General features: G+C 33.5%; 57 protein-coding genes and 1 tRNA gene (1 of these 58 running past the window's edge). 32 read left to right on the top strand and 26 right to left on the bottom strand.

What is annotated here, in order from left to right; translation table 11 throughout:
- On the bottom strand, positions 1-712 hold the 5' portion of the coding sequence (locus E1J38_RS02910; RefSeq protein ID WP_133355936.1) for an NAD-dependent epimerase/dehydratase family protein. It extends 296 nt beyond the left edge of the window; the window shows 712 of its 1008 coding nt (coding positions 1-712); the start codon lies at positions 710-712; its stop codon lies beyond the left edge, outside the window.
- A gap of 119 nt (positions 713-831) precedes the next feature.
- Here E1J38_RS02910 and tyrS point away from each other — a divergent pair, with 119 nt between their 5' ends.
- Positions 832-2127: a tyrosine--tRNA ligase gene (tyrS, locus tag E1J38_RS02905; RefSeq protein WP_133355937.1), complete on the top strand. Its 1296-nt coding sequence runs from the start codon at positions 832-834 to the stop codon at positions 2125-2127.
- A 149-nt stretch (positions 2128-2276) separates the two neighbouring features.
- Here tyrS and E1J38_RS02900 read toward each other — a convergent pair whose 3' ends face one another.
- The 3 genes from E1J38_RS02900 to E1J38_RS02890 form a co-directional block, all read right to left on the bottom strand.
- Positions 2277-3257, bottom strand: a complete 981-nt coding sequence (locus E1J38_RS02900) for a LuxE/PaaK family acyltransferase (protein WP_133355938.1) — start codon at positions 3255-3257, stop codon at positions 2277-2279.
- A gap of 136 nt (positions 3258-3393) precedes the next feature.
- Positions 3394-5322 carry a T9SS type A sorting domain-containing protein gene (locus tag E1J38_RS02895; RefSeq protein WP_133355939.1) on the bottom strand — a complete coding sequence of 643 codons (1929 nt, stop codon included), beginning with the start codon at positions 5320-5322 and terminating at the stop codon, positions 3394-3396.
- 107 nt (positions 5323-5429) lie between these two features.
- A complete protein-coding gene (locus tag E1J38_RS02890; RefSeq protein ID WP_255449773.1) occupies positions 5430-5738 on the bottom strand; it encodes a T9SS type A sorting domain-containing protein in 309 nt (102 codons plus the stop codon).
- 230 nt (positions 5739-5968) lie between these two features.
- On the opposite strand from E1J38_RS02890, the gene E1J38_RS02885 reads away from it, so the two are divergent.
- Positions 5969-6649, top strand: a complete 681-nt coding sequence (locus tag E1J38_RS02885; RefSeq protein ID WP_133355941.1) for a response regulator transcription factor — start codon at positions 5969-5971, stop codon at positions 6647-6649.
- 6 nt (positions 6650-6655) lie between these two features.
- Positions 6656-7699, top strand: coding sequence for a sensor histidine kinase (locus tag E1J38_RS02880; RefSeq protein WP_133355942.1), 1044 nt, complete (start codon positions 6656-6658; stop codon positions 7697-7699).
- On the opposite strand, the gene E1J38_RS02875 is transcribed toward E1J38_RS02880, so the two are convergent.
- Positions 7673-8728 (bottom strand): glycosyltransferase, encoded by a 1056-nt coding sequence (locus E1J38_RS02875; protein WP_133355943.1) that lies wholly within the window; start codon positions 8726-8728, stop codon positions 7673-7675. The two genes, E1J38_RS02880 and E1J38_RS02875, sit on opposite strands and share 27 nt — an antisense overlap.
- A 109-nt stretch (positions 8729-8837) precedes the next feature.
- Here E1J38_RS02875 and trmB point away from each other — a divergent pair, with 109 nt between their 5' ends.
- Genes trmB through E1J38_RS02860 form a run of 3 tightly spaced genes read left to right on the top strand, consistent with a single transcriptional unit; the run spans position 8838 to position 10477 of the window.
- Positions 8838-9512: a tRNA (guanosine(46)-N7)-methyltransferase TrmB gene (trmB, locus tag E1J38_RS02870; RefSeq protein WP_133355944.1), complete on the top strand. Its 675-nt coding sequence runs from the start codon at positions 8838-8840 to the stop codon at positions 9510-9512.
- Between the two features lie 2 nt (positions 9513-9514).
- Positions 9515-10144: a LysE family transporter gene (locus E1J38_RS02865; protein ID WP_133355945.1), complete on the top strand. Its 630-nt coding sequence runs from the start codon at positions 9515-9517 to the stop codon at positions 10142-10144.
- A 3-nt stretch (positions 10145-10147) separates the two neighbouring features.
- A complete protein-coding gene (locus tag E1J38_RS02860; protein ID WP_133355946.1) occupies positions 10148-10477 on the top strand; it encodes an MGMT family protein in 330 nt (109 codons plus the stop codon).
- Positions 10478-10482: 5 nt separating this feature from the next.
- Here E1J38_RS02860 and E1J38_RS02855 read toward each other — a convergent pair whose 3' ends face one another.
- Positions 10483-11322: a hypothetical protein gene (locus E1J38_RS02855; protein ID WP_133355947.1), complete on the bottom strand. Its 840-nt coding sequence runs from the start codon at positions 11320-11322 to the stop codon at positions 10483-10485.
- A gap of 155 nt (positions 11323-11477) precedes the next feature.
- Between E1J38_RS02855 and E1J38_RS02850 the strand changes: the two genes are divergently transcribed.
- Both E1J38_RS02850 and E1J38_RS02845 read left to right on the top strand, forming a co-directional pair.
- Positions 11478-12620 (top strand): Mrp/NBP35 family ATP-binding protein, encoded by a 1143-nt coding sequence (locus E1J38_RS02850; RefSeq protein ID WP_133356003.1) that lies wholly within the window; start codon positions 11478-11480, stop codon positions 12618-12620.
- Positions 12621-12625: 5 nt separating this feature from the next.
- On the top strand, positions 12626-12868 hold the full coding sequence (locus E1J38_RS02845; RefSeq protein ID WP_133355948.1) for a NifU family protein: 243 nt from the start codon (positions 12626-12628) through the stop codon (positions 12866-12868).
- A 43-nt stretch (positions 12869-12911) separates the two neighbouring features.
- On the opposite strand, the gene E1J38_RS02840 is transcribed toward E1J38_RS02845, so the two are convergent.
- On the bottom strand, positions 12912-13286 hold the full coding sequence (locus tag E1J38_RS02840) for a HEPN domain-containing protein (protein ID WP_133355949.1): 375 nt from the start codon (positions 13284-13286) through the stop codon (positions 12912-12914).
- A 306-nt stretch (positions 13287-13592) separates the two neighbouring features.
- Positions 13593-13943, bottom strand: a complete 351-nt coding sequence (locus E1J38_RS02835) for a 4Fe-4S dicluster domain-containing protein (protein WP_133355950.1) — start codon at positions 13941-13943, stop codon at positions 13593-13595.
- 170 nt (positions 13944-14113) lie between these two features.
- Between E1J38_RS02835 and E1J38_RS02830 the strand changes: the two genes are divergently transcribed.
- The 17 genes from E1J38_RS02830 to E1J38_RS02750 all read left to right on the top strand — a co-directional run bounded on the left by E1J38_RS02830 (position 14114) and on the right by E1J38_RS02750 (position 28762).
- Positions 14114-15970 (top strand): 2-oxoacid:acceptor oxidoreductase subunit alpha, encoded by a 1857-nt coding sequence (locus tag E1J38_RS02830; RefSeq protein ID WP_133355951.1) that lies wholly within the window; start codon positions 14114-14116, stop codon positions 15968-15970.
- Position 15971: 1 nt separating this feature from the next.
- Positions 15972-16985, top strand: a complete 1014-nt coding sequence (locus E1J38_RS02825; RefSeq protein ID WP_133355952.1) for a 2-oxoacid:ferredoxin oxidoreductase subunit beta — start codon at positions 15972-15974, stop codon at positions 16983-16985.
- 12 nt (positions 16986-16997) lie between these two features.
- Complete coding sequence (locus tag E1J38_RS02820) at positions 16998-17348, top strand: NADH-quinone oxidoreductase subunit A (protein WP_133355953.1); 351 nt, start codon at positions 16998-17000, stop codon at positions 17346-17348.
- Positions 17339-17905 carry an NADH-quinone oxidoreductase subunit B gene (locus tag E1J38_RS02815; RefSeq protein WP_255449772.1) on the top strand — a complete coding sequence of 189 codons (567 nt, stop codon included), beginning with the start codon at positions 17339-17341 and terminating at the stop codon, positions 17903-17905. The genes E1J38_RS02820 and E1J38_RS02815 overlap by 10 nt, the downstream gene beginning before the upstream one ends.
- Before the next feature lie 4 nt (positions 17906-17909).
- Entirely contained in the window at positions 17910-18458 is a 549-nt protein-coding gene (locus E1J38_RS02810) for an NADH-quinone oxidoreductase subunit C (RefSeq protein WP_133355955.1), read from the top strand.
- 4 nt (positions 18459-18462) lie between these two features.
- On the top strand, positions 18463-19587 hold the full coding sequence (locus E1J38_RS02805; RefSeq protein ID WP_133355956.1) for an NADH-quinone oxidoreductase subunit D: 1125 nt from the start codon (positions 18463-18465) through the stop codon (positions 19585-19587).
- A gap of 10 nt (positions 19588-19597) precedes the next feature.
- On the top strand, positions 19598-20662 hold the full coding sequence (gene nuoH / locus E1J38_RS02800; RefSeq protein ID WP_133355957.1) for an NADH-quinone oxidoreductase subunit NuoH: 1065 nt from the start codon (positions 19598-19600) through the stop codon (positions 20660-20662).
- 5 nt (positions 20663-20667) lie between these two features.
- Positions 20668-21144: a 4Fe-4S binding protein gene (locus E1J38_RS02795; RefSeq protein ID WP_133355958.1), complete on the top strand. Its 477-nt coding sequence runs from the start codon at positions 20668-20670 to the stop codon at positions 21142-21144.
- A gap of 3 nt (positions 21145-21147) precedes the next feature.
- On the top strand, positions 21148-21666 hold the full coding sequence (locus E1J38_RS02790; protein ID WP_133355959.1) for an NADH-quinone oxidoreductase subunit J family protein: 519 nt from the start codon (positions 21148-21150) through the stop codon (positions 21664-21666).
- 2 nt (positions 21667-21668) lie between these two features.
- The gene (gene nuoK, locus E1J38_RS02785) at positions 21669-21986 is read left to right on the top strand and encodes an NADH-quinone oxidoreductase subunit NuoK (protein ID WP_133355960.1); all 318 of its coding nucleotides are present in this window, start codon (positions 21669-21671) and stop codon (positions 21984-21986) included.
- A gap of 10 nt (positions 21987-21996) precedes the next feature.
- Positions 21997-23916, top strand: a complete 1920-nt coding sequence (nuoL, locus tag E1J38_RS02780) for an NADH-quinone oxidoreductase subunit L (RefSeq protein WP_133355961.1) — start codon at positions 21997-21999, stop codon at positions 23914-23916.
- A gap of 2 nt (positions 23917-23918) precedes the next feature.
- A complete protein-coding gene (locus E1J38_RS02775; protein ID WP_133356004.1) occupies positions 23919-25406 on the top strand; it encodes a complex I subunit 4 family protein in 1488 nt (495 codons plus the stop codon).
- 17 nt (positions 25407-25423) lie between these two features.
- Positions 25424-26854 (top strand): NADH-quinone oxidoreductase subunit N, encoded by a 1431-nt coding sequence (locus E1J38_RS02770; protein ID WP_133355962.1) that lies wholly within the window; start codon positions 25424-25426, stop codon positions 26852-26854.
- A gap of 3 nt (positions 26855-26857) precedes the next feature.
- Entirely contained in the window at positions 26858-27202 is a 345-nt protein-coding gene (locus E1J38_RS02765; RefSeq protein WP_133355963.1) for a hypothetical protein, read from the top strand.
- Positions 27203-27408: 206 nt separating this feature from the next.
- Positions 27409-27738 (top strand): 2Fe-2S iron-sulfur cluster-binding family protein, encoded by a 330-nt coding sequence (locus E1J38_RS02760; RefSeq protein WP_133355964.1) that lies wholly within the window; start codon positions 27409-27411, stop codon positions 27736-27738.
- Positions 27739-27860: 122 nt separating this feature from the next.
- Positions 27861-28163, top strand: a complete 303-nt coding sequence (locus tag E1J38_RS02755) for a hypothetical protein (protein ID WP_133355965.1) — start codon at positions 27861-27863, stop codon at positions 28161-28163.
- 89 nt (positions 28164-28252) lie between these two features.
- Positions 28253-28762: a ferritin gene (locus E1J38_RS02750; RefSeq protein WP_133355966.1), complete on the top strand. Its 510-nt coding sequence runs from the start codon at positions 28253-28255 to the stop codon at positions 28760-28762.
- 66 nt (positions 28763-28828) lie between these two features.
- Here the strand turns inward: E1J38_RS02750 and E1J38_RS02745 are convergent, their stop codons facing one another.
- The 8 genes from E1J38_RS02745 to E1J38_RS02710 all read right to left on the bottom strand — a co-directional run bounded on the left by E1J38_RS02745 (position 28829) and on the right by E1J38_RS02710 (position 39730).
- Entirely contained in the window at positions 28829-29632 is an 804-nt protein-coding gene (locus E1J38_RS02745) for a DUF1853 family protein (RefSeq protein WP_255449771.1), read from the bottom strand.
- Positions 29616-30539 carry a metallophosphoesterase family protein gene (locus E1J38_RS02740; protein WP_133355967.1) on the bottom strand — a complete coding sequence of 308 codons (924 nt, stop codon included), beginning with the start codon at positions 30537-30539 and terminating at the stop codon, positions 29616-29618. Before E1J38_RS02740 ends, E1J38_RS02745 begins: the two co-directional genes overlap by 17 nt.
- A 59-nt stretch (positions 30540-30598) precedes the next feature.
- Entirely contained in the window at positions 30599-31348 is a 750-nt protein-coding gene (locus E1J38_RS02735) for an SGNH/GDSL hydrolase family protein (RefSeq protein WP_133355968.1), read from the bottom strand.
- Between the two features lie 119 nt (positions 31349-31467).
- Entirely contained in the window at positions 31468-33552 is a 2085-nt protein-coding gene (locus E1J38_RS02730) for a TonB-dependent receptor domain-containing protein (RefSeq protein WP_255449770.1), read from the bottom strand.
- Between the two features lie 102 nt (positions 33553-33654).
- Positions 33655-34023: a hypothetical protein gene (locus tag E1J38_RS02725; protein ID WP_133355969.1), complete on the bottom strand. Its 369-nt coding sequence runs from the start codon at positions 34021-34023 to the stop codon at positions 33655-33657.
- A 92-nt stretch (positions 34024-34115) separates the two neighbouring features.
- A complete protein-coding gene (locus E1J38_RS02720) occupies positions 34116-37568 on the bottom strand; it encodes a PPi-type phosphoenolpyruvate carboxykinase family protein (RefSeq protein ID WP_133355970.1) in 3453 nt (1150 codons plus the stop codon).
- Between the two features lie 148 nt (positions 37569-37716).
- A complete protein-coding gene (locus E1J38_RS02715) occupies positions 37717-38895 on the bottom strand; it encodes an acyl-CoA dehydrogenase family protein (RefSeq protein WP_133355971.1) in 1179 nt (392 codons plus the stop codon).
- Between the two features lie 97 nt (positions 38896-38992).
- On the bottom strand, positions 38993-39730 hold the full coding sequence (locus E1J38_RS02710; RefSeq protein ID WP_133355972.1) for a tRNA1(Val) (adenine(37)-N6)-methyltransferase: 738 nt from the start codon (positions 39728-39730) through the stop codon (positions 38993-38995).
- Positions 39731-39865: 135 nt separating this feature from the next.
- Here E1J38_RS02710 and E1J38_RS02705 point away from each other — a divergent pair, with 135 nt between their 5' ends.
- Complete coding sequence (locus tag E1J38_RS02705; RefSeq protein WP_133355973.1) at positions 39866-40318, top strand: DUF2383 domain-containing protein; 453 nt, start codon at positions 39866-39868, stop codon at positions 40316-40318.
- A gap of 4 nt (positions 40319-40322) precedes the next feature.
- On the opposite strand, the gene rimM is transcribed toward E1J38_RS02705, so the two are convergent.
- Both rimM and E1J38_RS02695 read right to left on the bottom strand, forming a co-directional pair.
- Complete coding sequence (rimM, locus tag E1J38_RS02700; RefSeq protein ID WP_133355974.1) at positions 40323-40847, bottom strand: ribosome maturation factor RimM; 525 nt, start codon at positions 40845-40847, stop codon at positions 40323-40325.
- Positions 40848-41021: 174 nt separating this feature from the next.
- On the bottom strand, positions 41022-41540 hold the full coding sequence (locus E1J38_RS02695; protein WP_133355975.1) for a 30S ribosomal protein S16: 519 nt from the start codon (positions 41538-41540) through the stop codon (positions 41022-41024).
- A 333-nt stretch (positions 41541-41873) separates the two neighbouring features.
- Here E1J38_RS02695 and E1J38_RS02690 point away from each other — a divergent pair, with 333 nt between their 5' ends.
- Positions 41874-42323: a ferritin-like domain-containing protein gene (locus E1J38_RS02690; RefSeq protein ID WP_133355976.1), complete on the top strand. Its 450-nt coding sequence runs from the start codon at positions 41874-41876 to the stop codon at positions 42321-42323.
- A 121-nt stretch (positions 42324-42444) separates the two neighbouring features.
- Here E1J38_RS02690 and E1J38_RS02685 read toward each other — a convergent pair whose 3' ends face one another.
- The 7 genes from E1J38_RS02685 to E1J38_RS02655 all read right to left on the bottom strand — a co-directional run bounded on the left by E1J38_RS02685 (position 42445) and on the right by E1J38_RS02655 (position 48785).
- Positions 42445-42843 (bottom strand): c-type cytochrome, encoded by a 399-nt coding sequence (locus tag E1J38_RS02685; RefSeq protein WP_133355977.1) that lies wholly within the window; start codon positions 42841-42843, stop codon positions 42445-42447.
- 67 nt (positions 42844-42910) lie between these two features.
- Entirely contained in the window at positions 42911-43813 is a 903-nt protein-coding gene (locus E1J38_RS02680; RefSeq protein ID WP_133355978.1) for a hypothetical protein, read from the bottom strand.
- On the bottom strand, positions 43813-45153 hold the full coding sequence (nrfD, locus tag E1J38_RS02675; protein WP_133355979.1) for an NrfD/PsrC family molybdoenzyme membrane anchor subunit: 1341 nt from the start codon (positions 45151-45153) through the stop codon (positions 43813-43815). The genes E1J38_RS02680 and nrfD overlap by 1 nt, the downstream gene beginning before the upstream one ends.
- An 18-nt stretch (positions 45154-45171) precedes the next feature.
- Positions 45172-46149 (bottom strand): 4Fe-4S dicluster domain-containing protein, encoded by a 978-nt coding sequence (locus E1J38_RS02670; RefSeq protein ID WP_133355980.1) that lies wholly within the window; start codon positions 46147-46149, stop codon positions 45172-45174.
- Positions 46150-46274: 125 nt separating this feature from the next.
- Positions 46275-47135 (bottom strand): DUF5777 family beta-barrel protein, encoded by an 861-nt coding sequence (locus E1J38_RS02665; protein ID WP_255449768.1) that lies wholly within the window; start codon positions 47133-47135, stop codon positions 46275-46277.
- A 16-nt stretch (positions 47136-47151) separates the two neighbouring features.
- Positions 47152-47517, bottom strand: a complete 366-nt coding sequence (locus E1J38_RS02660) for a hypothetical protein (protein WP_133355981.1) — start codon at positions 47515-47517, stop codon at positions 47152-47154.
- Positions 47518-47636: 119 nt separating this feature from the next.
- Positions 47637-48785: a hypothetical protein gene (locus tag E1J38_RS02655; RefSeq protein WP_133355982.1), complete on the bottom strand. Its 1149-nt coding sequence runs from the start codon at positions 48783-48785 to the stop codon at positions 47637-47639.
- 860 nt (positions 48786-49645) lie between these two features.
- Between E1J38_RS02655 and dnaE the strand changes: the two genes are divergently transcribed.
- The 5 genes from dnaE to E1J38_RS02630 all read left to right on the top strand — a co-directional run bounded on the left by dnaE (position 49646) and on the right by E1J38_RS02630 (position 56506).
- Complete coding sequence (gene dnaE / locus E1J38_RS02650) at positions 49646-54028, top strand: DNA polymerase III subunit alpha (protein WP_133355983.1); 4383 nt, start codon at positions 49646-49648, stop codon at positions 54026-54028.
- 285 nt (positions 54029-54313) lie between these two features.
- Positions 54314-54631 carry a thioredoxin gene (gene trxA / locus E1J38_RS02645; RefSeq protein WP_116525110.1) on the top strand — a complete coding sequence of 106 codons (318 nt, stop codon included), beginning with the start codon at positions 54314-54316 and terminating at the stop codon, positions 54629-54631.
- Between the two features lie 90 nt (positions 54632-54721).
- Positions 54722-55270, top strand: a complete 549-nt coding sequence (locus tag E1J38_RS02640) for a ClpP family protease (RefSeq protein WP_133355984.1) — start codon at positions 54722-54724, stop codon at positions 55268-55270.
- A 159-nt stretch (positions 55271-55429) separates the two neighbouring features.
- The gene (locus tag E1J38_RS02635) at positions 55430-56359 is read left to right on the top strand and encodes a DUF58 domain-containing protein (RefSeq protein WP_133355985.1); all 930 of its coding nucleotides are present in this window, start codon (positions 55430-55432) and stop codon (positions 56357-56359) included.
- A 73-nt stretch (positions 56360-56432) separates the two neighbouring features.
- Positions 56433-56506: transfer RNA gene (locus E1J38_RS02630), tRNA-Asp, on the top strand.
- Between the two features lie 238 nt (positions 56507-56744).
- Here E1J38_RS02630 and E1J38_RS02625 read toward each other — a convergent pair.
- On the bottom strand, positions 56745-57518 hold the full coding sequence (locus E1J38_RS02625) for a response regulator transcription factor (protein ID WP_133355986.1): 774 nt from the start codon (positions 57516-57518) through the stop codon (positions 56745-56747).
- Between the last annotated feature and the right edge of the window lie 153 nt (positions 57519-57671).

Below are 57671 nucleotides of genomic sequence, written 5' to 3'. Positions count from 1 at the left end.
AAACATAGCGTTCATTAACAATATTACTTTCCATTAGCTTACACATTATATCAACTACATCATAAACAGAAACTAATCCAACCGAACCAGAAGTGTAATATTTAAATCCTTTGGCAGCTTTTTTAAATAGGCTTCCAGAACCATACCTCCAAATACCTGGTCCTATAATAACTCCAGGATTCACAATAACCACATCAAGTCCTTCTTGGCTAGCTCGCCATACTTCCATTTCGGCTCCATATTTAGTTATGCCATATACGTGATTGTCTGCTTCTGGATTCCAAACCGTGTCTTCATCAATGGGTTCATTGTTAATGCTCTGCCCCAAAGCAGCAACAGAACTTACATAACATAATTTTTTTATATTATAAGAACAGCAAAGATTAACAATATTGGCAGTGCCTTCTATATTTGTTTTTCGTAAAAGATGGTATTTATCGGGTTCAAAAGAGACAAAAGCAGCACAATGATAAACTAGTTCAATGTTTGATAGTGCTTCTGTTAAGGCAGGTACATCTAAAATATCGGCTTTAATCCATTCAATATTATTGTATAGTTTTTGAAAATCTTCGGTATAACAGGAAAATACCTTTTTCACGTTGTCCAGTTTGCGTTCGTTTCTATAAATAGCCTTAACTTTTGCATGGTTATTAACTAATTTATATAGCAAATGGGCGCCTACCAACCCTGTTCCACCTGTTACTAAAATCATGCAACTAAAGTAAAGAATTATTCAGAATACCATAGTAATTATGCATTGATTTTTATATTTGCACTGTTTTACAAAACCTAATAATGGCTTTTAATAAGGTGTAATTTAAACCAAATGAAATGATAAAGAATTTTGTTGAAGAATTAACATGGAGAGGTATGATTCACACAGTTATGCCTGGTGCTGAAGAACATTTAATGGAAGGGATGAAGAGTGCCTACATAGGGTTTGATCCTACAGCAGATTCTTTACATATTGGTAATTTAGTGCCTATTATGATTTTGGCTCATTATCAGCGTTGTGGGCACAAACCAGTAGCTTTGGTTGGAGGTGCAACAGGTATGATTGGTGATCCTTCTGGTAAGTCTAATGAGCGTAATTTATTAGATGAAACCACTCTTCGTCATAATCAAGAAGCTATAAAAGAGCAGTTGGCCCATTTTTTAGATTTTGAAAGTGATGCCAATAATGCCGCTGTTTTAGTTAATAATTACGATTGGATGAAAGATTTTTCATTTCTTGAATTCATTCGTGACGTGGGTAAACATATTACCGTAAATTATATGATGGCTAAAGATTCTGTAAAAAATAGAATTTCATCAGATTCATCAGAGGGTATGAGTTTTACAGAGTTCACTTACCAGTTGGTTCAAGGGTATGATTTCCTTCATTTATACAAATCTAACAGTTGTACACTTCAAATGGGAGGTAGTGATCAATGGGGAAATATTACTACTGGAACAGAGTTGATTAGGCGAATTTCTGGCGGAAAGGGGTTTGCCATAACGTGTCCGTTAATTACAAAGTCTGATGGTTCTAAATTTGGAAAGTCTGAAGGCGGGAATGTATGGTTAGACCCTAAAAGAACATCGCCTTACAAATTCTATCAATATTGGCTGAACTCATCGGATGAAGATGCCGAAAAATATATTAAGATTTTTACCTTTTTAGATGAAACCGAAATAAATACCTTAATCAAAGAACATAATCAAGCACCTCATTTAAGGGTTTTGCAAAAGCGATTAGCTGAAGAAATTACGAAAATGGTACATTCAGAAGCTGATTTAGAAAATGCTATTAAAGCAAGTAATATTTTGTTTGGAAATTCTACTGGAGATGATTTAAAACAACTTGATGAGCAAACCTTTTTAGATGTTTTTGACGGTGTACCACAAACTGAAATTGAAGCTTCTGATATTGAAGAAGGGTTAGATATTATTGGTGCTTTGGCCGAAAAAGGAGGCTTTTTAAAATCTAACGGTGAAGCAAGACGTGCCTTAAAAGAGAATTCTATTTCTGTAAATAAAGAAAAAGTAAAAGAAGGTTATAGTATAACTTCTAAAGACTTAATAAACAATACCTTTGTGCTTTTACAACGAGGTAAGAAGAACTACTTTTTGTTGAGAATGGTATAAAAAACATAAGACCCAATGTTGAGAGCATCAGGTCTTATACAACTAACCAACCAATTAAAAACTAATCTTTCTTTTTCTTAGCTTTCATATTTTGTCGTTAAGAACATCAAAAACTTACAATAAGCATTAATTTTTTTAAAAGAAAGTATCTAAAGGACCATTAAGTTACATCCACGAATATCAGAGTGGTCAAAGCGCCCAATAATTTCAAAAGAATCATCAGCATTTAGTCGTCCCAAATCTTGAGTAGCAATAAAAGCACAGGAATTTATATTTGCTAAATCAATAATGTTTAGTCCACCAGTTTTATTGGTAGTTTGTATGGAAAGTGGATCTTCAGTGTCTCTTATTAAAACACGCATCCAATTAGGGTAATTAAAAATACCATCGCCTTTTGAATAGGCTTGACTTAATAGCTCTGTCATACCATATTCACTATGAATGGTGTCAACCCCAAAGCCCGATTTCAAAATTTGATGCAGTTCCTCTCTAATGAGTTCCTTTCTCCTACCTTTCATACCACCTGTTTCCATAACAATGGTATTTTTTAAGCTAAATTGATAGGTTTCAATCAAATCTAAAAGAGCAAAAGATACACCAATTAATAACACTTTTTTCCCTTCAGCATCTAACTTAGTAAGTCTTTTCTTTAATTCTGAAAGGTTGTTTAAATAGAAACCACTTTCGGTATGATTTGATTGTTTTATTAAGGAGTCAATCATATAAATTAAGGAAGAACCTTTCCGTTCTAAATACGAAGGTAACAAGGCCAAAATAATATAATCTTTTATGTTTCCGTAAAACTGTTTGAAACCAAGATTAAAACTTTGTTCATATATTTTTAAATTGGTTACATGGTGTTTACTTGTAAGGTTTCCAGTAGTTCCAGAACTTGTAAATGCCGCTTCAATAGTTTTATTTGAACTTAAAACTTCATGCGATCTAAAAAATTGAATGGGTAAAAACGGAATGTCTTTTATAGACTGAACATCACTTGGGGTTTTATACATTAAATCACAAAAAGAACGATACACCCTGTTGTTTTCAAACTGAAATTTGAAAACTTCAAGAGCTTTTTGATTAAACGCTTGTTCGGTTTTAATATTGAAAATTGAGTTTTGGTCTATCATTTAAAATATCGTCAGTTCGAGTGTTTTTCTGTCAGACTGAGCGCAGTCGAAGTCAAGAAAATTGTATCGAGAGCAAAAGTATATAAAATAAAAAAGCGCTGCTTTATGCAACGCTTTTAAAATGTGTAATTTTAAGTTATTTAATAACTAATCTCTTTGTTGAAGTAGCATCATCTTGAGATACTCTTAATATATAAATACCAGTGTTTAAAGCAGAAACATTTAAAGTATTATTAGTTACAGCACTTCTTAGAACTTCTTTTCCAATCATATCAAACACAGAAATGTCCATCTTAGAGTTGTTTTTACTTAAAATGGTCACATAGCCCAAATCTGTTGGGTTAGGGTAAAGTTTAAAACCTTTAATAGCAAAGTCTTCATTTGAAAGCGTAAAGCTATTTGCGGAACCAGGCGTTCCAGAGTCACCTGCAGTTAATGGGCCTCCAGTAGAAGTACCCCAATTAGCTCCTGCGTCATTATCAGTAGCATTCATTGCAGTTGTAGATAATTCCATGCTAGCACCGGTGGGATCTGGGAAATTAGGGCCTCCATCATAATAAACTTGATCTATAATTGTTGAACTACAAGTTAAAATTATTTCATCTGCACCATTAGATAGAGAAATTCCAGAGTATTGATAATTCACAGTAACACCACCATTAGTGCCTGAATCACTATTGATGCCGAAAACGGCATATCCCATAGCAGGTACGGGAACATTTGAGATAATAGTGTGAGAATCGGTGTCAGCATCACTTATAATCCAGCCAATCATATCAATTGCAGACATTGTGGTATTATATACTTCAAAATATTCCCCACTTCCGTCAGCTACATTAGCTGGGTTTTGCATAATTTCTGTTATAATGATGTCTCCAATATTGGGGCAAGTAGCTGCTGGGTTAACATCTCCTGTGACAGCAATGTTTCTCTGTATAGCACCAGGGGATGTTAACTCCACATTTCCAGAATATGAGTTAACAGATAAACTTTCAGCTAAACGAACATAAATTGTAGTTGTAACAACGTTGCCACTGCCGTCTGGGGATAAAGATCCGGAAGGAAAAAAATCAACACCATCAGCAGAAACCTCAAAATTTGCAGGTGCAGTAATTGTAATATCGTCTGTTAAGAACATCCCTGAAACTTCAAAACTATCTGATGTTGAAGGACCTGAACCTTCGGTGTAACTAAAATTACTTAAGCCACCTGAATAACTAATTAATGGATCATCTGGACCAACAGCACCATCTACAGAAACTATTTTTGATATTGCACCTGTTGAGGAAACAGTAACATTATCTGAAAATGGACTATTGACATTAAGTAACCCGGAAACTAATCGTACATAAATGGTTGTGGTATTCACGGTTCCACCACTATGACCTATAGTTTCAGAAGAATTAAAGTTTGTATTATCTAAAGAAACTTCAAAATTCGTAGGTGCAGTAACTGTAATGTCATTAGTTAAATTAATACCAGAAACCGTAAATGTGTCAGAATCAGAAGGTCCTAAGGATTCATAATAAAACAATCCTGATACTCCAGTACTTGTACTAATGGTAGGAGTTGCAGAACCAGTATAACCAGTCCAAGTAATATCATCAATTGTTACTTGCCCATCACTATTATTTACGCTAATAAATTTAATTACAACATCTCCTGGTTGGTTTACAGTAATTGAACCAGATGGTTTAGTGACACCTTGTTCACCAGAAGACGTAACATTACCATAAACAACATCATTTATTAAAATATTTAAGTTTACGTCGGTAGAAAAGGCTTGTTCGTAATTAAAACTTATTGTTCCAACACCACCAGAAATGGTTCCAGAATATACCTCAGCCTGAGGTGTTCGGTTTCTTCCCAACATTAAAGATTTTCCAGTGATACTTTGGTCACCTCTAGATTGTACGTACGTCCATGAAGAGCCATCTTGCCCTGTAAAAGTGCCGTCGGCATAAGATGATCCAGTTTCGGCAAAATTATCAAAAGTCTCTGTGCCTTGAGAGAAACTTAACGATGCTGTTAATAGAGCAAAGAATAAAAAGTAAAGTTTTTTCATAATTATGGATGAATTAAATTAAGTCCTTTAAGTTAAGTAAAAATCTTAGTAAAAACTAAAAAAGTCAGCCTGTAAGGCTGACTTTTAACTATGATATAACATTCAAGTTACTTTATGACTAATTTTCGGGTTTCACTAACGTCACCTTCGGTAATTTTTAAAATATAAACTCCTTTGTTTAAATTAGTAATATTTAGTTGTTTGTCAACTAAATTTGTAGAATAAATTCGCTTTCCCAAAACGTTAAAAAATTCAATTTTTTTAGAAAGATTTTGCTTGGAAGTTATGTTTATAAAAGTTCTGCCACTGCTCACTGGGTTGGGGTATATTGATAAACCTTCAATATTTTCCTTAATAGAACTAGCATTGGTAAAATCTTGAGCTCCACTAAGGTGTGAAGTTAATATTAGTACCAAAAAGACAAAAAAGGTTAAAAAGTAGCTTTTTCTCATACACTACATCAATTGTAATTTAAAATTAATGAATAGCAACAAAAGTTATACCAAAAAGTTTGTTAAAGATTTGCGTTTTTGGGCGAAAGGTTAAGTTTTGGTAAGTGGTTTGTTACTATAACGTTATTAATTACACGATATTCATTATATTAGGGTATTAGTTTTATATTTACTTTTTAGAAATTTAATTTTAAATGAAAAAGAAGGATATTAAGATTCTATTAGTTGATGATGAACCCGATATTTTAGAGATAGTTGGCTATAATTTATCAACCGAAGGCTATCAGGTTATTACTGCAGAGAACGGTTTTGAAGCTGTAAAAAAAGCAAAGAAAGAATTACCTCAGTTAATCATTTTGGATGTTATGATGCCAGAGATGGATGGTATTGAAGCTTGTGAACTTATTCGAAAAAATCCTGATTTAAAAAATTCTATAATTACATTTTTAACTGCTAGAGGTGAAGATTACTCTCAAGTTGCTGGTTTTGACGCTGGAGCTGATGATTATATTACAAAACCAATAAAACCAAAAGTATTGGTTAGTAAGGTGAAAGCTTTGTTAAGAAGGTACAAAGAAGAGGAAACTCCAGATACAGTTAAAGCAGGTGATTTAGTGATTGATAAAGATGAGTATAAGGTTATTTCAAAAGGTAAAGAGATAGTTTTACCTAGAAAAGAATTTGAATTATTATCTTTATTGGCATCAAAGCCAGGGAAAGTTTTTAAACGCGATGAAATTCTTGATACCGTGTGGGGTAACGAAGTTGTTGTTGGTGGTAGAACTATTGATGTTCATATTCGTAAACTACGTGAAAAATTAGGAGACGACAGTTTTAAAACCATAAAAGGCGTTGGTTATAAGTTTGTTGATTAATGCCAAATGCAGACAAAATTTAAAAAATCTTATAAGTTTGCTGTAAACACGTCGCTTTACATTACCATATTTATAACGCTCTTAACGAGTGTTTTTTTATTCTATTTCTTTGAGTTTATATGGTATTATGTTTTAGGTATAACGTTGTGTACTTATCTTTTTTCTTTCTTAATAATACAATTTAGGGTAGAAAAATTTATTTACAAACGGGTGAAAAAAATATATGACGATTTAACACTTTTAGAATCGGCGAGTTTAACCAAAGGTGCGATTACTACTGATATGAGAACCCTAACACAGGAAATTGATAAGTACGCAAGGGATAAGAAAATAGAAATAGAAACCTTAAGAGTTAGAGAGCAATACCGTAAAGAGTTTTTTGGTAATGTATCGCACGAGTTAAAGACTCCACTTTTTACCGTTCAAGGTTATATTGAAACCTTGTTAGATGGTGCTATTGATAACAAAGCGGTAAGAGAAAAGTATCTTCAGAGAGCAAGTAAAGGCATTGAAAGACTAGGATATATAGTAAAAGACCTAGATATGATTACCAAATTAGAAGTGGGTGATTTAAGCTTAAATATTGAAACATTCAATATCATTGAGTTGGTTGAAAACGTTTTTGATATGTTTGAGATGAAGGCTAATAAGAAAAAAATAACCTTAACTTTTGATACTGATTATGAAAAACCAATTATGGTTAATGCAGATAAAGAGCGTATTCAGCAAGTATTAACAAACTTAGTTGTAAACTCAATTAAATACGGAAGAATAAAGGGAACTACCGAGGTTAGTATAGAAAACCTCATAAAAAATAAGGTAATAGTCAGGGTTACAGATAATGGAGAAGGTATTGAAAAAGAGCACCTACCACGTTTATTCGAGCGTTTCTATAGAGTAGATAAAAGTGGTTCTAGAAAAGAAGGTGGCTCTGGTTTAGGACTGTCCATTGTGAAGCATATCATTGAAGCACACAATGAAAAAATTTATGTAGAAAGTGAGTACGGTGTTGGCAGCGAGTTTTCATTCACGCTCGAAAAGGCTAAATAGCGTTTTGAAATTTACCTTAAAATCAAATGCCTTTAAGCCTTCAAAGTTGTCGATATCTTCAATTTTGGTAATTGTAAAATCATCTTGTTTACAACTAGGGACTAAATTAAGTTGTGTTAGTTGTTTAGCTAAATACTCTTGTTCAAATTGCCCAGGGGTTGGTACAAAAAATGCTTTTTTATTTAGTTTCGCTAAATCCATGACCGTAGTGTAACCAGACCTTGAAATGACTAATTCACTTTCGTTAATGGTTTTTTCCAATAGTTTAGAAGTCATAAAATTATATACAGTTATATTTCCAATGACTTCAACAACTTGTTTTTTCTCCATGACCCCTTTAACAAATACAACTTTTTCAGGATAATTTTTTAGTTCCCAAAAAAGTTTTTCTTCAAGAAGGGTGCGTTGGGGTTCTGGCCCTGAAATTAAAACTAAAATTTTATTAACTGGTTTTACTGTTTGCTTTTCAAATCTGCTTAAAGGGCCAATATACTTTGTTGGTATTTTAAAGTCATCGGGGTGTCCTAATTTGCTACTTAAGTTAATGTCTGCATCAGTATCAGGTACCCAGCATTCATCAAACTTCTTTATAAATTTCTCATGCATTTTGGTGCTCAACCACGTCGTATTTCCGCTTAAAACATTTAACTGATGTGTAATGAATACTGTTGGTACTTTTTTGCTGTAAACCCCCAGTCTATTATCTGAAATTATTCCTGAAATGTTGTGGTTTATAACAATATCCTTAGTAGCTTTTTTTTCAGATTTAATAGCATTTAAAAGTTTTGGGGCATCCTTTATTAACTTAAATTTAAAGTTTTTACCTTTTTTTGCATACGTTATATTATACGAAGGAAGTTCTATAGATGATAGCTTTGGAAATTCCTTTTGTAAAAGTGTTAATGCAACACCATCACTGGCAATTATGGGCTCAAAATTAAGTTCCAATAAAGCATTTATTATTGGGATGCATCTAGTGGCATGTCCTAGTCCCCAATTTAAAGGCGCAACCAAAATCCGTTTTTTCATTTTAAATATTGCTAAAACTTTAAAAACAAAAATAAGCATATAAACGCTGTTGTATATTTCCTTAATTTTACCAAATATTTTCAAATACTAAGAAATAGTTAAAAATTAAGTGGGAAGTAAAAACAAGTTAAAACGATTTAAGGAAAACGATACTTTTTCAAACGTATATCAACCCAAAAGAGACGAACTTATAAGTGCTAATTATAAGTTAAAAGGTAATTGGAGAACTGATGTTTTTAATAACAGCAACCCGTTAGTTTTAGAGTTGGGGTGTGGAAAAGGCGAATACTCTGTAGCTTTGGCTCAAAAATATCCCAATAAGAATTTTATTGGAATAGACATTAAAGGAGCACGTTTTTGGAGAGGAGCCAAAACCGCTATTGAAGAAAATATTCAGAATGTAGCTTTTTTGCGTACACAAATTGAGCTTATTGAATATGCTTTTGCAGAAAACGAAGTAGATGAAATCTGGATTACGTTTCCAGATCCTCAAATTAAATACAAGCGTACAAAACACCGTATGACCAATATTGCTTTTCTAGAAAAATATAAAAAGGTACTTAAACCAGAGGGGATTGTTAATTTAAAAACCGATAGTGAGTTTATGCATGGGTATACTTTAGGGCTTTTACACGGGGCAGGCCATGAGGTTTTGTATGCAAACCATGATATTTATAAACAGGAGGGGAGTCCTGTTGAGGTAACTGCTATTCAAACATTTTATGAATCGCAATACCTTGAGCAAAACAAACCTATTACGTATATTAGATTTAAAATTAACTAGTATTGAATATTACTTTTATCTTCTTTATAGGGTTGTTTATTGCACTAATTGGTGTTATTCCTCCAGGATTGTTAAACATGACGGCAGCTAAAATAAGCCTAAAAGAAGGGCATAGTAGAGGGATTGTTTTTTCAATTGGTGTTTGTGCTATTGTAGTGGTTCAAACTTATATAGCCGCTATTTTTGCAAGATATTTAACTAACCACCCAGAGGTTGTTGATGTACTTCAGCGGGTTGCTTTTGTTATTTTTGTGCTCATTACTGTTTACTTTTTATTCATCGCAAAGTCTACACCAACTCAGCAAATTACTCCTAAGATTAGAAGCAAGCACAGTAGGTTTTTTCAAGGAATGGTAATGTCTGCTATCAATATGTTTCCTATACCTTATCAGGCTTATATGACCATTACTATGGCCTCTGTTGGATGGTTGAATTTTGAGCAAATAAGTATCATTTCTTATGTAGCAGGTGCTGCTTCAGGTACTTTTGTTATGTTGTATATGTACATTTTCTTTTTTGATAAGATTAAAAGTAAATCGTTTACCTCTCAAAAAAATATGAACTATATTATTGGTGGTATTACCGGAATTATTTCAGTAGTTACTTTAGTTAATATCATTAAAGAACTTTAAATAATGAAATCTGAAACTTTAAGTTTTTTTGATAAAGTTTTTGAAGTAGCACGTTTAGTTCCTCATGGGCGTGTAACAAGTTATGGAGCTATAGCTAAGTATCTGGGAGCCACCAGAAGCGCTAGAATGGTAGGTTATGCTCTAAATGGCTCTGATGGGAAAGATGTGCCTGCACACCGAGTAGTTAATAGAAAAGGGTTGCTTACTGGAAAACATCATTTTGATGGCACCAATCTTATGCAACAGTTGTTGGAAAGTGAAGGTATTAAAGTAAAAGATAACCAAATTCAAGATTTTAGAAACGTATTTTGGGACCCTTCCAAAGAACTTTAATTGGATTAAAACGATACACTCAAACCAATGGTGGGGGTTGAAAATATCTGATCTCCAATTTTCAAAGATTGGTAGCCGCCACTCAGTTTAAACGGTCTATTATAATAATTCATTAAGGCGGTAAACTTATTTATAGCATTGTTGTTTATAAAAGTTTGGTTGTAATTTGCTTCTATACTAATAGGTTTGCCAAGGAATAGTTCTGCTCCTAATCCCAAAGAGAATCCAAAGTCATCTACATTACCATCAACATAAGAAGCTCCTAACCCCCACCAGCCATCAAATTGTTTGGTTCGAATTCTATGATACTTAATTAAAGCCGTGTAAATAGCTAATGTTTGGTATCCAAAATTAGGGTTGTTCTCCCAAAGTTGAAGATAATCTAGCTCTAAAGCTAATCTATTGTAAAACCGAATATCAACATTTACGTGATTACCATTTAGTTGGGTGTTTTCAAAAACATACCTAGATGAAATGGTGGTTCTCCCCACAGCAGAATAATCATTCCATTCATAGCTGTAATTTCCCTTGTTAGAATTTAAATAAGGGTGTTTGGTTAAAATAGCAGAACTACTGGGGCTATCTCTCTCAAAAGGCATTTCTACTAAAATACCGTAAGCAGTATAAGCTATAATATTTATAGCTAACCTTCCAAAAGTTTCTATAACAAGCATTTCACCAAAACTATCGTTATCATTGTTTAAATTATGACTTCTTTTTGTGGAAGTAGATGCATTGTTTTTTTGCTTTTTTAAACTTGTTTCAGATTTTTCAATTTTACTCTGTGAAAAACTAGCGCTAAAAGTAAAAATAAGTAGAAAAAGGAATCCTAGTTTTCGTTGCATTGGTGTGGTGTTTAGACATATTTTACGCACAAATATCATACCGCTTTCAAAGTATAAATATTTTACATTGAATAATAAATAAAACTTCTGGATTCTGTCTTCAATCTTCTTGCTGTAATGATTATATTTGTTCTTTAGAATTAATCTGAATAATGATGAAGCTTAACAAGCAGGAAATATTAAAGGCCCTAGAAAGTATTACAGTTCCTGGAGAAGGACAAAACATGGTAGAGAGTGGTGCTATAAAAAATGTAGTAACATTTGGTGATGAAGTTGTAGTAGATATTACAATAAATAATCCAAGTTTACAGGCTAAAAAAAGAACTGAAGTAGATATTTTAAAAACCATTCATGAGCAAGTTTACGAAAAAGCTAAAATAAAAGTGAATGTAAAAGTTGATGCTCCTGAAAAGCCAAAGACTAATGTTATCAAAGGGAAACCAATCCCTGGTATAAAGAATATAGTTGCTGTAGCTTCTGGTAAAGGTGGTGTGGGTAAGTCTACGGTTACAGCAAATTTAGCAGTATCTTTATCTAAAATGGGTTTTAATGTAGGTGTATTAGACGCCGATATTTATGGGCCATCTATTCCTATTATGTTTGATGTGGAAGCTGAAAAACCTTTGGCGGTTAATGTAGATGGGAAATCTAAAATGAAACCTATTGAAAACTATGGTGTAAAAGTTTTATCAATAGGTTTTTTTACTCAACCTAATCAGGCGGTTGTATGGCGTGGTCCTATGGCAGCAAAGGCATTAAATCAAATGATTTTTGATGCGCATTGGGGAGACTTAGATTTCTTGTTATTGGATTTGCCTCCAGGAACAGGCGATATTCATTTAAGCATTATGCAGTCATTACCAATTACAGGGGCTGTTGTGGTTAGTACACCACAAAATATTGCTTTGGCCGATGCTAAAAAAGGTGTGGCTATGTTTCAACAAGATAGTATTCAAGTACCTGTTTTAGGAATTATTGAAAATATGGCGTACTTTACTCCCGAAGAATTACCAGATAATAAGTACTATATTTTTGGTAAAGAAGGAGCTAAAAATTTAGCAGAGGATTTAAAAGTGCCTTTTTTAGGTGAAATTCCTTTGGTGCAAAGTATTAGAGAAGCTGGTGATGTTGGTCGTCCAGCGGCGTTACAAACATTAACACCATTGGAGCAGGCCTTTGAAAAGTTGACTCAAAATGTGGTTGAAGAAGTGGTAAAACGTAATGATAATTTACCGCCAACAGAGGCTATAAAAATTACAACCATGGCAGGTTGTTCGGCAGTAAAAAAAAATAAATAAATTAGATGACTTCAGAAGAAATTAAAGAAAATGTATTAAAGGCATTGGACGAAATACGTCCGTTTTTACAAAGTGATGGCGGAGATATTTCTTTGTTGTCTATTGAAGATGATAAATTAGTTAAAGTGCAATTACAAGGTGCTTGTGTTGGGTGTACTGTGAATCAAATGACTTTAAAATCTGGTGTTGAAATGACTATAAAAAAGTATGCTCCACAAATTGTAGAAGTTGTAAATATAGAAGCCTAAATCTTAATTAAACATATGTTGTTTTAATAAGAATTAGTAAACATCAAATAATTTTTTCTTTCCTTAAAAAAGTATCCAAATTATCGGCAGTAGCAAAGCAGCTGTTAACTTTAGCGTATTCACTACAATATTTTGAGTCTATTGTATGATAGATACATTGAAAGTCTGTTAAATCAATTTTTTCAAAGTTCTTATTTGTTTTTTTGCACGCCTCATAAAGTTGAGAGATAGTCTCTAAACCACTAGAGTCAATGCCTTTTTTTGTTAAGAATCCTCTTAAATAATTATCTATAGCATATTGAGAATTTTTGCATACAGAATATGCTACAATATCTTCTTCTGGTTTATATAATTCTTTGTTAGCCTCGTTGAGTTTCTTCTTGGCTGTCAAAAAAAGTTTATCCGCGTTAGAATCCATAATACATAAAGTTTAAGAATAGTACTTGTCCTTATTATTCCTCACATATTTTGTTTTTAACGGTTTTATAAAAAACAAATTATAGAGGTTCTAGCCTAGTACAGACCTGTAAATATAGGTTGCTGTTTAAGTTCTTGTAATTAAGTAATTGTATAAATTTAATTAGAATACCCTATAAAGACTATGATAATTATCATTTTGAGGCATTATTAATAAGGAGACAAGAAAAGAGGGCTTATCACTAAGAGAAGCCTTTTGCAATCTTTTTATAATAACATTGTGTTATAACGTTTAAATACCAGAAGTTTATTCTGCGTGTAACCAGGCTTTTTTAGCTAGTAATTCTTCTTCAGACTCAACATGGTCTTCATCAGGAATACAACAATCAACAGGGCATACAGATGCGCATTGCGGTTCTTCATGGAATCCTTTACACTCCGTACATTTGTCTGGTACAATAAAATAGAATTCATCAGAAACGGGTTCATTCATGTCGTCAGCATTAACTTCTTCTCCGTTTGGAAGTGTAACAATACCGCTTAAAGCAGTTTCATCAGAATAAGCCCATTCTTGGTCTGGTTCATAAATAGCATTGTTAGGACACTCTACAATACAGGCATCACAATTAATGCATTCATCTGTTATTATAATAGCCATAATTTATTTATTTTTAAGACATGATTTGTAAAAATACATTTTGTTTTGAAATGTTTCTATGACAAACTTCATATTTCTAGGAAGAAAATATAATTACTTTCAATACTTACTTAATGCTAAAATTACAGATTTTTTATAAGTTCAAATAGATTTTTTAATTTTTTTGGTTTATGACAACAACTAAGATTAATCCCCAACCAAAAACACTCCATGCAGTTGTTATTAGATTTGTTGGTGACTCAGGAGATGGAATGCAATTAACTGGAACACAGTTTTCAGATACTTCGGCAATGTTTGGTAATGATATTGCTACTTTTCCAAATTATCCAGCAGAAATTAGAGCGCCTCAAGGAAGTTTATATGGTGTGTCCGGTTTTCAGGTACACATAGGAAGTGTTGAAATCAATACACCAGGAGATGAAGTAGATTTATTAGTGGCCATGAATCCAGCTGGTTTAAAGACAAACTTACATGCTGTTAAACCCGGACATACTATAATTGTAGACACTGATGCATTTACAAAAAAGAATCTAGATAAAGCGCAATATGATACTAACCCTCTTCAAGATGGTAGTTTAGAAAATTATCAGGTTATAGAGGTTGCTATGACATCATTAACAAAAGAAGCTTTAAAGGATATTGAAGGTTTAGATAATAAGAGTATTACCCGCAGCAAAAATATGTTTGCCTTGGGTATGGTATATTGGATGTATAATAGATCTACTGATCATACCATAGATTTTTTTAAGAAGAAGTTTAGTACTAAACCCGAACTGATTGAAGCCAATACCAAAGTTTTAAATACTGGATATTATTTTGCCGAAACGTTGGAGTTAATTCCTAATTCCTATGGTGTAGCACCCGCAAAAATGGCACCTGGCACCTATAGAATTATAATGGGTAATACAGCTACAGCTTGGGGGTTTTTAGCGGCTTCTGAAAAAAGTGGCTTAGATTTATTTTTAGGGTCTTACCCTATAACTCCAGCATCAGATATTCTTCATGAACTTGCAAAACATCAGCATTTCGGTGTAAAAACATTTCAGGCTGAGGATGAGATTGCTGGAATTACGTCTGCAATTGGAGCTTCCTTTGCTGGTAATTTAGCTATTACAACAACCTCAGGGCCAGGTTTAGCATTAAAAGGGGAAGCCTTAGGTTTAGCTATGATGATTGAAATGCCAATAGTGGTTGTTAATGTGCAAAGGGGAGGGCCTTCAACAGGATTACCAACAAAAACAGAACAATCAGATTTACTCCAAGCATTATATGGAAGGAATGGAGAGAGCCCTATAATTGTAATAGCAGCCAGTACCCCTGCTAATTGTTTTGATTTTGCCTATCAAGCCTCTAAACTAACCCTAGAACACATGACTCCTGTGGTTTTACTAACCGATGGCTATATTGCTAATGGTTCAGCGCCATGGAAGATTAAGTCTGTTAAAGATATGCCAGAGATTAAAACCAATATAATTCATGAGTACCAAGAAGGTTGGCACCCATATGATAGAGATGAAGATACCTTGGCACGTTCATGGGCTATACCAGGAACACCTGGTTTAGAACATAGGGTTGGTGGTTTGGAAAAAGATAGAGTTAGTGGCAATGTGTCTTATGTGCCAGATAATCATGAGTATATGGTAAAGATAAGAGCCGAAAAAATTAAGCGTGTCCAAAACTCAATACCTGAGCTTAAATCTGAATTTATTGATGAAGGAGAGCTACTTGTAATAGGTTGGGGCGGTACGTTTGGATCATTATATTCTGCCATAAAAAGTATCAGAGAAAAAGGTTATACTAGTATTGGTCTAGCGCATTTTAATTACATTAATCCTTTACCTAAAAATACAGAAGAGGTTTTAAAACGATTTAAAAAGATTATAGTTTGTGAATTGAACAACGGGCAATTCGCAAAAGTGCTAAAGTTGAATTTTAATGATTTTGAAATTTTACAGTTTAATAAAATTCAAGGCCTACCATTTGGTAATGAGGAGTTAATTCAAAAATTTAAACAATTGCTGAAATAATATGGATACAACAGTAGAAAAAAAATACACTTTTAAAGATTTTGCTAGTGATCAGGAAGTTAGATGGTGCCCTGGTTGTGATGACTATGTTATCTTAAGAGCAATGCAAAAAGCACTTCCAGAAATGGGCGTTAAAAAACAAGATGTAGTTTTTATATCTGGTATTGGCTGTTCTTCTCGTTTCCCATATTATATGGATACTTATGGCATGCATAGCATTCATGGTAGAGCACCTGCCATTGCAACAGGAACTAAGTTAGCAAATCCCAACCTTAGTGTATGGGTAATTACTGGTGACGGTGATTCTATGGCTATTGGGGGAAATCATTTTATTCATGTATTACGTAGAAATGTAGATTTAAATATTGTTTTATTCAATAATGAAATATACGGCCTAACCAAAGGGCAGTTTTCACCAACCTCATTGGTTGGTCAGAAAACAAAATCGTCACCTTACGGAAACACGCAACCTCCTTTTTCTGCTGGAGAATTAGCCATTGGTGCTCAAGCACGTTTTTTTGCAAGAATTGGAGGTAATACTCCTAAAGAGATGACTCAAATATTTATTGAAGCTGAAAAGTTTGAAGGCACTTCATTAATTGAGGTGATGCAAAACTGTCCCATATTTAATGATGGGTGTTATGATGAATTTACTGATAAGGCAGTGCGCGAGGATAAACAATTATTTGTTGAACATGGTAAACCTATGATTTTTGGTAAAGAACGAGATAAAGGACTTGTTTTAAAAGGATTGAAATTAGAAGTGGTTACCATAGGAGAAAATGGAATAACCCAAGAAGATATTTTGGTACATGATGCCAAGGAGCAAGATCCAACTTTACACCAAATGCTTGTTAGGTTACATTATCCAAAAGTTACTGGGATAATTAGAAGTTATGATGATATAACCTTTGATGAAAGAATGGATAATCAAATAAAAGAAGTTAAAAGGAAATCAAACTTTCATTATACCGATGATTTGTTCTTTTCTGGAGATACTTACGAGGTTAAATAAATTGTTAATATTATGGGCTCTGAAGCTATTATAGTATTTTTTATTTCGGGAATTGTATTGGTTGCTGGTGCAAATTTTTTATCAAATTTAATTTCACATAAATCAGATAGCCCACAAAAAAGAGAACCTTATGAAAGCGGTATGAAAACTATTGGCCCAACATGGGTTCAGTTTAAGGTAGGTTATTATCTTTTTGCTATACTATTTTTAATTTTTGATGTTGAGGTAGCATTTCTTGTGTCTTGGGCGGTAGTTTTTGGAGATATAGGAGGTATTGCATTTATTGAAATTCTTATCTTTTTAGTCATACTTGGTTTAGGTTTGCTTTATGCATGGAAAAAAGGCGCATTAAAATGGGAGTAGACAACACATATAAAATACCGGATGATTTTCCTGGAAAAGTTATTCCAGCTGGAAACGGTGCTAATATTGTTGTAACCTCATTAGATAAAATTATCAATTGGGGGCGTTCAAACTCTTTGTGGTCGCTTTACTTTGGAACAAGCTGTTGTGCTATAGAAATGATGCAAACAGGCGCAGCTAGACATGATTATTCTAGGTTTGGTTTTGAAGTAGCACGTCCTTCTCCACGACAAGCAGATTTAATTATCATTGCGGGTACCATTGTAAATAAAATGGCACCAGTATTGAGGCGGCTTTATGATCAAATGGCTGAGCCTAGATATGTAATAGCTATGGGAGCTTGTGCTATTTCGGGGGGGCCTTTTTTTTATAATACGTACTCTGTAGTAAAAGGGGCAGATCATGTGATTCCAGTTGATGTTTATGTGCCCGGTTGTCCTCCAAGACCTGAAGCTTTGTTAGAAGGGATGCTAATGCTACAAGATAAAATTAGAACCGAAAGCATGAAACATAAAAAGAATCCTATTGACGGGTTTGATGACGGATTTTACAATTAAATAAATGACTAACGAAGCTTTACAAATATTAATAAGTGAATGGTTTCCTAATCCAGAATTTGAAATAAAATCAGAGTCTGTTGATATTGACAGAGAAGAGAAAGAATCTGAAATTGAAGAGTCTGTAAACCCTAGTCTTTTAGAGTTTACAGAAGAAGGATCACAGTTTTTGAATGTCTTGGTGAAACCAGAAAACTTACATGAATTAATGAACAAGTTAAAGATTAATTCAGAAACAAGTTTAGATTATTTGTTTTGTTTAACTGGTGTTGATTGGGGAGCAGAATTGGGAATTGTGTATCACCTAGAATCTACAAAACATCGTCATAATATTGTTGTAAAAGTAAAAACCAAAGACAGAGATAATCCAACCTTTGATTCCGTTTGTGATTTATGGAGAACCGCAGAGTTTCATGAGCGTGAAGTATTTGATTTTTTTGGTATAAATTTTAATAATCATCCTAATTTAAAAAGACTTTTCTTAACACCAGAATGGGATGGGTTTCCGCTTAGAAAAGATTATGTAGATGAGATAAATATGGTCATTAAATAATAGTATGCAAGAAACAGCTACCTTAAATAATAGTTTCAAATCTGAGGAGTATTTCATTAATATGGGGCCTCAGCATCCGGCTACCCACGGGGTACTACGCCTGTTGCTGACTATTGATGGAGAGATTATAAAAAAGGTAGAACCAGATTTAGGTTACATACACCGTTCTATTGAAAAAATGTGTGAGCGCGATAGTTACCAACAAATTGTGCATTTAACAGATAGGATGGATTATTTGTCATCGCATATTAACAATGAGGCCGTTTGTTTAACGGTTGAAAATGCTCTAGAGTTGGAAATTCCAGATAGAGTAAAAGTTATTAGGACCATTATTGGAGAACTTACCAGAATTGCGTCACATTGTTTATGGTGGGGTGTTATGGGAATGGATGTTGGTGCGCTTACCACCTATTTTTATGGGTTTAGAGACCGTGAAATGATTAATGATATTTTTGAGGAAACCTGTGGAGCTCGTCTAACTATGAATTATAATGTTCCAGGAGGGTTAATGTGGGATATTCATCCTAATTTCATAAAACGGGTTAAGGAATTTATTGTCCATTTTAAAACAAAAATACCAGAGTATGATAAACTGTTAACAGGTAACGTTATATTTCAGAAACGAACTAAAGGGGTGGGAGTGTTATCAAAAGAAGATGCTATTTCTTTTGGTGTTTCCGGGCCTGTGGCACGTGGCTCGGGTTATTCGTGCGATGTTAGAAAATACCATCCTTATAGTGCCTTAGATAAAGTAACCTTTAATGAAGTCTTAGAAACAGACGGCGATACTTTTGCAAGATATAATGTTAGAATTAAAGAGTTGTGGGAGTCGTTGTCAATTATAGAACAGTTAATAGATAATATCCCAGAAGGAGAACATCGCGTAAAAACCAATGCTGTGATAAAGTTACCCAAAGGGGAATTTTATCAAAAAGTAGAAACTGCAAGGGGTGAGTTGGGAGTTTACATCATTAGTACAGGAACAAAGAATCCCTATAGAATGAAATTCAGATCACCAGGTTTTTCAAATTTATCGGCTTTAAACCATATGGCCGTTGGTGGAAAAATTGGCGATTTAGTAGCTACTATGGCTACGTTGGATTTAGTAATCCCAGATATTGATAGATAAATTATAGTTAATGCAAATATCTCTAAACATTACCGAAACTATTCAAGAATGCCTTGTAAGCATGATGTCAGAGTCAGCCGCTGGCTATATAGCTATGGTAATTATAGCATTAATTTATTTAGGAATATTTTCTGTAGCAGGTTTGTTTTTAGTTTTACTTGAGAGAAGAGTAGCAGCTTGGTTTCAACTTAGGATTGGACCTAATAGAGTTGGGTTTCAGGGGCTACTTCAAACCATGGCTGATGCCTTAAAGTTAGTTTCAAAGGAACTAACTGGAACAGACAGAGCCGATAAATTTCTGTATAATTTAGCGCCATATTTTGTAATTATTTCGGCTTTAATGGCTTTAGGTCTTATACCATTTACCAAAGAATTTCAAGCTTTCGATATTAATATTGGTATTTTCTTTTTAATAGCAGTTTCATCAATTGGAGTTATAGGTATTTTATTAGGTGGTTGGGCAAGTAATAACAAGTTTGCCTTAATTGGAGCCATGCGGAGTGGCGTGCAAACCATTAGCTATGAACTTTCGGTAGGTTTATCACTTTTAACCATGATTTTGTTAACAGGTTCATTACAACTTTCAGAAATTGTAGAATTACAAAAAAGCGGTTGGTTAATTGTTCAGGGACATATACCTGCAATCATTGCATTTATGATTTATATGATTGCTGGAACTGCCGAAACCAATAGAGCACCGTTTGATATGGTTGAAGCTGAATCAGAACTTGGGGCAGGTTTTCATACTGAGTATTCTGGGATGAAGTTTGCTTATTTCTTTTTAGCAGAATTTATCAATATGTTTTTAATTGCGGCTATTGCTACCACTGTATTTTTTGGTGCTTGGTTATCACCTTTCGGAATTACTGAATCTATTCCTTGGTTAGGTGTTTTATGGTTTTTAGTAAAAACGCTGTTATTGGTGTTTTTAATGATGTGGTTTAGATGGACATTTCCTAGGCTAAGAGTAGACCAATTACTAACCCTTGAATGGAAATATTTATTACCAATTAACTTAGTAAATATTGTTGTTATGGCATTTATTGTTTGGCAAAATCTAATTATTCTGATATAAATAGTATGAGCTATTTTTCTAACATATTTAACGGAATTAAAACACTTCTCACCGGAATGAGTATTACGGGAAAGTATTTTTTAAATTCTAGAAAAGGAGCCATTACTCAGCAATATCCAGATAATAGAGATACCCTAAAAATGTTTGATCGATTTCGGGGAGAAGTAATTATGCCCCATGACGAAAATAATGAACATGCGTGTACTGGTTGTCAGAAATGTGAAATAGCCTGTCCAAACGGAACCATTGAAATAATTTGGGACCGGGGCATAGACGAGCATACTGGTAAAAACAAAAAGAAAATAGACAAATTTGTTTACCACTTAAGCATGTGTACTATGTGTGGTTTGTGTATTGATGTTTGTCCCACAGATGCTATAAAATGGGGACAAAATTTTGAAAATTCAGTGTATGATAGAACAGCGTTAACCAGAGTTTTAAATAAACCAGATTCTAAACTTAGAGCTGGTGTAGAAGATTAAATTATGGAAAGAATCATATTTTACATAATTGCAATTATTATGATTGTATTTGCAGTTGCCGCTGTAAGCAACCGAAAAATGCTTAGGTCTGTTATTTATTTATTATTTGTTCTTGTTGGTGTTGCTGGTATTTTCTTTTTAATAGATTATAATTTTCTGGCAGCTGTTCAGCTAACCGTTTATGCTGGAGGTATTATTGTTTTAATGATATTCTCTGTGCTTTTAGTGCATCATATAGAATTAGAATTAGAATTGGCAAAGCCATTAAAACAAGTCATTGCTGGTATAACTTGTTTGATTGGAATTGGTGTGGTATTAAGTACCATCTATACTCATGATTTTAATGTTGTTGAAAATGCAAACACTACTACAACAGCTGATATTGGTTCAAAAATGTTAAGCTATGAAGCAGGTGGTTTTGTGCTTCCGTTTGAAGTTGTAAGTATACTTTTATTAGCAGCCATGGTTGGAGCCATAATTATTGCAAAAGGAAAAAAATTAGTCAATAAAACTGAAGATTGATTATGATTGAAGGTATTACCATATATGAAATATTAACACTAACTACAATCATATTTTTTATTGGTGTTTATGGATTTTTAACTAGAACCAATTTGATATCTATGTTAATCTCGGTTGAATTGATTCTAAACGCCTCTGTAGTAAATTTTGTAATAATAAATAAGTATCTCTACCCAGATGTGTTGCAAGGGGTATTTTTTTCAATTTTTATCATAGCTGTAGCAGCTGCAGAAACAGCCCTCGCTATTTCAATAATAATAAATCTTTACAGACAAATTAGCTCTGTTGAGGTTAAGGATACCGAAATAATGAAGTATTAATTTTTGTATTATGAATATTGATTACATCATATTAATTCCAATAATTCCCTTTGTGGTTTTCTTATTACTGGGAGTATTTCATAAAAGAATAAAACCTGCAGTTTCTGGTTATATCGGGGTTTTTGGATTGTTAGCATCGACGATACTTTCTTTTTATGCTGTATATCAATACTTTTTTGTTTATGGAAAAGTTAATGAAATCTATCAAACATTCTCAGAGAAATCCGTTTGGATGAATTTCACGGAGACACTTCATATTGATATGGGTATACTCATAGACCCTATTTCAGTGATGATGTTAGTGGTGGTTTCGGTAGTATCACTAATGGTCCATATATACAGCAGAGGTTATATGAAGGGAGATGAAGGATATACCAAATTCTTTGCATTTCTAGGGCTTTTTACCTTTTCAATGTATGGTTTGGTTTTGGCTACTAACTTGTTTCAAATTTATATTTTTTGGGAATTGGTTGGTGTGTCCTCATATTTGTTAATTGGATACTATTACACCAAGACTTCAGCTATTGCTGCAGCAAAAAAGGCTTTTATAGTAACACGTTTTGCCGATTTTGGTTTCTTAATAGGTATCATGATTATTGGTTATTACACAGGAACGTTCGATTTTGAAACATTAAACAATCCAGAAGGTAGTGCTATTTTAAATTGGGCAGCTACCTCGTTTATGGGGCTATCAGTAATTACTTGGGCATTGATATTAATTTTTATTGGTGGTGCAGGTAAATCGGCAATGTTTCCTTTTCATATTTGGTTACCTGACGCCATGGAAGGCCCCACGCCTGTTTCAGCTTTAATTCATGCAGCAACTATGGTAGTGGCTGGGGTGTTTTTAGTGGCAAGATTATTTCCTATGTTCTATTTTGTTGAAGATGGTTTTGCTTTAAATATTGTGGCATATGTTGGGGCATTTTCGGCATTATTTGCTGCTATTATAGCTATAACCCAAACCGATATAAAACGTGTTTTAGCTTTTTCTACGATGTCCCAATTAGGATATATGATTTTGGCATTAGGGGTTTCGGGTTATGAAGCACATGAAGGTGTTGGTTATATGGCTTCAATGTTCCACTTGTTTACACACGCCATGTTTAAAGCACTCCTGTTTTTAGGTGCTGGGTCTGTAATTCATGCGGTGCATAGTAATTATTTAAAGGATATGGGTGGTTTACGTAAGTATATGCCTGTTACCAATATTACCTTTCTAATTGCAGCTTTAGCTATTGCAGGAGTGCCTCCTTTTGCAGGGTTTTGGAGTAAAGATGAAATATTAGTAGCCGCGTTTGAACATAACAAACTCATTTACTGCGTAGCTCTATTTGTAGCTGGGTTAACAGCGTTTTATATGTTTAGACTGTACTTCGGAATTTTCTGGGGAAAAGACACAGCCTACATGCATAAGCCAAAAGAGTCACCTTTATCAATGACGTTCCCTCTAATTATTCTAGCCTTGTTAAGTATAGTAGGAGGGTTTATTCCTTTTAGTGAATTTGTCACGGCAGATAAATCTGGTTTTCAGGCACATTTAAACTATCCTTTAGCCGCTATAGCAATTACTGTTGGTATTATTGGTGTTGCATTAGCTTGGGTGTTTTATAAGAAAGAGAACGGCTTATCAGATATATACGCTAAAGCTTTTGGGCCTCTTTATAAGTGGGCGATCGATAAGTTTTATTTTGATGAGATTTACTTGTTTATAACCAAAAAGGTATTATTTAAAAGAGTATCTGCACCTATAGCCAAATTCGATAAAAAAGTTGTTGATGGAACTATGGAAGGCATTGGAAATAAAACCGTAGTATTTTCTAATAAAATAAAAGGCATGCAATCTGGTAAAGTGCAGGATTACGGGTTTGCCTTTGTTGCAGGTGTGGTTGTTATAGCGCTAGTGTTTATTTATTTATGGACAAACTAAATATGGATATTTTATCTCTTTTTATAATCGTTCCTATTATTACCATTCTGGTTTTAGTTTTTACTAAAAACTTGAAACAAGCGCGCGTAGTTTCTATGGTGGGAAGTTCGGTTCAGCTTCTTATGGCCATTAACCTTGTTTTTGCCTATTTTAAAGAACGAGCTGTTAACAGTAGTATCATGGTTTTTACAAAGGACATCGTTTGGTTTGAACCTTTTAATATTCATTACACTATTGGTGTTGATGGTGTTTCAGTTGCTTTATTGCTGCTTACAGCTATTGTAGTTCTAGCAGGCGTTTTCATTTCATGGAAAATGTGTGATTTACCTAAAGAATTTTTTATATCACTCATAGTGTTGTCTATTGGTGTTTATGGTTTCTTCATTTCCCTAGATTTATTTACCATGTTTGTATTCTTTGAAATAGCCGTAATACCTATGTATTTATTAATTGGGATTTGGGGTTCTGGACCAAAGGAATATTCAGCAATGAAATTGACATTAATGCTTATGGGAGCCTCGGCAATTTTATTGGTTGGTATATTAGGAATTTACTTTAATTCTGATGCAGATGGTGGTGCCTTAACTTTTAATATTTTAGAAATAGCTCAGGTGAATATTCCAATTGAATCTCAAAAATTATTCTTTCCGTTAACCTTTATTGGTTTTGCGGTTATTGGGGCTTTATTTCCATTTCATACCTGGTCTCCAGATGGTCACGCATCAGCACCTACGGCGGTATCTATGCTACATGCTGGCGTACTTATGAAATTAGGAGGATACGGTGTGTTTAGAGTAGCTATGTATCTATTACCACTGGGAGCTATTGATTGGTCTTGGGTATTTATTATTCTGTCTGTAATAGGCGTTGTTTATGGCGCCTTTAGTGCCATTAAACAAACAGATTTAAAATATATTAATGCCTACTCATCGGTAAGTCATTTAGGGTTGGTATTATTTGCCTTATTAATGCTAAATAAAACCGCTTGGAACGGAGCTATACTGCAATCTTTATCACATGGATTTATGACGGCACTCTTTTTTGCTTTAATTGGAATGATTTACGGAAGAACCCATACTAGAGACATTGGTAAACTAGGTGGCCTACTAAAAGTGATTCCGTTTATATCGGTAATTTATGTTATTGCAGGTTTGGCTTCCTTAGGATTACCTGGTTTTAGTGGATTTGTAGCGGAGATGAACATATTTGTTGGTGCCTTTCAGGAAGATAATATGTTTATGAGAGTAGCTACCATTTTGTCTGTTTCGGTTATAGTTATTACAGCAGTTTACATTTTAAGGGTGGTAGGTATTATGTTAATGGGACCTATAAAAAAAGAGGCTTATTTAAAGTTGGAAAAGGTAACATGGTATGAACGATTTGGAATTTTATTGTTGTTAATTCCAATAGTTGGGATTGGTGTAGCACCGCTATGGCTAAGTGATATGATATTAGAAAGTCTAGATCCTTTTATTAAAGGTTTGTTATAAAAGTTAAAAAACAAATAATGGATTTTAGTAGTTTTTTATTAATGAGGCATGAAATAATACTTTTAGCAATAACCTTATTGTTGTTGGTAGCCGAAGTGTCTATAGCAAATAATAAAAAGAACAGTATTGTTCATTTGGCTATTTTCTTGTTTGGAATTCATACCATTGTAGGCTTTTTAAAGATGGATTATGGAGATTTATTTGGAGGTATGTTCCATACCAATGAACTCATCAAATTCTTCAAGAGTGTATTAAATATTGGTGTGTTGATTTTGCTTTTACAATCAGGCGATTGGATTGAAGAAAAGATATTGCACCAACAAAGGGGAACGGAGTTTTTTATGCTTCTTTTTTCATCTTTGCTAGGAATGTATTTTATGATTTCAGCTGGAGATTTCCTTATGTTTTATTTGGGTTTAGAGTTGTCCACATTACCCGTAGCTGCTTTGGCGGCCTATGATATTACTAAACGGATATCGAGTGAATCGGGTATTAAGTTAATACTTTCTGCAGCATTGGCGTCTGGAGTTTCGCTGTTTGGTATTTCCATACTCTACGCAACAACAGGGTCTATTTATTTTATTGAAATTTCTGAGATTATAACTTCAAATAATCTTACCATTTTAGGTTTTGTTTTATTCTTTGCAGGTTTAGGATTTAAAATATCATTAGTGCCATTTCATTTCTGGACTGCTGATGTTTATGAAGGTGCTCCAATAAGTATCGCTGCTTATTTATCCGTCATTTCAAAAGGAGCTGCAGTTTTTATATTAATGATTTTGCTCTTTACCGTTCTAAAACCTTTAATGGCAATTTGGGAGAATATCATTTATGTCATTGCTATAATAACCATGTTTATTGGTAATCTATTTGCACTAAGGCAGCAAAACATGAAACGCTTTTTAGCTTTTTCATCTATTGCACAAGCTGGTTTTATTCTGTTGGGAATGATAACGGGAAATCAACTAGGTATAGCAACTGTAGTTTACTTTGTGTTAATTTATGTGTTCTCAAATTTGGCAGCTTTTGGGGTGGTTCAAGCTATTTCACTTCAAACGGGAAAAGAAAATATGAAAGACTATGAAGGTTTATACAGAACCAATCCTAATTTAAGTTTGGTAATGATGCTAGCTTTATTCTCATTAGCTGGCATTCCTCCAGTTGCAGGTTTTTTTGGGAAATTCTTTCTATTCACTGCAGCTGCAAGTAAAGGTTATTATTTGCTCGTTTTCTTAGCGGTGGTTAATGTTACAATATCATTATACTATTATTTATTGGTAGTTAGAGCTATGTTTCTAAGAAAAAATGAGAATGCTATTCCATATTTCAAAAGTAAAATTTATATGAAATTAGGTTTGCTTATTACAGCAGTTGGCATTTTGGTTATTGGCTTGTATAGCCCATTATACAATTATATTCATGAATTAAGTAAAAGCTTTTTAAACTAAATTATGGCATTAGCAGGCAAACATATGTTTGGCAGTATTGAAGATACTCGGGTTACTTTTGTTGAAAAAGGAATAACTGCTGATAGGCGAGATTTTCTTAAAAGTCTTTTAGAGTATAATGGTTTTGAGGTCCTTGTACAGGAGGATAAAAGAAAATCTGGAGAAGACCCGCAACTTTATACCATTGGCGTTACCGATATGGTGTTTAATCCAACCATCTGGGTTTTTCAACGCAAATTAGAAACTTTTGATGGTAAAAAAGTTACCCAAGATTATTGGAATCAAGAAACGAAAGACTCAAAACCGCAATATTGGAATAATGGTAGTAGTTTTGAAAATAAGGATTGAATAAACACTATATATAGCCCTTACTTCATTATTTTTTCTCCACGTATTTGTTGTAAATAGCAGATATTTAAAGAGTTATATTTTGGTATAACTTAATCCTATTAAATCGATAGAAATAATTGATTTAAAAAATAAAATTTAAGTAAAAATAATTTTATTTTTGACGGCTCATTCTATTTGAAAAATAAAAATTATTGTTTTTTGTTATGGTTGATGTAAAAATAAAAGTAACAGATAGAGAAGGAATAAAACATGAAATTTTAGCCCCAACAGACATGGCTATGAATTTAATGGAAGTGGTTAGGTCATATGAGTTAGCACCAGAAGGCACTATTGGTGTTTGTGGAGGGATGGCTATGTGTGCTTCATGCCAATGTTATATAAATAGTAATAATGAATTACCTCCTATGAGCGATGATGAAGAAGCTATGTTATCTGAAGCTTTTGATGTTAGGACTAACTCTCGTTTAGGATGTCAAATTCAGTTAACCCCAGAAATGGAAGGTCTCGAAGTTGAGTTAGCTCCAGAGAGTTAAATTTACAATGTTCCTATATAAATGAATATTCCCATTTTATAAAGAGGGTGTTTATAGAAAGTCATTGATTGTTTTAGTAACCATTATTTTTATTTATTCTAAATTAAAGTTATATTTGTATAGTGAATTTAGAAACTAACATACAAAATAGCTATCAAATAAGGCAATCTACGTTTTGTAAGTACGTTTTAGTGACGCCCAATAAAGAGATTCAATTAACGTTTCCTCAAATGTTAGAATTAAGGCGTAAGATAAATGGATTAACCACTATTAACACACTCAATAAAATTATTAATAATGAGAATTTTGTTTTGCTTTTTGTAGCTGATAAACAACATTTAATCTTCTTAGAAATCCCTCAATTATTAAAGCTAAAGGAGGAGATTGCACTATTTTTTTTAGATTTCAAACCTGTTTTAGTCTAAATTTTAAATTTATTTAGACTTTTTTTAAATTTTAAACAAATTGGTTTAAGCACTGTTTTTGTCGTAACTTTGATAAAAATAGAATAGTTATGAATACAACAGCAATAAGAAAACAAATGTCAATTCATCCAGATGTGATGGATTTATTAAATAACCAGATTGGTATGGAGATGAAAGCTTCGGCTTCATATCTAGCCATGGCATCTTGGTGTGATCAACGTGAATTACTTAACAGTAAAGCTTTTTTCTATAAACAAGCAGAAGAGGAACGTGAGCATGCTATGAAAATATTTACATTTATAAATGACAATGGTGGTGCTGCTATATCACCAAATGTTACTAATGTGAATAATGATTTTGAAAGTTTAAGAGGAATTTATGAAACGGGATTGGAGCAAGAGATAGCTGTGACCGAATCTATTTTCAAAATATTTAAATCCGCAAGAAAAGAAGGTGATTTAATCACTGAAGTATTTTTACAATGGTTTATTTCGGAACAATCAGAAGAAGAAGATACCTTTAGAAGTATTATTGATGTGTTTGATTTAATGGAGGGAATGCCACTTAAAATGATTGATGAAAGATTACCTAAGGAGTAAAGAATGACTATTTTTCTGATAGTTATTGGAAAAAAGTATCTTAGATTAAAATTTAATGTTCTTAGTTTACCACCAAACTAAGAACATTTTTTTTACAGCACCGTTTTTGAATTTTATCCAACAGAGGGTTGAATATTCATTCTTTAAATAATCCTTTGTAGTGTTTTTAAAACCTTCAAAGTTTAGCCATGTTACATTGGTGTTCGGAATCAGCAACCAATCTTTTTTACTTGGAATATAAAATTTACACGCTTTAAATTCCAATAACTGGTTATGGTTAATATAGAAACCTTCTACGCATGCATTATTTAGTGTTTTTAACTTTATATTTTGATGTGAATAAGGTAAGAATAATTGAGCCTTAAAATAAACGTATTGTAATATTGATGCAGCTTCTAAACCTAACTTTTCTAAATAAGGCTGGCATTCTTTAGAATAGAGTAGTGGTAGCTGTTTTTCTTTTAGCTTATTAAGTTTTTCAATTAGAGAATCTTTCCGGTTAGGACCAATAAAGTGTTCAATTTCAGAACCTCCAACAGTATCATCGTACAAATAGAATTTATAGATAACTTCAAGATGAAAAGAAGATTTATTTTTTCTAAACAAAAAGTCTAATTCACCTATAGTTATTTTGTCCTTTTGTATTTGAATGTTTTCGGCTAAAACTTCAATTTTGTTTTGTTGCTTCAGTTCAAAAGAAACAAAACGCTCTATGTATTTACCTAGGCGTAGTGAGGGGTCAATGGTTATATGAATTTCTGAGGAATATGATTCAATTTCAAATTGTTTTAACCCAAAAACACTATCACTTTTCCATAAATATGATGTATGTAAAAAGCCTTCATATCGTTTTCTAAGTATAGTTGTCACTAAAGTTTAATTGAGTTTTATAATCTTGAAGTTTTGTTGGGCCTTCTAAAAGCACCCTTAAAATATGTAATGTGCCGTCATCCCTGGTGGCAATTTGCCATTTAATTAATGATATAGCTCCGTTTTCAATTTCTAAACCAGTAATACTACGAGGGTGTACACAACTACCATCATTAAAAAAAGCAATGTCTCCTGGTTCTGGAAAACGTGGACGATGGGTGTGTCCAACAATAGTTAAAAGATTGTTGTTTTCTGTAATCCATTTTTTGGTACGCCGCTCTACTTTTATCAACTCTTTATAGTTTTTTGCAGGACTTGTAGGATCTGCAATCCCCATAACATTTAAAGGTTTCCAAAGAACACGCACCATAAAGCGGCTCCATTTCCAGAAAAGATAGTTCCACCAATCGGCTTGATGACCATGGGTTAAAAATAGTTCTTGGCCTGTGTTACTATGCTTTAAAACAATTCCTTCATGATAGTTGATATCTCCTAAAAGCTCAACGTGTTTACCAACTTTTGGGTCGAAGTAGTTGGCAAGATTTTTTTTAACATAGTCTGGATTTCTGTATACCATATCATGGTTACCCCAAATCATATGTAGTTTTTTTTCTTTATGAAATTTACGCATGAGCAAGAATATATTTTTATGCGCATGTAAAATAGAGGAGAACGAAGTATTCTCCCATAGTTCATCACCATCGCCCAGTTCACAGTACTGGAATCCCTCTTGATAGTAATGTTTTAAGGCATGAAAATAGATGTTTCGGTTGTTCGCAAAGTCGTCTGCAAAACTATTATCGCCGCGGTGGCAATCACTAAAGAGAATGAATTTGCTGTTGTCATCAAAAGCAATAATTTTAGAGCTTTTGTAGGCGTGGTCTAATCTTTTTCTAGAAGAAAGCATAAAGTAAATGTAAACAAAAAAGCTGTATCATATAAGCAATTTTAGTAGCGTAGAATCTATTAATCTTTTAATTTTTCGAGTGCTAAAGGTAAAAGGAGATTAGCAACTCTATTGTAAGCCAGTGCTGAGAGATGTAAACCATCATCTGCAACCAAAGAGGTGTTTGTTAATCCTGTTCTGCTCATGTCTGTAATGTTTACAAAGTCAATATTATTAGTGTTACAATACGATTGGATAAATGTATTATAAGTATCTATTTGAGCGCTTACATTAACAGAGCTTGCAAAATTAGATCCATACGGAGTAAAAGTGTAATCAGGTATTGAAATAACAATGATATTAGATTTGTCACCTTTTGCTAGTGCAATAGATTTATCTACCAATTGAGAAAACTCTCGTTCAAAAATAGAAAATGAAAGTCCTTGAAATTGATTATTAACACCAATGAGTAAAGTAACTAAATCATAATCTTTGATTAAATTTTCATCATTAATAGCATTGATTAATTTGTTTGTAGGCCATCCAGTTTGTGCAACTATTTTTAAATCAAAAGTCTTGTCTGTACCCATTTCAGATTTTAATTTATCTTTTAATTGTTCAGGAAAACTACAGGTATCACAAACACCCTCACCAATAGTATAACTATCGCCTAAAGATAATAGTTTAAAATTTGATTGGTTATTGGTATTATTGTTTTCTTGGGGAGTATCTAGGTTTTCAAGAAACCCCATATCATTGGCGTTAATGTCTTTACTGCAGCTAAAGTTCCAAAAAAGAGCAATAATTAATAAACAAAGGTTTTTGCACATTTTTTATTTTAAAGATACAACTTTATCAATAAATTTAAATCAAAGAAAAAGCACTTCATATGAAATGCTTTTTCTTTAATTTGCCAATAAAAGTAGAGTTCTAATGTGTGACCAAAAGTTTAGAACTTATATTGAAGGAACGCTGTAAAATTTCGCCCTGGTTCTGTAATTGGGCTCATATTAAAGTCTGCTTGATTTCTGTAGGAAAAATTTAAATGATTGGTGTAGGTCTCATCAAAAAGGTTTAAACAAGCAACTCCTAGTGTGAATTTTTCAAACAAGGTAGCGCCTAATTTTACATCTAAAGTTTCAAAACTTGGAGTTTCTATTTCTCCAAATGATGGAGCTATATGAGATTGTCTTGAAGTAACGTTGTATAAAATCTTAGCCCAATAAAATTCTTTATCTATACCCCAAATAAACGTTGAAGTAAATGGAGGATTTAACGGTAGAGACTCACCAAAATCCTTATTCTTAGTCCTTACATAAGCTGATTGATTTTGAATATAAAAACTCTTTAGAAAATTAAACTTAACCATAAACTCTAGTCCCGTTTTATAGGCATCATCAATGTTTATAAACACTTTAGTGAACTGGGGTTGTTGCATTGGCATGAACTTTCTAGGAATAGAGGGGTCTATAATGGCAGAAATATAATTGTCATAGACACTATAAAAAGCAGATAGTTGATAAGTGAAATTATTAAATGCATTTATCTGGGAATATCCTTTAAAACCAATTTCAAATTGATTATTAATTTCTGGTTTTAATAATGGGTTTCCTAAATATTCAAAGCTGTCTTGACCAACTGTAAAATGATTGATATAACGTTCAATCATATTGGCTGTTCTAACGCCACGCCCATAAGCCACTTCCATGATTGTGTTGTTGGAAATTTTTTGTTTTATAGACATGGTTCCACTAAAATTAGTTTCGCTCTGCCGTACATCATTTCCATAAATTGAGGCAAAGTCATCTTCCAAATCTTTTGCATTAGTATTTACTAAATCTAAACGTAAACCAGCTGTAAAAGTTGTTTTGTTAATTTGATATTTAGCTTCAGAAAACAAACCAATATCATTTAAACTGGCATCTTGCCAAATTTTATCTTGCCTTACTATGGGTTCTGGAAGCATATTGCCATTCATCATTTTAATGGTACGTGTGCGCGTTCCTTCTCTTCCAATTAAATTAGCGTCGGTACCAATGAAGAGGTTCATTTTATTAAATAGCCAATGAGTTTCTATTTTTCCGCCAATAGTGGTTGAATTCACTGGAGAAGATGCAAAAACCATATTGAAATTAGGTCTGTTTTCATTGGTCATTAAGTGATCAACATAGCTGTAAAATCCTTTTACAGTAATTCCTTTTAAAGTATTCGAAATACCCTCAGCTTTATAATCTAATGAAACAATGGTGCTATTGTCATACTCGGTATCCATTGGTAATGCAGCATGCTTGATGTCTCTTCCAAACGATTGTCGCCAATGACCTTGTAAATATTGTTTTTCAGAAAGGTTATATCCTAATTTTAATCCATAATCTGTACTTTTAAAAGCAGAGGGAATGGCATTATTATCACCATCTTCATAGTCTTCAAAATCTCTGTAACCTATATTTCCGGAAATATTGAATTTAGAGGAAACATGCTGTAATTGAAGCATATTAACAAGAGCATTGCCATTGGTTTCATAGCCGGCAGAAGCTTTTCCATGAAATCCATTTTCTAGAGTATTGTGGTCTTTGGTTACCATGTTTACAATACCTCCAAAAGTAGCACCGTATCTTACAGTGTAAGGGCCTTTTACTACTTCAATTTTTTCAATTTCTTCTGGTATTACATGAGTAGTAATTGGATCCATTCTATTAGGGCAGGCATGTAACGCTTTGGTGCCACCATCATACATCACATTTAATTGCTCATAAGCCGATGCTCTAAAGGTTGGATCAATTGCATAATTACCACGTTTTATTAGAGAGAATCCATTTATTTCAGAAAATAAATCTGCTACATTTTTGGGTTGCGTACCTTTTTTATGGTAGTCATTTTTAACAGTACTATGTGTGGGGTCTGTATTTGAATTTCCTGTTACAATTACATCAGGTAATTGTGTTGTTTTTGTAACAGTACTGTCCTGTTTTGTTTGGGAGTATGTTAAACTAACAAACAAAATATTAAGGCACAAAGCCATATATTTTCTCATTGTTATAGTTTGAAAATGTTTTTAAATAATTTTTTTTTAATTATATTCAAAGTGATATACATAAATAGTTTCCGAGTATTTATGCTGTAAAATTTTAAAAACTTAAACTATAGGAGGTTGAAAAAGAACTTCTTTGAAAGTGAAGTTGTAAAGATTGTTGTAAAAGAATGCTTGTGTTTCTTTTAACGTGTAATTATTTTCGGTTTTGATATTTAGTATGTTAACAAACCCAATGGGGTAATTTTCCATTGAAATTGATAAAGCCTTAGAAGGTTCTTGCTCTTGTTGTTTTTTAATTTCTTTGGCTAGATGGCATTTACCATTACATTGAAGCTCTGGCTTGTCTTTGTTAATACATAAAAATTCAGCTATATAATCTTGATTAAGTACATATTCAACATAAGGTTGAATGGGTCTTAACATAGCAATTAAGTATAAAAACGCTAAAAGTGTTGCTACTGTTTTATGCAAATGCAAAAAATTTTTGCAAATATATTTATTGGTTTTAAACCAACAAAAGGAAGTCCAAAGAATTCTCTGGACTTCCTTATGGTTTAAGAATGTTATTTTTTAAATAGAGGGTCTGCACCAATGGTGCCAACTAAACTGCTTACATAATCGTTAGAGGTTACTCTGTTGTATAATTTTTGTATAGCTTCTAAACGTTCCTTAATATTTAATTCTTCTGATAAAACATCGTTATTTGGGTCTGCTTTAAAAGTTTCTAAATATTTAATTTGAGAACCATAATATTGGATGTCCTTTTGTTGTTTTAATTCTAACCTTTCTTTATACCAATCACTATTTAAGATATAATCTCTATTAAAGAACTTTCTCAATTCAGGATCATTAATATCTTTACCTTCATAATTTCCGTACGCCATTATGTGTAACAATATTTTTAAAGGCGGTATAGCCGCTTCAATGCTACCATCCTCAAAATAGTTTAAAGCTACTTTTTGCTGTGCTTCAACAATATTGTTTATGCCGTCAACATAATCTTCCATTCCTTGAAGTTCTGGTTTTAGCATTCTTTCACTAAATACGGCAGTAGGTTCATCAAACAATCTGTTCAAACATAATAAGGCAAATGTTTTAGTAATTCTGTAACCTAATCTGCTTGCTAATACTTTTTTTCCTTCAAATTCAAAATCTTCAAGTTTTTCTAGAGAGCCGTTTTTAATAAGGTTATTAGGGTCTCTATCTTCAGGAGCCATTCTCGCCCAAATTTCGGGAATTAATAAACTTACGTCATGATCTATTTTATTTTCGGCACCTACATAACCTGCAGCTGTGCTAAATCCGTTAGATTCAGTTAAAATATGCGATAATAGGGCATTGTTTAAGTCTGTTGTTGGCGTTAACATATTAAACGGTGCCTTAGTTAGAGCTCCTTCAGATCCTGCCCCTGTGGTTGATGGAGATTTACCTGTTAAACTACAGATGAAATCCATAAACAATTCAGGGGCTTCCTGATAATGAATTGGGTTGTAAACAGCTAATGGTCTAATACCTGCTTCTTTATCTACGGGATTGTTTCTTCTGCCTGGTAATACTGCGTTTACCACATGAATTACAGGATCTTCAAATTTAATTTTTCTTTTTAAGCGCACACCCATATCAGAGATGTATATGGCTTCGTTTTCTTCATAAAATCTATTGGGCTCTAAATAACGTGGGTTTTTAGTAGGTAAACCATCTTCTATAATTCTTGGGTGTGATGGTAATACAAACTGAACATCATCGTCTTCATTATTAATAATTTCTAATATAAAATCCTGAACCGGTTTTGTGTACTTATCAAAATTGATGGTATCCTCATAAATTTCAATAGCATCTTTTTTAGTTAGCATTTCATAGTTAGTTAAAAACCTACCGTCAGAAATAATATCTAATTCAGCGCCTTTATCATAGCCTCTAACAATAGCTTCATCTGGTCTTTGAAATAGATGCGCCTCACAATTAATCAAGACTTTTACACTCTTGTTGGTATACTCAGGGTTTAAATCTTTGATTCTTTCCTTAGGAATTGTGATTGAGGCTGTTATATCGTCTTCAGTTTGAATTTTTTCACTGGCCGAAAAATCAGAGCGCAATTTATTCAACATCCAGTTGCCCTTTTGGTTAAAGCCAATTCTAACATAACTACCAACTACCGGTGTATGGTTATAAAGTAAATTTGTACCCTTAACACCATTGATGATATCTACAGTCATCATATCTTTCCAGTTAAGATTGGCACCATGTGCTTGTCTGAATAAACGTTTTACAAAAAGCACTAAAGACCGAATATGCACAGGGATGTTATTTAACCATTCATTAAACTCATCTGAGTTTTCTTCAGATGGTGTTAATAGTTTTACAACAGATCCTAAAGTTCTTTTTTCACTTAAAAGCGATCTTGATTTTGGTCTGTTAGGATCTTTATCTTTCCATCTTGTGGAATAATTAAATTCAATAATTTCATCGGCTTTCTTAAAATCTTCTTCAATGTCATGAATGTTGAATACGCTATAAGTGATAGCATTTTGCATAGATTTAGAAATCTCAGATTTTCCACCACCAGAAACGGTACAGGGTTTATGACAGAAGACACCTTCTGGATAGGTTTCTATTATGCGCCACAAATCAACAGACTTATGTTTTTCTAACCTTAGCTTATTTCCAGACGGGTGCATATACGTCTTATAAGGAGATATTTTTAGTTTTTGTTCCTTACCTTTATAATGCCATGTTATACTATTTGTATTTGTATTGAAAAATGATGATTCTGGTATGTAAACAATATTAGGATACTTTTTGTCTATAGCATAATTCTCGGGTTTTATCTCAATGCGGTCTCCTAAAAGCTGTTTAACATCTTCAAAAGTATGGTCTAACCCATAATATTTATTGTAATCATCACAGTTTACGGTATCACCCATAACACGTCTTGCGTATGCTATGGCACCACCCGCATGCTCTTCTTCCAGAATACCATATAAGTTAGCTGAATAACTAATTTGGGTTTTAATTTCTTTTTTAGAGTACCCATAATAGTTATCTGCTATTAGTGTAACTACAACACCTGTTTCATCTCTGCATGTTATTTTAAACGCGCCCCCATCATTATAAAGTTCGTGTTCTTCTATCCAGCACATGCCGTCTTTTTTCTGACGGTCTGTTGCGTGATCAAAATGAGGGAGTCCCACATCTTTCTTTTTAAGTTTTAATAGCTGAGGTGCAAGAATAATACACCCTGTATGTCCAGTCCAATGTTCTGGGTCTAAGGCAGCATCATTATGGGCTAAATTAGGATTACCACCATTCCCAAAAATATTTTCAACAAAGTCAAGGTTACTTACCAGAGAGCCAGGAGCAAAGAAGCGAACCTCAAGTCTTTTTTCTGAAATCACACCTTTTACTTCGGGGCAAACCACTGGTCTTAAAAGCATCGAAACCATGGTTTTAGCTTGCTCTTCTTGATTGGATGTAAATGGAAGTGTATTTAACTCATCTGAAGGTTTAAAGGCTTCATTTAAAAAGTGAGCCAATACTACTCTTGGTACTTCTTTTTTGTCTAGAGGAACCGGAAGCGGACCCTCAACAATATGAAACGTACCTTTTGTAGTTCTCTTATCATGTAAAGGGTTATTTAAAATGCCCTGTTTTAATCTTTTAGAATTCACTAAATCACTTTCAAATGAAGTGCCATCAGGGGGTAAGCTAGCTTCTCTGGCTTGCCCTTTTTTAGATAGTATTAAAGTGTCATTAGGTAGCTTATAAGGTTTATCAACTTTTACATCTTTTAAATAATCGTCAATAAAAGCCTGAATTCTTGAGTCTGCAGGACACAGGTGTTCTGCTAAAAGCCTTGATTTTTCTTTAAGGCTCATAATAAGAGGCTTTGTGGTTTTTTCAAATTCAGGGTCACAAAACTTTTCTACACTTTCTTCTTTGTCTTTGAAGGTGGGTTGTCCAATGGCTGCCAATTGTAAATTGATAAATTGAACAAGATCTTTTCTTGATGCTTTCATGTTTTTCTAACTTTGATTGTTGCTCGTAGTATACCTGTTACGAAATGTTGGAACAAATTTAGTTAGTGAAGGTATTAAAAAACCTGTCAAAAGTCATGTTAAGGGTATATTTTTACTAAAACGATGTAGTGTGTAGTACTTAAAGAGCTTACTTAAATCCATTCAACCCTGTAATATCCAACCCCGTAATTAATAAATGAATATCATGGGTGCCTTCATAGGTAATGACACTTTCTAGGTTCATCATATGGCGCATAATGGAGTATTCTCCAGTAATACCCATGCCACCTAAAATTTGACGTGCTTCTCTTGCAATATTAATGGCCATCTCTACATTATTGCGTTTTGCCATAGAGATTTGTGCAGAGGTTGCTTTTCCTTCGTTTCGCAATACGCCTAATCTCCATGCTAACAATTGGGCTTTGGTGATTTCTGTTATCATTTCAGCCAGCTTTTTCTGTTGCAATTGAAATTGCCCTATTGGTTTTCCAAATTGAATACGCTCTTTACTATATCGTAAAGCGGTATCATAACAATCCATTGCGGCTCCAATGGCTCCCCAAGCAATGCCATAACGTGCGGAATCTAAACAGCCTAAGGGTGCACCCAAACCAGATTTATTGGGGAGGAGATTTTCCTTGGGGACTTTTACATCATCAAAAATTAACTCCCCAGTGGCAGAGGCTCTTAAGGACCATTTATTATGAGTTTCAGGCGTTGTAAAACCTTCCATTCCACGCTCCACTATTAATCCATGAATTCGTCCTTGTTCGTTTTTAGCCCAAACTATTGCTACTTGAGCAAAGGGTGCATTGCTAATCCATAGTTTGGCTCCGTTTAGCAAATAGTGGTCGCCCATATCTTTGAAGTTGGTTGCCATACCTCCGGGGTTACTGCCGTGGTCAGGTTCGGTAAGCCCAAAGCAACCTACCCATTTGCCACTAGCTAATTTTGGTAAATATTTTTTACGTTGAGTTTCATTACCATATTTCCAAATGGGGTACATTACCAATGATGATTGTACTGAAGCTGTAGAGCGGATTCCAGAATCACCTCTTTCAATTTCTTGCATGATAAGCCCATAACTAATTTGATCTAGGCCTGCACCGCCATATTCAACTGGAATGTAAGGACCAAAAGCACCAATTTCGGCTAAACCACCAATAATTTGTTTTGGGAATTCTGCTTTTTGAGCATAGTCCTCTATAATTGGTGATACTGACCGTTTTACCCATTCGCGCGTTGTGTCTCTTACAAGTTTATGTTCGGCAGAAAGTAATTCATCTAAATTGTAATAATCCGGAGCTTCAAATAAATCAGGCTTCATAAATTTAATTTTATTCAGTCGTTAGGTAAATTTATTGAAAAAAAACGGATTATTAATATGGTTTTTTACGGATATTATAAGACTAAAAACTGGGGTGTTACATATTTAAATAAAAATCTTTGGTGAGATTAATATAGTCTTGAGTGTATTGATGTCTTGCGCTCTCAATAGTTATTTTTTCTATAATAGTCTCGCTTTCATGGAAAGATAACTCCATTAAGCTTCGCTTGATTTCTGAAGTTTCATTGCCTTTTACATGAAGAATTTTATTTGTAAAAAGGTTGAATTGTTCTGCTAATTCAATAAAAACAGCTTCCTCTTTAAAGGGAATGATTACACAAAAACAACCGTTTTCAGAGAGTAGTTTTGAAGTGTTTTCAAGTAAGTGTTTAAAAGGAAGAGCATCTTGAAATCGGGCAATATCTCTTGCGTTATTTTCAGTTTTATAATTTTCAGAATAAAATGGAGGGTTTGATATAATTAAATCGTATTTGTTGTCATTTCCTAAATCCTCTTCAAGCAGTTCTTCTGTAAATTCTTCTAAAGCGGCATGATAGCAAAACAGTCTGTCTCCCCATGGTGATTGCTCAAAGTTATTAACACATTGCTCGTAAGCATCATCATCAATTTCAATAGCATCAATAATTTCAGCATAACTTCTTTGAGCCAACATTAAAGCAACAATACCAGTACCAGCACCAATGTCTAAAATGGAAAATGGGTTTCTATGAATTGATGCCCAAGCACCAAGTAAAACACCATCGGTTCCAACTTTCATAGCACATTGGTCTTGGTCTATTTTAAATTGCTTAAAATGAAAAGTTTTATTAGACATATAGCTGTTTTAGGAATGCTGCAATAGTAAAAATTAATTTTAAATGTTGAAAATTATGTTAAAACTTTATACGTAATGAGTCACAAAGGAGTTATAATTATGTATATTGTTGGTGTTAAAAAATAAGTAAGATTGATGAAGCACATTGAATTTATCCTTGAAAAGTTAAACGATTTATTGATTTTAAACGAAGAAGTAGAGAAGGCATACAATAAGGCAAGTAATATGGTTGAAGATTCTTATTACAAAGCTTTTTCTAAAGAAAGAAGTATAGAACGAGGGGAATTTGCCAGATTATTGAAAAAGGAGTTGCAAAAATTGGAGGGGAAAAGTAACAATTTAATTGCTATTAAAAGAAGGGGGCAACTCATTAGAACTAATTATAAGAGTTCTTTAAAAATTGAAAATGAATCTGGATTTCTTGCTCGAATTTATGATATTGAATTATTGAGTGTTAGAAATTATGATGAATTTCTTAGTCAAATGAATTTGCCGTTATCACTATGTAAGTTGGTACTTAAACAACGCGATATTATTCAAACAAGACTACATGCCATTGAAAGAGGCGAAGAAATATATGCTTCCTAAAAATTTATAGATACAAATCTATGAGACCCTCTGGGGTTTCTACAATAATAGTTTTATTATTTCTATCAACCTTCACGATGAATTCATCGTTCATGGGAATTAAAATGTCTGTGCCATGTCTATCAATTTCAAACAAGGCTTGCGCTGTAGAATCATTAATACCAGTTATAGTGCCAACTTCTCCAAAATTCTTGTCTTTGATAGTAAACCCAATCACTTCGTGAAAGTAAAATTTATTACCCTCAAGTTTTGGTAATAATTCTAAAGGAAGATATAATTCACTTTTAATCAGGGTGTCCGCTTCTGCTTCAGAATCAATGTCTTCAAATTTAATTCTTAATAAATCAGATTTATGAAGTTGTGATGTTTCAATAAAAAATGGAACAAGGTTGTTTTTTAAGTCTATAAAAATAGCATCTAAGTTTTCATAAAGTTCAGGTTGATCGGTATCAAGTTTAGCTAAAACTTCACCTTTAAAACTGTATTTTTTTACAATTTTGCCCAGATAAAAACAATCGTCTTTCTTCATGAGAAATTTTTATTTGTCACCCTGAATTTATTTCAGGGTCTCATTATTCAAATTATGAGATCCCAATATGCATCGGGATTTTTTCAATCATGTATTTTGGTGAGTCAAAAAATTATTTCACAAAAAAACTCCGACACTAAGTATCGGAGTTTAAAAGTATAAAAAATAATTTTTTTATTCTTCTTCGTTTGTAGCTTCGGCTTCAGCAGCAACTTCTTCAGTAGCCTCTTCTGCTTCTTCAACAACAGGAGCTGCAGCAGCAATTCTTGCTTCATTAACTGCTTTTTCAGCAGCTAAGGCATCGGCTTTAGCTTTAGCATCAGCTTCAGATAATCCGTCAGCTTTAGCTTGAATTTTAGCCGCTTTTTCTTCTAACCAAGCATTGAATTTTTCTTCAGCTTGTTCTTCGGTTAAAGCACCTTTTTTCACACCACCTGCTAAATGATTTTTCAATAAAGCACCTTTGTAAGATAATAATGCTTTTGCAGTATCAGTAGGTTGTGCACCATTTTGTAACCACTTTACAGAACCATCAACATCTAGTTCAATAGTTGCAGGGTTAGTGTTTGGATTGTAAACACCTAATTTTTCTAAGTATCTACCATCTCTTTTTGAGCGCGCATCTGCGGCAACAATCCAGTAAAAAGGTTTCCCTTTTTTACCATGTCTTTGTAATCTAATCTTTACTGGCATAATAATTAATTATTTGAGGTTCCCGACCTCGGGTTATTAATAAGGGCGCAAAGATACCTTAATATTTTTAATTTTCAAGCAATTAACTAAAAATAATAGGTAAAATAGAGGGGTGTATTTGTATTAAACATGAAAGTGTGTTTTCTAGTAATTAATTATTGTTGAAAACAGAATTGATAGGACGTTTTTAAATTGTTAATGAATCTTAATACTATTATAAAATCTGTTAAAACCCTTGACAAAAGAGGTTTTTAGCCTTATGTTAAATGTAGAGATGTGAAACAATACGCATCTATAAAGAATTTATTGAAATTTTAAACTGAAAATGATTTTATGAAGTACACTGAAAAAATTTCAAACCAATTAAATGAATTATTAATCAAGAATATCGATGCCGAAAAAGGGTATAAGAATGCTGCAAAAAATGTAGATATACATACTTTGAAGCAATTTTTTGAAAGAATGTCAACTGAACGAGGTGAGTTTGCCAAAGAGCTAAAAAAAGAAATTCTAAGATATGGTGAAGAGCCCAAGGACTCTGGGAGCTTTAAAGGTTTAGTACACAGAAATTGGATGACCTTAAAATCGACATTTTCATCCAATGATGAGGAGGCAATAATTGAAGAAGTTCTCCGCGGAGAAGAAAAGAGCTTAGAGGCTTACTTTAATATTCTTAGAGAAAGAAACTTGCTGGCAAGTATTGATGCCTTATTGTTTAAGCAAAAAAATGCTATACAAGCTACCATTAATTCTATGAAAACACATGAAGAATTAGTGTCATAAATATAAATAACGGTTATGAAATTTAAACCCTTTCCTTATTATAGGAAAGGGTTTTTGTTTTTTGTTAGAAATAGTTGTAGCTCACTAACCAAATCTTAACTTTGTTAATGAAAAAAAATCTTTATTCTTTTAGTGTTCTAATGTAATTAACTATTAGCCAAACGTCTTCTTCGTCTGGGATTTTCTTTTCATAATTAGGCATATCATTTCTACCAATATAGCTTTTGTAAAAAATAGCACCATCAGATTGACTTTGGAATTCTGATGTTGAGAAATCTCCTAAATCACCATCAACTTCTTCAGCTTTTGGCCCATCTCCTAAACCAGATTTTCCATGGCAAGATTTACAGTGTTTATTATAAAGGGTTTTGCCAATATCAAGATCTTCAGATGGGTCTGTTGGGTTTTTCATTTTCTCATACTTTGCAGGTACTATCCACTCATCTTGAAATGCGGAAGTGAACGAGTAAAATGCAAAAGAAATAATTCCTATAACTGCTAAAGTTTTAATTGTTTTCATGTTATGATTCTTTTTTTGGTTTATGTATTTAAAATATTTCAAAAATAATGCCACTTATTTTAACAAATTACTGATTTTTAGAATTCATTTCCAATGCTTTACCCTCTTTTTTAATTGAGAATAAATTTAGGATGGTGTAAGCGTAATTTGCCCAAACACCAACTAATAAAATGGTTAAAACTATGTACATCCAAATAGGGGCAGCCTCAGTCCATAAGGAGTTGCTTTCTACTTCATCTTGTTGGTTAAACACTCCCCAGTTTGCATATTTTTTAGCCATTACATTGCCAAATTCATCATGATCTTCAATAATGGCATAAACCGTAAGGTTGCCATCAACATCACCTGGAATATCAGTTGGCATTTCAAATTCAAGTTTACCATCTTCTATATACCCTTCTTCAATTGGCATTTTGGAAAGCATACCGTTTACTGATATTATGATATCAGACTCTTCAATATTTTGTTTAGTTCCTAAACTATCAATAACAAAGGCATTGACCAGAACTGTTTTAACACTATCAATTTCTTTTAGGTCTAACTCTAAGTGTAAATCTTTAACACTTATTGTCTCTTCTTGTTCGTCTATAGCATCGGTTCCCTTAAAATAAGCTTTTAAATTGATATTTCCTTCTTCATCAGTCAAATAACTTTGATTTTCAGCAAGTGTTATTTGCGCAATTCCTTCCTTATTTGTTTTTGATTTGCCTAGTAATACTTCCTCATCATTTAAAATATTAAAGAATTGTATTTCGGCATCAAGCACTGGTACTTTGTCTTTTCTGTCTTTTTTGTTTCTAGCAATAAGTTGTGCCTCAAGCATTCTAGAGTTGTCAGCTTGTTTTACAGTTTTGAAATAAAATAACATTCTGTAATTATCAATAGAAGTTTCTTGAGCAGAACTCCTTATGTTAAACAATAACCCAATTATTAAGACTAATACAGAATATTTATAAAAAGTAGTTTTCATTATTTCTGATTTTGAGTTATTTGTTTTGTTTTTTTCTGCTGCTCTCTTTCATTATCAATTATTCCAGACATTGGAATAATGGGTACTAATCGCATTAATAAAATGAAGAACAAAATAAAAGCTGCTACGCCTGCAAAACTTAAGGCCCATTCTATCCATGTTGCAGAATAGTGAATGAACTCTGATCTGGAATCTTGAATAGGTAAATAAGGTGTTTCTAAAGTAGGTACAACAATAAGGTACCTATTAAACCATAAACCTAAAACAGCAATTAAAGCTGCAAAGGTTATGGATTTTATGGTTCTTAGTTTTTTAAAGAATAAGATAACGATAGGAATCAAAACACCAATGTAGTTTGCAAAAATAAACATCCAGAAATATCTGTTAAAAAGTGTATTAAGAAGATTAACATCGTGTGTTTTGTGACTAAACCACCTTGAAAAATATTCGCTGAAAGTAAAATATCCAAACAGTAAAGAGATAACTAGTAAAATAACGCCAGCACCTATAAAATGTACTTTTCTAATGTAATGTTCTAAATGATAGAACTTACGTATGAGGTACATAGCAATAATAATAACACCAACACCAGAATATAACCCCGCAACAATAAAGTAAGGAGCAAATATGGAACTATTCCAGCCAGGTTGAAGCGTTAAGCTGAAAATCCAAGCTAAAACTGAGTATGCAATGATTGCCAAAGCAATAATCATGGCAGACATGGTTCTGGTTATCTTATGAAGTTTTTCACGTTGTGTTGGTGTATCATAATACCCTATGGCTAATTTTTTGTATAACTTTTGTTTCCAAGCGGGTGCCTTTTTGCTATTATCTCTAAGAATTGCAAAATCTGGTATAAATGTTAAGTATAAATAGATAAAACACCCGATTAAGTCTGTTATAATTGCTATAATATCCCAAGTAATGGGTGATTGAATTCTAGGATAAATGAATAAATAATGAAGCCTGTCTAATCTGCCAATACACAGTAAAATAAATATAGGACCAATGATTAATGATAATACTGTAATGATTTCAACAATTCTCATTACTGAATTTTTCCAAGGTGTTTTAAAGAAATGTAAAATACCTGAAATAAAGGCTCCAGAGTAACTTAAACACACAAAGAAAATAAAATTGATGATATAAATGCCCCAAACCACATTATCTCGCATCCCTGTTACTTCATGACCTTTTACGGCTTGAAGAATAAAGGCTATTATTCCAACTAAGATGACTGCTATTAAAAATACCATCCAAATTTTTGAGGTTTTGGTTGACTTTTTTAGCATTGGAGAAAACTCTTTAACTAATTCTCTTTTTCTAATTTCTAAATCCATAATTAAGAGTCTTAAAAGTTAAATTTCACCGTTCTTTTTTAGTTCTTGTACATAAGGAACATCTTTGTAGCGCTCAATAATGTCTTCATCAACATCAAATCCGCGTTCTAACGGAAACTGTCTATTTACTGCAGGTAAATAGTATACATTGGGTTTTGTTCCTAAATGTTCTAAATGTCTGTACCCGCCTCTGTTTTTAATTAGTTCAGAAAAGCGCACAGTTTCTTCACCATTAGTAACAATGTCTTCATTTTTGTCACCAAAATAAATCACTCCCATAGGGCAAGATTGAGCACAGTGAGGTAGTTTTCCTTGTCTAAGCATATCTGGACAGAAATCACATTTCATAACGGTTCCCTCTGCTGCAGGGACACTGGTCTCGGGAGAATATGGTTGTGATTTATCTTCAAACTTATCTTTATGCCCCCAATTAAACTGGCGAGCCGAGTAAGGGCAACTGGTAATACAGAATTTGCAACCAATACATCTATCATTATCAACTAATACAATACCATCATCACGTTTAAAAGTGGCTCCTGTTGGGCAAACGGTAACACATGGCGGTTCATCGCAATGAAAGCAAGGTTTAGGGAACCAATAAGGCGAACCTTCTTCATTATCTTGAATAAGCTGAACTTTCATAAACTCCTCATTGTAATCTAGTTTATGAGCCTTTTGGCAACTTTCAACACATTTTCTGGCATTTTTACATTTTGCTAAATCAATAACCATTACAAACTTTCTGTTGGGAATGCCTTTTCTAGATTCAGCAGGCGTAATATGCGCTTCAGGATATTTGTTTAGGCTTTCTGCGTCTACTTCTACCATCTTGCCATCAGGAGTAAGAACTCTAACTTTTTCACCAGAAACTGTAGCTTCTTCTTCCGAATTAGAAGCTATTGATAAGCCTGCTACAGCAGATACACCAGATAATAATCCTAACTTAAGAAAATTTCGTCTGTTTGTACCCGTTTTATTGTCTTCCTTGTTTTCCATAATACACCCAGTTAAATAAATTTCAATATTTAATTTAGTTGAAAATTGACCCTAAGTATTTGATAATTTAAGTACAGGCAATTTTCTAAATGCGATGACTTGTTTATATATAAATGTTTCCCTTTTTAAAAGTTATAATTTCTGGTTATGTTAAATCCAATTAAAAAGTCCCCATCAAAGAAGTTATTGGTAGTTTTCATAATATTTTGCTGTGGCACAATACCTCTGTAATTGGTTAAAAATATTTGGAACGTATGCGCAGAGGTTCCAAATTCAATTCCAAGACTAACACCATCATTATTGTATTCTAATCCTGTATCTGGATCTGTATCAAACTTGGTTATAGGAATAGTATAGTCTAATAAAATGGCTGTCTGTGTGCTAATTTTTGCACGACCACCAAAGGCTATTGCAAAACGATCATTTTCCATAAAAGAATCTACCGTATTATAATGTGAAATACTTGGTGCAATTTGAAATGAAATATTTGGGCTAAAACGACGCGCCAATATGATTTGATGGAAATATGAATATCTGTCTTGCTTAGTATAAAATCTATTACCAGGTCTGGCATCAATGGTAAAGTTTCCGTAATAAGATATATTTAATGGTATTTTATCAGAACGCGTTTGTTTTAATAATCCTACTTTCCAATTAAAATCTTGAAGGCGTCCTTCTTTGGTGGTGCCAAAACCAATGGCTAGTCTATCATGTAATGAATATGCTAATGCCATTCTTATGTTAGAGGCTCCCCAGAATCCGGCTAGGTCATTGGTGCCTCCATTAATTTCACCAAACCTGTGCTGCATCATAACTTCCAATGTATTTTTGTTAAATAGTACATTGGTAGGATTGTCTATTAAGGTGGCGCTTTCAAACGCTGGACGCGATGGTTTATCTATTACAGAATCTTTTTCCTTTTTTTGAGCCAATACCATAAGAGGAAACGCTAACAAAGCAAAAAGTAATGTTTTATAATTTTTCATAATACGTATCTTTAAATTAGTTAGGGTTGGCACCTCGGTTTATCCACTCTTTAATATACTCCAATGAAGTTGCATCTAAATCTCTATGTCCATTATTTAGTGTTGTAAATAAAGAGCTGGAGTTGGCATTTCCTGGATTAACATAATCAGGAACAAGAGAATTATAGGCGTTAGCTGGTGTTAAATCGGGCTCTTGTTGAGCTGGATTATGACATTGGGCGCAATCATTGGCTTCAAAAATTGGTAAAATGTCGTTGCTAAATGATATCTCTTCTTCCGGATCAATAATAATATCCTCTAACTCTGGAAATTCATTGTAATAACAAGAAAAGCATATTAAAGTTAAACCATAAACTAGAATTATTTTTAATGGTTTTTTCATTTTTTAGTTTTTTAAATTAACCTTTATCTTAATTTCATGATGAAACTTAAGTTAACTCCTTTTAAAAAAGTTTATTATAAAGTCCAGAAACTTGTTTCTGGACTTTATGTTTTCAGTTATTATGGTTGTAAGGCTTCAATTGAGTTTTTAATTAAGGCTTTGGCATATTCAGGGTTATGAACACCCTTGCTGGCATCTTCTAAAATAAACAAGTAGTTCCAAGCAGCTTGAGCCTCTAATACAGAATACGTACCTTTAACAGGATGGTCATCATGAACAATGCCTACGTTTTCTAACAAACCTTTTAATGTAGCCATGTCTGCAGCTAAACCTGAAACACCTTGTGTAAGAATACCACTGTCATGACATGATGTACAATTAGTTTCTGTAGGTATAAAACTATGTCCGGCTGGATCTTGACTTTCTGTTTCTCCCATATGGCAGTTTACGCAAGAAGTGTCTGTTCTGTGTTTAGCAGATCCAACACCAGGATATCCTTCAGACCCGGCTATTAATGCACCTTGAATACCTTCTAATAAGGTAGCTTGTGGTCCGTGATGCGGTCCCCAGTGAGTACTAGTTACTCTAAAAGTTCCTGATCCGTCATCTGTTGGCCCCGTCCTTCTTGGTTGATGACAGTTAATACAGGTATTGCTTCGGTTTCCATAATCAATAACGGTACCATCAGTTATTAAAGTAACAGGGTCTAAGCCTCTTAAAGCATAATCTTGACCGTCATTTTCAAAGTCAAAAGATTTATGAGTATCATGACAAGTAACGCATGTAATTGGGTTTACTACAGGTACTGGGTTGTTAGAATAAATGGGTACACCATATTCATCTACTTCGGGATAATCGTCAGATGTATCATCAGGTGTGCCATTGTCATTAATTACTAATTCTGGTTCAGAAAGACCATAATACCCAGTTGGATTTACAAAGCCATAATCCATAAAGTCTGTAAATCCTTCATTGGAGTGACATCTAGCACAACTGGCCCTAGCACCCGCATAATTTACAGCTCCTTCGGTAAGACCTTTTGAATGAAATGATGTATTGTATGCCGCATAAATAGGATCTCTATGTGAGTTTGAATGACAGCTTATACAAGCTTCTGCAGATGTATCAGCTCCATCAATCCCGTCAACCCCGTCAATTCCATCCTTTCCATCGGCGCCTGGGATTGCTATATAGTCATTTGTACAGTTGGTGAGCAATAAGCTTGAAACCAGTATTATCAAGTATTGCAGTAGCTTTAAATTTTTCATGATTACTTAAGTATTAAAATTCCAAAATTTATATGATGGTTAAAATTATGTAACATTAGTTGCATAGAATATGATTATTGTCATGTAAATGCTCAATTCTTTAATATTGATTTCTAGACATAGGGATTGAAAGTCAATACTTTAATAGGATGTTTTTATCCTAATTTGGAACATCCTTTCTTTACTAGTGTTTCCAAACAATCAGGTAAATACTAAATGAATAATTAAGAGCTTTTTTTAACAGGATTTAATACTAAAAAGCATGTTTTTTATTTAGAAAGTAGTATTAGAGCAATAAATAAACAGGCTTGGAAATATCAATATCACACATGAAAGTGAGCTTACTTATATCTGTATTAAAACTAAAATGGAAATATTATTACTCTATTGATTAAACATAAAAAGAAGTTTTCTGGTTATATCTAAAGCGAAGTTTCTGGGACATTTTCCCTCCACGGTTATACTTTTAATTTTAACAAAGGTTTCGGTGTTATTATTTATTTTGAAAAGCTGAAAAATGATAGTATTAAGTAATATTGAATATCCGTAATCATTCATAAAATTGCACGTCATCCTGAATTTATTTCAGGATCACATCATAAAGAGTTGATTTATAAACAGTATGAGATACCGAAACAAGTTGGGTATGACGGAAATAAGATGTTATGACATAAGACGGACAATCCAATAGAAATTTATATGTATTGATGTTAGCTGAATGATTTCAAAAATTCAACGTTTAAAACTTATGTTCACAACTGTTTATAACTTCACTTTAAAAAAGTATTATTTCTATGTATTTTTATGTCTTTCGTTTCTATGCTAAACAACTTAACAAATCAACGCATAAACATTAAAGTATGTACTTAATCTTCGATACCGAAACTACCGGATTACCAAAGCGCTGGGATGCCCCAATAACCGATGTTGATAATTGGCCCCGGTGTATTCAAATTGCTTGGCAACTTCACGATAGTATGGGGAATTGTTTAGAACACCAGGATTTTTTAATACAACCAGAGGGGTTTAATATTCCGTATGATGCCGAAAAAATACATGGTATCTCTACCGAGTTGGCTCAAGAACAAGGCGTACCATTAAATGAGGTTTTAGAAAAGTTTAATGCTGTTTTAGAAAAGTCTAAATTTATTGTAGGTCAGAACGTTAAGTTCGATTTAAATATTATGGGTGCTGAGTTTGTTCGTGAAGATATAGCAAACCCATTGCAGGAATTACCTGTTTTGGATACTTGTACAGAACATACTGCTAATTTATGTCAAATCCCAGGTGGTCGCGGTGGTCGTTTTAAATTGCCAACCCTAACCGAGCTTCACGAGCATTTATTTAATGAACCATTTGCCGAAGCACACAACGCTACTGCCGATGTAGAGGCTACAACCCGTTGTTTTTTAGAATTGGTTAGACTAGGTGAGTACACCAAAGAGGAACTGGATGTTGATGTAGATTACTTCGAAGATTTTTCTAAAGCTAATCCTGCCCCCATTCAGTTAATAGGCTTAAAGCACATCAACTTAAAACAGGAGAGTAAAAAGATTCGAAAACGGCTTCAAGCGTTAGAGCCGTTGGAAACCATACTTGATGATGTTGCTAAAGATATTGATTTAAGTAATGTTCAATTTGCACATCTGCACAACCATTCGCAGTTTTCAGTATTACAATCTACCATGAGTATTTCTGATGTGGTAGCTGCTGCAGCCTCTCATAATATGCCAGCTGTAGCTCTTACAGATCATGGTAATATGATGGGTGCTTTTCATTTTATCAATGCGGTTAATAATCAGAATAAAAGCATAAAATCTGCTATAGCCGAAGCTGAAGCGCAGGGAGAAACTTCCAAAAAGCAGCTTATTAAACCAATTATAGGTTGTGAGTTTTTTGTTTGTGAGAACCATCAAGATAAGACCAGAAAAGATAATGGTTATCAAATAGTGTTGTTAGCAAAAAACAAAAATGGCTATCATAATTTAGCTAAATTATCGTCTCATGCGTTTGTAGATGGATTTTATTATGTGCCGCGTGTTGATAAAAAACTAATTCAACAGTATAAAGAAGATCTTATTGTTTTAACGGGAAATCTCTATGGCGAAGTTCCCAGTAAGGTTTTGAATATAGGTGAAAATCAAGCTGAAGAAGCTCTTGTGTGGTGGAAGAATGAATTTGGTAATGATTTGTATGTAGAGCTTATGCGGCATAACCAAGAGGATGAAAATCGTGTTAATGACACTTTAATAAAGCTGGCTAGGAAGCATGATGTTAAGTTGGTGGCTACCAATAACACCTACTATCAAAATCAGGATGATGCCAATGCTCACGATATTTTATTGTGTGTAAAAGATGGTGAAAAACAAGCAACTCCCATTGGTCGTGGTCGTGGTTACCGCTATGGGTTACCAAATCAGGAGTACTATTTTAAGTCTTCAGAAGAGATGAAAGAACTCTTTAAAGATTTGCCTGAGGCCATTTTAAATACGCAGGAAATAGTTGGAAAAATAGAAGTCTTCCAGTTAGCACGTGATGTGTTATTACCAGCTTTTGATATTCCTGATGAGTTCAAACATGAGGATGATATGGTTGATGGTGGTAAGCGGGGTGAGAACGCTTATTTACGGCATTTAACTTATGAAGGCGCCAAAAAACGTTACGGAGAACCATTAACCCAAGAGATAACTGAGCGCTTAGATTTTGAGCTTAATGTTATTGAAAACACAGGGTATCCAGGGTATTTCTTGATAGTAGAAGACTTTATTCGTGAAGCTAGAAATATGGACGTGTCTGTTGGTCCAGGGCGTGGTTCGGCTGCAGGATCTGTGGTGGCTTACTGTCTGTGGATTACTAACATAGACCCCATGAAGTACGATCTTCTTTTTGAGCGTTTCTTAAATCCTGATCGTGTGAGTATGCCCGATATCGATATCGATTTTGATGATGAAGGTAGAAGTCGAGTTATGGACTACGTAATAGAAAAGTATGGTGCCAATCAAGTAGCCCAAATTATCACCTATGGAACCATGGCGGCAAAGTCTTCTATTAGAGATACAGCACGTGTACTTGATTTGCCACTTTTTGATGCTGATAGGATTGCGAAACTCATTCCTAACATGTCTAAACTAAATAAGATTTTTGGTTTAGATGAAAAAGCCTTGGCTAGTAAGTTTAGGGCAGAAGAACTGGAAAAGGTGAATCAGCTATTGAATATTTCAGAAGGTGATGACCTAGAAGCAGAAACAGTTAATACAGCCAGAACACTTGAAGGTTCTGTTAGAAACACAGGTATTCATGCTTGTGGCGTTATTATCACACCTGATGATATTACCAAATTTGTTCCAGTTTCTGTAGCCAAAGATTCTGAATTATATGTAACGCAGTTTGATAACTCGGTGGTAGAATCTGCCGGACTTTTAAAAATGGATTTCTTAGGGTTAAAAACGCTTACCCTCATAAAGGATACCGTTAAAATTGTAAAAGCGAAGCACGGCATTCAATTAGACCCCGAAAGCTTTCCGTTGGATGATGAAGAAACGTATGCCTTATTCCAGAGAGGAGAAACGGTAGGTGTGTTCCAATACGAATCTCCCGGAATGCAAAAACACCTCAGAGATTTAAAACCAACGGTTTTTGAAGACTTAATTGCTATGAATGCCCTGTATAGACCGGGCCCCATGGAATACATTCCTAGTTTTGTAAGGCGCAAACACGGTGAAGAGGATATTGAGTATGATTTACCAGCCATGGAAGAGTATCTTAAGGAAACTTATGGTATTACTGTGTATCAAGAGCAGGTAATGTTGTTATCTCAAAAGTTAGCTGACTTTACTAAAGGTGAAGCCGATGTACTAAGAAAGGCCATGGGTAAAAAGCAAATAGCTGTTTTGGCTAAAATGAAGCCTAAATTTATTGAGCAAGCCAGTGCCAATGGTCATGATGACAAAGTTTTAGAAAAAGTCTGGAAAGACTGGGAAGCCTTTGCAAGTTATGCATTCAACAAATCGCATTCTACGTGTTATGCTTGGATAGCCTACCAAACAGCTTATTTAAAAGCACATTATCCAGCAGAATATATGGCAGCAGTGCTTTCTAATAACATGAATGATATCAAGCAGGTAACGTTCTTTATGGAAGAATGTAAACGCATGAAGTTGGACGTTTTAGGGCCTGATGTAAATGAGAGTTACTACAAGTTTTCTGTAAACAAAGATGGTGCTGTACGTTTTGGAATGGGGGCTATAAAAGGTGTTGGTCATGGTGCAGTCATGACCATTGTAGACAACCGAAAGAAAGATGGCCATTTTAAGTCTATTTTTGATTTGGCTAAACGAATTGATTTGAGAGCAGCCAACAAAAAAGCTTTTGAAAATTTGGCTTTGGCTGGGGGTTTTGATTGTTTTAAAGAGTCTCATAGGGCTCAATATTTTCATCAAGACAATGGGTTAACTTTTTTAGAAATGGTGATAAAATATGCCCAAAAACATAAAGAGAATGAAAACTCTGCGCAGGTGAGTTTATTTGGAGAATCAAGCGAAGTTCAAATAGCTGAACCTACTGTTCCGCCTTGTGAAGAGTGGGGTACCATGGAAAAACTTGCTAAAGAAAAAGAAGTTGTGGGCATTTATATTTCTGGGCATCCTTTAGACGATTTTAAAACCGAGATGAATACCTTTTGTAATGCTAACTTAGGGATGTTCTCTAACTTAGAGCCTTATGTAAACCGAGAACTTGTGTTTGGCGGTGTAGTAACCGATGTTCAGCACAGGGTTAGTAAGCAAGGAAAAGGATGGGCTTTGTTTACTGTTGAAGATTATACCGATAGTTTTGAATTCAGAATTTTTGGTGAAGAGTATTTGAAGTTTAGACACTTTTTAATGATTAACAATTTTGTGTTTGTAAAAACATTTGTTCGAGAAGGTTGGATTAATAAAGATACTGGTAAAAAGGGAGAACCAAGATTACAATTTAACAGCTTTCAGTTGTTACACGATGTTATGGAGCAATATGCCAAAAAATTATCGGTACAATTAGATATTCATGATATTAAAGAAGATAAAATTCTACAGCTTCAAGATTTGTTAAAAATGCATCCTGGAAACCAGTCGTTGAATTTTGTTGTTTATGATACCAAAGAGAAACTCAAACTAAATATGCCTAGTAGAAATCAAAAAGTGAAAGTATGCCAAGAATTATTAAATGAATTAGAGGCACAACATGTTCACTATAAATTAAATTAAGGTCTTTGTAATTGTAGATGCGCAAGGGATAGAGCATTTGTTGGAGCTCTTTTATATTCATTTTTTAGGATAATAACAGACCATATAAAAAGCGACTTGCGATAGCCCGACCACAAAGTGGGTGCGCCCTTTAAAATTATTCTAGTGAATTACTAAACTAGATTTTACTAATAAGACTAGATAATGACGTTATAAGTAAAACAAATTGTTAGTTTGTAAGTATTCGTGTTTTTTTTGACTAATTTTGTGTTAGAAAATATTTTAAGAAAATAAACAAGATATATTATGGCATTAGAAATAACAGATGCAACGTTTGAAGAAACTGTATTAAAAAGCGATAAACCAGTATTGGTAGACTTTTGGGCTGCTTGGTGTGGGCCATGTAGAATGGTAGGACCTATTATTGAAGAAATTAGTGGTGAATATGAAGGTAAAGCTGTTGTTGGAAAGGTAGATGTAGATAACAACCAAGAGTTTGCGGCTAAGTATGGTGTGCGCAATATTCCTACGGTATTGGTATTCAAAAATGGAGAGGTAGTAGATAGAAAAGTAGGTGTTGCACCTAAAAACTCTTACACTGAAGCCATAGAGTCGCTATTATAAGATATTAGTATAAAGAAAATGAAGAAGGTTTGCTGTAATGGCAAACCTTTTTTTATTTTAGATGAAATTTATAAAAAATAAAATTTTCATATGAGCAAAAAAGGAAAAGTTCAAGATGCCATAGATACCAAGTTAATAGAAGACCGTAAAGTGTTTCTTTGGGGGCAGGTTGATGATAACTCTGCTAAACATGTTGTAGATAGATTAATGTATTTAGATGCTTTAGAGACGGCCGATATTCATTTATATATTAATAGCCCTGGAGGCTACGTAACATCTGGATTTGCAATTTACGATTGTATAAAGTCTTTAAAAAGTGATGTATCTACCATTTGTACAGGTTTTGCAGCTTCAATGGGGTCTATTATTTTATCTGCTGGTACCAAAGGAAAGCGTTTTATTCAACCACATGCCAGAGTAATGATTCACCAACCCAGTGGAGGAACACGCGGACAAGCGAGTGATATTGAAATTACAGCTAAAGAAATAATACTTACCAAAGAATTAAGCGCTCAGATTTTAGCCGATAATTGCGGACAAACCTTTGAGAAAGTCATGAAAGATTTTAATAGAGATCATTGGATGGGTGCTGATGAATCTGTTACTTATGGTATTGTAGACAAGGTATTAGCCCCTTAACCCCAAAGGGGAAATTTTTACTCATACCTAATATTTTGGGTTGGGTGTAATTAGTATAATCATAAAACTTAAAAAAAAATTACTTGATAAACTCTTTATTATTTTTAATAGAATAAGAGTGAGATTCCTCCCCTTTGGGGAGGTTAGGAGGGGCATCTTATGGACTTACGTCAGGAACTCAATAAAGCCGAGGGGTTTAAAAACCTTGGACTACTTGCAAAACAGGTGGTTGAAGGGTTTATTGCTGGTATGCATAAGAGTCCGTTTCATGGGTTTTCTTCAGAATTTGCAGAACACAAAATTTATAACAGAGGGGAAAGTACAAGGCATATAGATTGGAAACTCTATGCTAAAACCGATAAGTTGTATACGAAGCGATACGATGATGAAACCAATTTACGCTGCCACATTATTGTTGACAATAGTAGCTCTATGCATTATCCGGAAATGACCAATTTCTCTATTGGCAGCTTGAATAAAATAGCTTTTACAGCTCTTGCAGCAGCAGCTTTAATGCAAATGCTAAAACGACAACGAGATGCTGTTGGGTTAAGTATTTACAGTGACAAATATGATTTTTATGCACAGGAAAAAGGGAGTGAGCGCCACCATCAAATGTTGTTGAATCAGCTAAGTGATGTAGTTGTTTCTAAACCCTTAAATAAACAAACTGAAACTTACACCTATTTACATGAAATAGCAGAAAAGATTCATAGGCGTTCCATGATTTTTTTGTTTACCGATATGTTTCAGACAAAAACGGATGATGTGAAACTCTTTGAGGCACTTCGTCATTTAAAATACAACAAGCATGAAGTGATTTTATTTCATGTTTTTGATAAACAAAGAGAATATACTTTTGATTTTGATAATACTCCTAAACGCTTTATTGATGTTGAAACAGGAGAATATATTAATTTATACGCCGATACCATTAAAGAAAATTATAATAAAAAGGTAGCTGGCTATTTTTCAGCACTAAAATTAAAATGTGCGCAGTACAAAATTAAGTATGTAGAAGCCGATATAAATGATAGTTTCAACCATATTTTAACCACTTATATGGTGGAGCGGCAAAAGTTTGCTTAAAAGTTTAAAAAAGGCGAAAAAAGATTTGACATATTAAAAAAGCCGTGTATATTTGCATCCGCAATCATGCAACGGTCTGGTAGTTCAGTTGGTTAGAATATCTGCCTGTCACGCAGGGGGTCGCGGGTTCGAGTCCCGTCCAGACCGCAAGAATTGCTGAAAGCCTTAACACTCTTAAGGCTTTTTTTGGCACTTTAAAGAAGTTGTGTTGTTCACGCCAAAAGCGTGATGTAGTTTACCAAAGTAATTTGGTATTCCAATGGAAAGCTTTCCTTTTTTCTTAATAGAAAATTGTGAAGCTTTTTTGTTTATGAGAGATATCTTAAAATTGTGTAATATCTAAATTACAATCAATTTGAAGTGTGTAAATACTTTATAATAATGGTTAGACAATTCCCTCCATAAAACATTTTACCATAAGCTCCGCGGTGTTTTTACAATTGGTTTTTTTCAGGATGTTCTTCTTATGTGTATTTACTGTATGAGGAGAAATGTATAGAATTTTTGCAATAGTTTTGGAATCAAGTCCTCTGGAGACTTGCTTAATTACATCTATTTCACGTCTTGTAAAAATGGAAGCGTAATTATATTCTTTTATAGCAAATCCACCTTCTTCTTGGATACCATAATAACATGGTCTGTTATTACTTATAAATGATACTTTATCATTCATTGGAATGTTTAAAAACGTAACATCTGTATGAATACCAATTACTTGTTGCACCTGTTTTTCATGAGACAAGGTCAATGTTTTAGCTTGATGAAGAATGGTTTTGTAAGTTCCATCTAAATGTTTTAATCTCATCAGATAGGAAACTTTATAGTCTAAAATTTCATCACGATTAATAGTTTCATATAGAAAAGAGGTTGCAATTTTTTCTTTTTCGGCCAAATTAGCTAGGTCATCAGGGTGAATTACTTCAAATAGCTTTTCAAGAGTATAATCCTTTTGTTCTAGACCTAATACATTATTTATACCTTCATGTACGTACTCCATTTGAAGATCAGTAAAGTTAAAAATGTAGTAATAAAACTGCCCAATTGAAAAAAGTGATGCAACTTGATTAATGGTGTCTAAATAAAGTTCTTCAATTGCAGGGTTTGTAATAGTATTGTTTTCTTTCCAGACTTGGCGGACATGATTACCAGATTTGCTCATAATATATTAAGATACCCGTTGTGCATTATGATTTAAAAAGAAAAAGTTGTTCATCTTACTGATAATCAGTAAATTGTTTTAACCACAAAACATTAATAATGAACAACTTAAATGCAAATTACAAAAGAATATTGGAAGTTTTACGAAAAATAT

Origin of the sequence: Seonamhaeicola sediminis (assembly GCF_004358095.2) — a bacterium.
Classification (GTDB): Bacteria; Bacteroidota; Bacteroidia; order Flavobacteriales; family Flavobacteriaceae; genus Seonamhaeicola; species Seonamhaeicola sediminis.
The sequence above is the reverse complement of the archived record's forward strand: the minus strand, read 5'-3'. Positions and strand labels throughout refer to the sequence as shown.

Excerpts from the sequence above, each read along its gene's own strand:
- tyrS (WP_133355937.1), top strand. The coding sequence starts at position 832 with ATGATAAAGAATTTTGTTGAAGAATTAACATGGAGAGGTATGATTCAC.
- E1J38_RS02900 (WP_133355938.1), bottom strand. The coding sequence starts at position 3,257 with ATGATAGACCAAAACTCAATTTTCAATATTAAAACCGAACAAGCGTTT.
- E1J38_RS02895 (WP_133355939.1), bottom strand. The coding sequence starts at position 5,322 with ATGAAAAAACTTTACTTTTTATTCTTTGCTCTATTAACAGCATCGTTA.
- E1J38_RS02885 (WP_133355941.1), top strand. The coding sequence starts at position 5,969 with ATGAAAAAGAAGGATATTAAGATTCTATTAGTTGATGATGAACCCGAT.
- E1J38_RS02880 (WP_133355942.1), top strand. The coding sequence starts at position 6,656 with ATGCAGACAAAATTTAAAAAATCTTATAAGTTTGCTGTAAACACGTCG.
- E1J38_RS02875 (WP_133355943.1), bottom strand. The coding sequence starts at position 8,728 with ATGAAAAAACGGATTTTGGTTGCGCCTTTAAATTGGGGACTAGGACAT.
- E1J38_RS02860 (WP_133355946.1), top strand. The coding sequence starts at position 10,148 with ATGAAATCTGAAACTTTAAGTTTTTTTGATAAAGTTTTTGAAGTAGCA.
- E1J38_RS02855 (WP_133355947.1), bottom strand. The coding sequence starts at position 11,322 with ATGCAACGAAAACTAGGATTCCTTTTTCTACTTATTTTTACTTTTAGC.
- E1J38_RS02850 (WP_133356003.1), top strand. The coding sequence starts at position 11,478 with ATGAAGCTTAACAAGCAGGAAATATTAAAGGCCCTAGAAAGTATTACA.
- E1J38_RS02845 (WP_133355948.1), top strand. The coding sequence starts at position 12,626 with ATGACTTCAGAAGAAATTAAAGAAAATGTATTAAAGGCATTGGACGAA.
- E1J38_RS02840 (WP_133355949.1), bottom strand. The coding sequence starts at position 13,286 with ATGGATTCTAACGCGGATAAACTTTTTTTGACAGCCAAGAAGAAACTC.
- E1J38_RS02835 (WP_133355950.1), bottom strand. The coding sequence starts at position 13,943 with ATGGCTATTATAATAACAGATGAATGCATTAATTGTGATGCCTGTATT.
- E1J38_RS02830 (WP_133355951.1), top strand. The coding sequence starts at position 14,114 with ATGACAACAACTAAGATTAATCCCCAACCAAAAACACTCCATGCAGTT.
- E1J38_RS02825 (WP_133355952.1), top strand. The coding sequence starts at position 15,972 with ATGGATACAACAGTAGAAAAAAAATACACTTTTAAAGATTTTGCTAGT.
- E1J38_RS02820 (WP_133355953.1), top strand. The coding sequence starts at position 16,998 with ATGGGCTCTGAAGCTATTATAGTATTTTTTATTTCGGGAATTGTATTG.
- E1J38_RS02815 (WP_255449772.1), top strand. The coding sequence starts at position 17,339 with ATGGGAGTAGACAACACATATAAAATACCGGATGATTTTCCTGGAAAA.
- E1J38_RS02810 (WP_133355955.1), top strand. The coding sequence starts at position 17,910 with ATGACTAACGAAGCTTTACAAATATTAATAAGTGAATGGTTTCCTAAT.
- E1J38_RS02805 (WP_133355956.1), top strand. The coding sequence starts at position 18,463 with ATGCAAGAAACAGCTACCTTAAATAATAGTTTCAAATCTGAGGAGTAT.
- nuoH (WP_133355957.1), top strand. The coding sequence starts at position 19,598 with ATGCAAATATCTCTAAACATTACCGAAACTATTCAAGAATGCCTTGTA.
- E1J38_RS02795 (WP_133355958.1), top strand. The coding sequence starts at position 20,668 with ATGAGCTATTTTTCTAACATATTTAACGGAATTAAAACACTTCTCACC.
- E1J38_RS02790 (WP_133355959.1), top strand. The coding sequence starts at position 21,148 with ATGGAAAGAATCATATTTTACATAATTGCAATTATTATGATTGTATTT.
- nuoK (WP_133355960.1), top strand. The coding sequence starts at position 21,669 with ATGATTGAAGGTATTACCATATATGAAATATTAACACTAACTACAATC.
- nuoL (WP_133355961.1), top strand. The coding sequence starts at position 21,997 with ATGAATATTGATTACATCATATTAATTCCAATAATTCCCTTTGTGGTT.
- E1J38_RS02775 (WP_133356004.1), top strand. The coding sequence starts at position 23,919 with ATGGATATTTTATCTCTTTTTATAATCGTTCCTATTATTACCATTCTG.
- E1J38_RS02770 (WP_133355962.1), top strand. The coding sequence starts at position 25,424 with ATGGATTTTAGTAGTTTTTTATTAATGAGGCATGAAATAATACTTTTA.
- E1J38_RS02765 (WP_133355963.1), top strand. The coding sequence starts at position 26,858 with ATGGCATTAGCAGGCAAACATATGTTTGGCAGTATTGAAGATACTCGG.
- E1J38_RS02760 (WP_133355964.1), top strand. The coding sequence starts at position 27,409 with ATGGTTGATGTAAAAATAAAAGTAACAGATAGAGAAGGAATAAAACAT.
- E1J38_RS02750 (WP_133355966.1), top strand. The coding sequence starts at position 28,253 with ATGAATACAACAGCAATAAGAAAACAAATGTCAATTCATCCAGATGTG.
- E1J38_RS02740 (WP_133355967.1), bottom strand. The coding sequence starts at position 30,539 with ATGCTTTCTTCTAGAAAAAGATTAGACCACGCCTACAAAAGCTCTAAA.
- E1J38_RS02735 (WP_133355968.1), bottom strand. The coding sequence starts at position 31,348 with ATGTGCAAAAACCTTTGTTTATTAATTATTGCTCTTTTTTGGAACTTT.
- E1J38_RS02730 (WP_255449770.1), bottom strand. The coding sequence starts at position 33,552 with ATGAGAAAATATATGGCTTTGTGCCTTAATATTTTGTTTGTTAGTTTA.
- E1J38_RS02720 (WP_133355970.1), bottom strand. The coding sequence starts at position 37,568 with ATGAAAGCATCAAGAAAAGATCTTGTTCAATTTATCAATTTACAATTG.
- E1J38_RS02715 (WP_133355971.1), bottom strand. The coding sequence starts at position 38,895 with ATGAAGCCTGATTTATTTGAAGCTCCGGATTATTACAATTTAGATGAA.
- E1J38_RS02710 (WP_133355972.1), bottom strand. The coding sequence starts at position 39,730 with ATGTCTAATAAAACTTTTCATTTTAAGCAATTTAAAATAGACCAAGAC.
- E1J38_RS02705 (WP_133355973.1), top strand. The coding sequence starts at position 39,866 with ATGAAGCACATTGAATTTATCCTTGAAAAGTTAAACGATTTATTGATT.
- rimM (WP_133355974.1), bottom strand. The coding sequence starts at position 40,847 with ATGAAGAAAGACGATTGTTTTTATCTGGGCAAAATTGTAAAAAAATAC.
- E1J38_RS02695 (WP_133355975.1), bottom strand. The coding sequence starts at position 41,540 with ATGCCAGTAAAGATTAGATTACAAAGACATGGTAAAAAAGGGAAACCT.
- E1J38_RS02690 (WP_133355976.1), top strand. The coding sequence starts at position 41,874 with ATGAAGTACACTGAAAAAATTTCAAACCAATTAAATGAATTATTAATC.
- E1J38_RS02685 (WP_133355977.1), bottom strand. The coding sequence starts at position 42,843 with ATGAAAACAATTAAAACTTTAGCAGTTATAGGAATTATTTCTTTTGCA.
- E1J38_RS02680 (WP_133355978.1), bottom strand. The coding sequence starts at position 43,813 with ATGAAAACTACTTTTTATAAATATTCTGTATTAGTCTTAATAATTGGG.
- nrfD (WP_133355979.1), bottom strand. The coding sequence starts at position 45,153 with ATGGATTTAGAAATTAGAAAAAGAGAATTAGTTAAAGAGTTTTCTCCA.
- E1J38_RS02670 (WP_133355980.1), bottom strand. The coding sequence starts at position 46,149 with ATGGAAAACAAGGAAGACAATAAAACGGGTACAAACAGACGAAATTTT.
- E1J38_RS02665 (WP_255449768.1), bottom strand. The coding sequence starts at position 47,135 with ATGAAAAATTATAAAACATTACTTTTTGCTTTGTTAGCGTTTCCTCTT.
- E1J38_RS02660 (WP_133355981.1), bottom strand. The coding sequence starts at position 47,517 with ATGAAAAAACCATTAAAAATAATTCTAGTTTATGGTTTAACTTTAATA.
- E1J38_RS02655 (WP_133355982.1), bottom strand. The coding sequence starts at position 48,785 with ATGAAAAATTTAAAGCTACTGCAATACTTGATAATACTGGTTTCAAGC.
- dnaE (WP_133355983.1), top strand. The coding sequence starts at position 49,646 with ATGTACTTAATCTTCGATACCGAAACTACCGGATTACCAAAGCGCTGG.
- trxA (WP_116525110.1), top strand. The coding sequence starts at position 54,314 with ATGGCATTAGAAATAACAGATGCAACGTTTGAAGAAACTGTATTAAAA.
- E1J38_RS02640 (WP_133355984.1), top strand. The coding sequence starts at position 54,722 with ATGAGCAAAAAAGGAAAAGTTCAAGATGCCATAGATACCAAGTTAATA.
- E1J38_RS02635 (WP_133355985.1), top strand. The coding sequence starts at position 55,430 with ATGGACTTACGTCAGGAACTCAATAAAGCCGAGGGGTTTAAAAACCTT.
- E1J38_RS02625 (WP_133355986.1), bottom strand. The coding sequence starts at position 57,518 with ATGAGCAAATCTGGTAATCATGTCCGCCAAGTCTGGAAAGAAAACAAT.